Annotated in this window: 53 protein-coding genes and 2 pseudogenes; 5 read left to right on the top strand and 50 right to left on the bottom strand. The window is 70.7% G+C overall.

The genetic code is table 11. The annotated features are described in order from the left end of the window. From metK to pyrR, 13 genes are all read right to left on the bottom strand, one after another. On the bottom strand, positions 1-830 hold an 830-nt coding region (gene metK, locus ABZZ79_RS16545), incomplete at its 3' end, for a methionine adenosyltransferase (RefSeq protein ID WP_356689639.1). A gap of 233 nt (positions 831-1,063) precedes the next feature. Beyond that, on the bottom strand, positions 1,064-2,278 hold the full coding sequence (coaBC, locus tag ABZZ79_RS16550; RefSeq protein WP_356689640.1) for a bifunctional phosphopantothenoylcysteine decarboxylase/phosphopantothenate--cysteine ligase CoaBC: 1,215 nt from the start codon (positions 2,276-2,278) through the stop codon (positions 1,064-1,066). Between the two features lie 130 nt (positions 2,279-2,408). After that, positions 2,409-2,681, bottom strand: coding sequence for a DNA-directed RNA polymerase subunit omega (gene rpoZ, locus ABZZ79_RS16555; protein WP_009187588.1), 273 nt, complete (start codon positions 2,679-2,681; stop codon positions 2,409-2,411). 49 nt (positions 2,682-2,730) lie between these two features. Beyond that, positions 2,731-3,324, bottom strand: coding sequence for a guanylate kinase (gene gmk / locus ABZZ79_RS16560; protein ID WP_356689641.1), 594 nt, complete (start codon positions 3,322-3,324; stop codon positions 2,731-2,733). A 60-nt stretch (positions 3,325-3,384) separates the two neighbouring features. After that, positions 3,385-3,708 (bottom strand): integration host factor, encoded by a 324-nt coding sequence (locus tag ABZZ79_RS16565; RefSeq protein ID WP_003977346.1) that lies wholly within the window; start codon positions 3,706-3,708, stop codon positions 3,385-3,387. Positions 3,709-3,983: 275 nt separating this feature from the next. After that, a complete protein-coding gene (pyrF, locus tag ABZZ79_RS16570) occupies positions 3,984-4,826 on the bottom strand; it encodes an orotidine-5'-phosphate decarboxylase (protein WP_356689642.1) in 843 nt (280 codons plus the stop codon). Then, on the bottom strand, positions 4,823-5,929 hold the full coding sequence (locus ABZZ79_RS16575) for a quinone-dependent dihydroorotate dehydrogenase (protein ID WP_356689643.1): 1,107 nt from the start codon (positions 5,927-5,929) through the stop codon (positions 4,823-4,825). The genes pyrF and ABZZ79_RS16575 overlap by 4 nt, the downstream gene beginning before the upstream one ends. Positions 5,930-6,013: 84 nt before the next feature. Then, complete coding sequence (gene carB, locus ABZZ79_RS16580; RefSeq protein WP_356689644.1) at positions 6,014-9,322, bottom strand: carbamoyl-phosphate synthase large subunit; 3,309 nt, start codon at positions 9,320-9,322, stop codon at positions 6,014-6,016. Then, entirely contained in the window at positions 9,315-10,472 is a 1,158-nt protein-coding gene (gene carA, locus ABZZ79_RS16585) for a glutamine-hydrolyzing carbamoyl-phosphate synthase small subunit (RefSeq protein WP_356689645.1), read from the bottom strand. The genes carB and carA overlap by 8 nt, the downstream gene beginning before the upstream one ends. Beyond that, the gene (locus tag ABZZ79_RS16590) at positions 10,469-11,038 is read right to left on the bottom strand and encodes a hypothetical protein (protein ID WP_356689646.1); all 570 of its coding nucleotides are present in this window, start codon (positions 11,036-11,038) and stop codon (positions 10,469-10,471) included. The genes carA and ABZZ79_RS16590 overlap by 4 nt, the downstream gene beginning before the upstream one ends. Beyond that, on the bottom strand, positions 11,035-12,321 hold the full coding sequence (locus ABZZ79_RS16595; RefSeq protein ID WP_356689647.1) for a dihydroorotase: 1,287 nt from the start codon (positions 12,319-12,321) through the stop codon (positions 11,035-11,037). The genes ABZZ79_RS16590 and ABZZ79_RS16595 overlap by 4 nt, the downstream gene beginning before the upstream one ends. Before the next feature lie 4 nt (positions 12,322-12,325). Further along, a complete protein-coding gene (locus ABZZ79_RS16600) occupies positions 12,326-13,303 on the bottom strand; it encodes an aspartate carbamoyltransferase catalytic subunit (protein ID WP_356689648.1) in 978 nt (325 codons plus the stop codon). 146 nt (positions 13,304-13,449) lie between these two features. Continuing rightward, positions 13,450-14,034, bottom strand: a complete 585-nt coding sequence (gene pyrR, locus ABZZ79_RS16605) for a bifunctional pyr operon transcriptional regulator/uracil phosphoribosyltransferase PyrR (RefSeq protein WP_356689649.1) — start codon at positions 14,032-14,034, stop codon at positions 13,450-13,452. A 253-nt stretch (positions 14,035-14,287) separates the two neighbouring features. Between pyrR and bldD the strand changes: the two genes are divergently transcribed. Then, positions 14,288-14,788, top strand: a complete 501-nt coding sequence (gene bldD, locus ABZZ79_RS16610) for a transcriptional regulator BldD (protein ID WP_356689650.1) — start codon at positions 14,288-14,290, stop codon at positions 14,786-14,788. 240 nt (positions 14,789-15,028) lie between these two features. Here the strand turns inward: bldD and nusB are convergent, their stop codons facing one another. The 14 genes from nusB to ABZZ79_RS16680 form a co-directional block, all read right to left on the bottom strand. Then, the gene (gene nusB / locus ABZZ79_RS16615; RefSeq protein ID WP_356689651.1) at positions 15,029-15,457 is read right to left on the bottom strand and encodes a transcription antitermination factor NusB; all 429 of its coding nucleotides are present in this window, start codon (positions 15,455-15,457) and stop codon (positions 15,029-15,031) included. A 2-nt stretch (positions 15,458-15,459) separates the two neighbouring features. Then, complete coding sequence (gene efp / locus ABZZ79_RS16620; RefSeq protein WP_356400411.1) at positions 15,460-16,026, bottom strand: elongation factor P; 567 nt, start codon at positions 16,024-16,026, stop codon at positions 15,460-15,462. Positions 16,027-16,075: 49 nt separating this feature from the next. After that, positions 16,076-17,182, bottom strand: a complete 1,107-nt coding sequence (locus ABZZ79_RS16625) for an aminopeptidase P family protein (protein ID WP_356689652.1) — start codon at positions 17,180-17,182, stop codon at positions 16,076-16,078. A gap of 169 nt (positions 17,183-17,351) precedes the next feature. After that, positions 17,352-18,158, bottom strand: a complete 807-nt coding sequence (locus tag ABZZ79_RS16630) for a Pro-rich N-terminal domain-containing protein (RefSeq protein WP_356689653.1) — start codon at positions 18,156-18,158, stop codon at positions 17,352-17,354. A gap of 151 nt (positions 18,159-18,309) precedes the next feature. Continuing rightward, positions 18,310-19,392, bottom strand: coding sequence for a 3-dehydroquinate synthase (gene aroB, locus ABZZ79_RS16635; RefSeq protein ID WP_356689654.1), 1,083 nt, complete (start codon positions 19,390-19,392; stop codon positions 18,310-18,312). Beyond that, entirely contained in the window at positions 19,389-19,904 is a 516-nt protein-coding gene (locus ABZZ79_RS16640; protein WP_356689655.1) for a shikimate kinase, read from the bottom strand. The genes aroB and ABZZ79_RS16640 overlap by 4 nt, the downstream gene beginning before the upstream one ends. After that, entirely contained in the window at positions 19,901-21,085 is a 1,185-nt protein-coding gene (aroC, locus tag ABZZ79_RS16645; RefSeq protein ID WP_356689656.1) for a chorismate synthase, read from the bottom strand. Before aroC ends, ABZZ79_RS16640 begins: the two co-directional genes overlap by 4 nt. Positions 21,086-21,269: 184 nt before the next feature. Next, on the bottom strand, positions 21,270-21,680 hold the full coding sequence (locus ABZZ79_RS16650) for a hypothetical protein (protein WP_356689657.1): 411 nt from the start codon (positions 21,678-21,680) through the stop codon (positions 21,270-21,272). Between the two features lie 50 nt (positions 21,681-21,730). Next, positions 21,731-22,567 carry a shikimate dehydrogenase gene (locus tag ABZZ79_RS16655; RefSeq protein WP_356689658.1) on the bottom strand — a complete coding sequence of 279 codons (837 nt, stop codon included), beginning with the start codon at positions 22,565-22,567 and terminating at the stop codon, positions 21,731-21,733. Further along, positions 22,567-24,258: an endolytic transglycosylase MltG gene (gene mltG / locus ABZZ79_RS16660; protein ID WP_356689659.1), complete on the bottom strand. Its 1,692-nt coding sequence runs from the start codon at positions 24,256-24,258 to the stop codon at positions 22,567-22,569. The genes ABZZ79_RS16655 and mltG overlap by 1 nt, the downstream gene beginning before the upstream one ends. Positions 24,259-24,380: 122 nt before the next feature. Then, entirely contained in the window at positions 24,381-24,845 is a 465-nt protein-coding gene (ruvX, locus tag ABZZ79_RS16665) for a Holliday junction resolvase RuvX (protein WP_356689660.1), read from the bottom strand. Continuing rightward, entirely contained in the window at positions 24,845-27,517 is a 2,673-nt protein-coding gene (alaS, locus tag ABZZ79_RS16670; protein ID WP_356689661.1) for an alanine--tRNA ligase, read from the bottom strand. The genes ruvX and alaS overlap by 1 nt, the downstream gene beginning before the upstream one ends. Next, positions 27,517-27,861: a hypothetical protein gene (locus ABZZ79_RS16675; RefSeq protein WP_356689662.1), complete on the bottom strand. Its 345-nt coding sequence runs from the start codon at positions 27,859-27,861 to the stop codon at positions 27,517-27,519. Before ABZZ79_RS16675 ends, alaS begins: the two co-directional genes overlap by 1 nt. 9 nt (positions 27,862-27,870) lie before the next feature. Then, entirely contained in the window at positions 27,871-28,344 is a 474-nt protein-coding gene (locus tag ABZZ79_RS16680; RefSeq protein ID WP_356689663.1) for a DUF948 domain-containing protein, read from the bottom strand. Positions 28,345-28,470: 126 nt separating this feature from the next. On the opposite strand from ABZZ79_RS16680, the pseudogene ABZZ79_RS16685 reads away from it, so the two are divergent. Next, positions 28,471-29,404 (top strand): annotated as a pseudogene (locus tag ABZZ79_RS16685) (AAA family ATPase). Between the two features lie 34 nt (positions 29,405-29,438). Here ABZZ79_RS16685 and rpsD read toward each other — a convergent pair. From rpsD to ABZZ79_RS16710, 5 genes are all read right to left on the bottom strand, one after another. Further along, complete coding sequence (rpsD, locus tag ABZZ79_RS16690; protein WP_123987943.1) at positions 29,439-30,053, bottom strand: 30S ribosomal protein S4; 615 nt, start codon at positions 30,051-30,053, stop codon at positions 29,439-29,441. Positions 30,054-30,348: 295 nt separating this feature from the next. Beyond that, entirely contained in the window at positions 30,349-31,704 is a 1,356-nt protein-coding gene (locus ABZZ79_RS16695) for a replication-associated recombination protein A (protein WP_356689664.1), read from the bottom strand. A 43-nt stretch (positions 31,705-31,747) separates the two neighbouring features. Then, positions 31,748-32,404: a vitamin K epoxide reductase family protein gene (locus ABZZ79_RS16700; protein ID WP_356689665.1), complete on the bottom strand. Its 657-nt coding sequence runs from the start codon at positions 32,402-32,404 to the stop codon at positions 31,748-31,750. A 242-nt stretch (positions 32,405-32,646) separates the two neighbouring features. After that, positions 32,647-33,909 carry a histidine--tRNA ligase gene (hisS, locus tag ABZZ79_RS16705; protein ID WP_356689666.1) on the bottom strand — a complete coding sequence of 421 codons (1,263 nt, stop codon included), beginning with the start codon at positions 33,907-33,909 and terminating at the stop codon, positions 32,647-32,649. 13 nt (positions 33,910-33,922) lie between these two features. Then, positions 33,923-34,630: an MBL fold metallo-hydrolase gene (locus tag ABZZ79_RS16710; RefSeq protein ID WP_356689667.1), complete on the bottom strand. Its 708-nt coding sequence runs from the start codon at positions 34,628-34,630 to the stop codon at positions 33,923-33,925. A gap of 139 nt (positions 34,631-34,769) precedes the next feature. On the opposite strand from ABZZ79_RS16710, the gene ABZZ79_RS16715 reads away from it, so the two are divergent. Then, a complete protein-coding gene (locus tag ABZZ79_RS16715) occupies positions 34,770-35,585 on the top strand; it encodes a peptidylprolyl isomerase (protein ID WP_356689668.1) in 816 nt (271 codons plus the stop codon). Between the two features lie 134 nt (positions 35,586-35,719). Further along, positions 35,720-36,949, top strand: coding sequence for a DUF349 domain-containing protein (locus ABZZ79_RS16720; RefSeq protein WP_356689669.1), 1,230 nt, complete (start codon positions 35,720-35,722; stop codon positions 36,947-36,949). An 11-nt stretch (positions 36,950-36,960) separates the two neighbouring features. Here ABZZ79_RS16720 and ABZZ79_RS16725 read toward each other — a convergent pair whose 3' ends face one another. The 18 genes and pseudogenes from ABZZ79_RS16725 to pgsA all read right to left on the bottom strand — a co-directional run bounded on the left by ABZZ79_RS16725 (position 36,961) and on the right by pgsA (position 55,027). Beyond that, positions 36,961-37,578 (bottom strand): tetratricopeptide repeat protein, encoded by a 618-nt coding sequence (locus ABZZ79_RS16725; RefSeq protein ID WP_356689853.1) that lies wholly within the window; start codon positions 37,576-37,578, stop codon positions 36,961-36,963. Beyond that, positions 37,569-38,018 (bottom strand): tetratricopeptide repeat protein, encoded by a 450-nt coding sequence (locus tag ABZZ79_RS16730; protein WP_356689854.1) that lies wholly within the window; start codon positions 38,016-38,018, stop codon positions 37,569-37,571. Before ABZZ79_RS16730 ends, ABZZ79_RS16725 begins: the two co-directional genes overlap by 10 nt. Before the next feature lie 460 nt (positions 38,019-38,478). Further along, positions 38,479-39,066, bottom strand: a pseudogene (locus ABZZ79_RS16735) (serine/threonine-protein kinase); the annotation flags it as partial. 92 nt (positions 39,067-39,158) lie between these two features. After that, complete coding sequence (locus tag ABZZ79_RS16740; RefSeq protein ID WP_356689670.1) at positions 39,159-41,690, bottom strand: RelA/SpoT family protein; 2,532 nt, start codon at positions 41,688-41,690, stop codon at positions 39,159-39,161. A 239-nt stretch (positions 41,691-41,929) separates the two neighbouring features. Continuing rightward, entirely contained in the window at positions 41,930-42,478 is a 549-nt protein-coding gene (locus ABZZ79_RS16745; RefSeq protein WP_356689671.1) for an adenine phosphoribosyltransferase, read from the bottom strand. Beyond that, positions 42,475-43,590, bottom strand: a complete 1,116-nt coding sequence (gene secF / locus ABZZ79_RS16750; RefSeq protein WP_356689672.1) for a protein translocase subunit SecF — start codon at positions 43,588-43,590, stop codon at positions 42,475-42,477. Before secF ends, ABZZ79_RS16745 begins: the two co-directional genes overlap by 4 nt. Position 43,591: 1 nt before the next feature. After that, the gene (secD, locus tag ABZZ79_RS16755) at positions 43,592-45,361 is read right to left on the bottom strand and encodes a protein translocase subunit SecD (protein ID WP_356689673.1); all 1,770 of its coding nucleotides are present in this window, start codon (positions 45,359-45,361) and stop codon (positions 43,592-43,594) included. A 128-nt stretch (positions 45,362-45,489) separates the two neighbouring features. Continuing rightward, positions 45,490-45,975 (bottom strand): preprotein translocase subunit YajC, encoded by a 486-nt coding sequence (gene yajC / locus ABZZ79_RS16760; RefSeq protein WP_356689674.1) that lies wholly within the window; start codon positions 45,973-45,975, stop codon positions 45,490-45,492. Positions 45,976-46,195: 220 nt separating this feature from the next. Beyond that, positions 46,196-47,266, bottom strand: a complete 1,071-nt coding sequence (ruvB, locus tag ABZZ79_RS16765; RefSeq protein ID WP_356689675.1) for a Holliday junction branch migration DNA helicase RuvB — start codon at positions 47,264-47,266, stop codon at positions 46,196-46,198. 118 nt (positions 47,267-47,384) lie between these two features. Continuing rightward, positions 47,385-47,990, bottom strand: a complete 606-nt coding sequence (ruvA, locus tag ABZZ79_RS16770; protein ID WP_356689676.1) for a Holliday junction branch migration protein RuvA — start codon at positions 47,988-47,990, stop codon at positions 47,385-47,387. Further along, positions 47,987-48,526: a crossover junction endodeoxyribonuclease RuvC gene (ruvC, locus tag ABZZ79_RS16775; RefSeq protein WP_356689677.1), complete on the bottom strand. Its 540-nt coding sequence runs from the start codon at positions 48,524-48,526 to the stop codon at positions 47,987-47,989. Before ruvC ends, ruvA begins: the two co-directional genes overlap by 4 nt. Positions 48,527-48,654: 128 nt before the next feature. Beyond that, positions 48,655-49,407, bottom strand: a complete 753-nt coding sequence (locus ABZZ79_RS16780; protein WP_356689678.1) for a YebC/PmpR family DNA-binding transcriptional regulator — start codon at positions 49,405-49,407, stop codon at positions 48,655-48,657. 48 nt (positions 49,408-49,455) lie between these two features. Further along, complete coding sequence (gene pdxT, locus ABZZ79_RS16785; RefSeq protein ID WP_356689679.1) at positions 49,456-50,061, bottom strand: pyridoxal 5'-phosphate synthase glutaminase subunit PdxT; 606 nt, start codon at positions 50,059-50,061, stop codon at positions 49,456-49,458. A 13-nt stretch (positions 50,062-50,074) separates the two neighbouring features. Continuing rightward, positions 50,075-50,980 (bottom strand): pyridoxal 5'-phosphate synthase lyase subunit PdxS, encoded by a 906-nt coding sequence (gene pdxS / locus ABZZ79_RS16790; RefSeq protein ID WP_356689842.1) that lies wholly within the window; start codon positions 50,978-50,980, stop codon positions 50,075-50,077. A gap of 346 nt (positions 50,981-51,326) precedes the next feature. Continuing rightward, positions 51,327-51,869, bottom strand: a complete 543-nt coding sequence (locus ABZZ79_RS16795; protein WP_356689680.1) for a hypothetical protein — start codon at positions 51,867-51,869, stop codon at positions 51,327-51,329. Between the two features lie 325 nt (positions 51,870-52,194). After that, positions 52,195-53,373 carry a glycosyltransferase family 4 protein gene (locus ABZZ79_RS16800; protein WP_356689681.1) on the bottom strand — a complete coding sequence of 393 codons (1,179 nt, stop codon included), beginning with the start codon at positions 53,371-53,373 and terminating at the stop codon, positions 52,195-52,197. After that, entirely contained in the window at positions 53,370-54,344 is a 975-nt protein-coding gene (locus ABZZ79_RS16805) for a phosphatidylinositol mannoside acyltransferase (RefSeq protein ID WP_356689682.1), read from the bottom strand. The genes ABZZ79_RS16800 and ABZZ79_RS16805 overlap by 4 nt, the downstream gene beginning before the upstream one ends. Next, positions 54,341-55,027 carry a phosphatidylinositol phosphate synthase gene (pgsA, locus tag ABZZ79_RS16810; RefSeq protein ID WP_356689683.1) on the bottom strand — a complete coding sequence of 229 codons (687 nt, stop codon included), beginning with the start codon at positions 55,025-55,027 and terminating at the stop codon, positions 54,341-54,343. Before pgsA ends, ABZZ79_RS16805 begins: the two co-directional genes overlap by 4 nt. A 281-nt stretch (positions 55,028-55,308) precedes the next feature. On the opposite strand from pgsA, the gene ABZZ79_RS16815 reads away from it, so the two are divergent. Beyond that, entirely contained in the window at positions 55,309-57,507 is a 2,199-nt protein-coding gene (locus ABZZ79_RS16815) for an elongation factor G-like protein EF-G2 (protein ID WP_356689684.1), read from the top strand. Positions 57,508-57,671: the final 164 nt, after the last annotated feature.

Below are 57,671 nucleotides of genomic sequence, written 5' to 3' on the forward strand. Positions count from 1 at the left end.
CCGCCGTGGCGGGCCATGCCGCCGTAGGTGTCGATGATGATCTTGCGGCCGGTCAGGCCGGCGTCGCCCATCGGGCCGCCGATCTCGAAGCGGCCCGTCGGATTGACCAGCAGGCGGTAGCCCTCGGTGTCCAGCTTGATGCCCTCGTCGAGCAGAGCCTTCAGCTCCGGCTCCACGACGAACTCGCGGATGTCGGGAGCGAGCAGGGACTCCAGGTCGATGTCCGAGGCGTGCTGCGAGGAGACGACCACGGTGTCGAGACGGACGGCCTTGTCGCCGTCGTACTCGATGGTGACCTGGGTCTTGCCGTCGGGACGCAGGTAGGGGATGGTGCCGTTCTTGCGGACCTCGGACAGCCGCCTGGACAGGCGGTGCGCGAGGAAGATGGGCAGCGGCATCAGCGTGGGCGTCTCGTCGGACGCGTAGCCGAACATCAGGCCCTGGTCACCGGCGCCCTGCTTGTCCAGCTCGTCGTCGTCGCCCTCGACCCGGGACTCGTACGCCGTGTCGACGCCCTGCGCGATGTCCGGCGACTGCGAGCCGATCGACACCGAGACGCCGCAGGAGGCGCCGTCGAAGCCCTTCTTGGACGAGTCGTAGCCGATCTCCAGGATCTTGTCCCGGACCAGCTGCGGGATCGGCGCGTAGGCCTTGGTCGTGACCTCACCGGCCACGTGGACCAGGCCGGTGGTGATGAGGGTCTCGACGGCGACGCGGGACGTGGGGTCCTCGCGCAGCAGCGCGTCGAGAATGGTGTCGCTGATCTGGTCAGCGATCTTGTCGGGGTGACCCTCGGTCACGGACTCCGAGGTGAACAGGCGACGGGACACAACGCTCCCTGGGGTTGCAGCGGCTGCTGGCTGATCATGGGCGGACGGGACGGGGGCTGCGCCCGGCGTCGTCCGAGAACAGCTTATCGGTCGCGCTCGGCCACCGGCTCAGGTGTCTCGCCTCTCGGGAGCCCTGTGACCTGCGGCACTGGCATTCTGCCCAAAGTGCCACGCGCTTGACCAGGGGCGCCACACCCGAATCGAGCCAGGCTCCAGCCGAAACACGCGGTTCATCAAGCACGCTCACCCAGACGGGTTACCACCAGATCCCACACGGTGTCGGCCAGCGCCTCCTTGGGCCCGTACGGTATGGCGGTCTCGGAACCGTCGGCGCCCAGCACCACGGCCTCGTTCTCCTCCGAGCCGAAGGTCTTGCGCTCCCCCACCTCGTTGACGACGAGCAGGTCACAGCCCTTGCGCTCCAGCTTGGCGCGGCCGTGGGCGAGGACGTCGTCGGTCTCCGCGGCGAAGCCGACGATCACCTGTCCGGGGCGGGCGCGCTCGGCGGATATCTCGGCGAGCACGTCCGGGTTGCGCACGAGCGCGACGGGCTCGGGCTCCTGGCCGTCCTTCTTCTTGATCTTCCCGGCCGCGTAGGCCGCGGGGCGGAAATCGGCCACGGCCGCCGCCATCACCACGGCGTCGGCGTCGGCGGCCGCCTTCAGCACGGCCTCCCGCAGCTGGACGGCCGTGCCGACCGGGACCACGTCGACGCCCGCCGGGTCGGGCAGACCGCCCGTGTTCGCCGCGACCAGGGTGACTCTGGCTCCGCGCGCGGCGGCCGTACGGGCCAGGGCGTAGCCCTGCTTGCCGGAGGAGCGGTTGCCGAGGAAGCGGACGGGGTCGAGGGGTTCGCGGGTGCCGCCGGCGCTCACCACGACATGGCGGCCCCTGAGGTCGGGCTCGGCGACCCCGCGGGCGAGGACGCGGCGGCAGATCTCGAAGATCTCGCCCGGGTCCGGCAGCCGGCCCTTGCCGGTGTCGACGCCGGTGAGCCGGCCGACGGCCGGTTCGATCACGACGGCCCCGCGGCGGCGCAGGGTGGCCACGTTCTCCTGGGTGGCCGGGTGCTCCCACATCTCGGTGTGCATCGCGGGGGCGAAGACGACGGGACAGCGCGCGGTGAGCAGGGTGTTGGTCAGCAGGTCGTCGGCGAGGCCGTGGGCCGCCTTGGCGAGCATGTCGGCGGTCGCGGGCGCCACCACGACCAGGTCGGCGTGCTGGCCGATCCGGACGTGCGGGACCTCGTGGACGTCGTCCCAGACCTCGGTGGAGACGGGGTTGCCGGACAGGGCCGACCAGGTGGCCGCGCCGACGAAGTTCAGAGCGGAGGCGGTGGGCACGACCCGTACGTCGTGACCGGACTCCGTCAGCCTTCTGAGCAGCTCACAGGACTTGTACGCGGCGATGCCACCGCTGACCCCCAGCACGACCTTCGGCTTGTCCACCGTCTCTCCCCGGGCTCGGAAACGTACAACCCAATCACCCCAATGACACACCACAGGCCCGGCAGACGTACTGCCGGGCCTGTGGAAAAACCAGCTGCGAGCAGATCGTACGACTGCTCACCTCGCCGGGTTACTGCACCGGGCCCTCGATGGCCTCGGACGTCAGCAGACCCGCGTTGATCTCACGCAGAGCGATCGAGAGCGGCTTCTCGTGCACGTGGGTGTCGACGAGCGGACCGACGTACTCGAGGAGGCCCTCGCCGAGCTGCGAGTAGTACGCGTTGATCTGGCGGGCACGCTTGGCCGCGTAGATCACGAGGCTGTACTTCGAGTCGGTGGCCTCGAGGAGCTCGTCGATCGGCGGGTTGATGATGCCCTCGGGCGCGGAGATGGAAGAGGACACGCTCTACCTTCCGATGGGTGGGAAAGGATTGGATGTGATCACGGTGCGATCACACAACATCCATCAAGGCTAGCAGCTCACGTGCCACGTCCTTGACGGAGGTGTTGACCAGCGTCTCGTCGAACTCCGGTTCCGCCGCCAGTTCGATCTTGGCCGCGTCCAGCCGGCGCTCGATCACCTCGGGCGGCTCGGTGCCCCGGCCGGTCAGCCTGCGCACCAGTTCCTCCCAGGAAGGGGGAGCCAGGAACACCAGCTGGGCCTCGGGCATCGAGTCGCGGACCTGCCGCGCACCCTGGAGGTCGATCTCCAGCAGCACCGGCTCGCCCGCTTCCAGGCGCTCCAGCACGGCGGCCCGCGGAGTGCCGTAGCGGTTGCCCGCGAACTCGGCCCACTCCAGCAGCTCACCGTTGGCGATCAGCTTGTCCATCTCCTCGTCGGTGACGAAGAAGTAGTGGACACCGGGCTGCTCGCCCGGACGGGGCCGACGGGTCGTCGCCGAGACCGAGAGCCAGACCTCGGGGTGTTCCTTGCGCATATGAGCGACGACCGTGCTCTTGCCGACCCCGGAAGGGCCGGAGAGCACGGTCAGCCGCGGACGTACGTCCGGGGGCTCGGGGGTCGTCCCCCGGAATGTTGCAGCCATGCAGCGATTATTCCAGCAATCGCGGGATGCCCGGGACACGGTCCCGGGGAGTCCCGTTCGTCAGGAACCGGTGCTGCCGAACTCGCGCTCCAGGGAGGCGATCTGGTTGGAACCGAGGCCCCGCACGCGGCGGCTCTCGGAGATGCCGAGTCGCTCCATGATCTGCTTGGCGCGGACCTTGCCCACGCCGGGCAGCGACTCAAGGAGGGCGGAGACCTTCATCTTGCCGATGACGTCGTTCTCCTGGCCCTGCTTGATGACCTCGTGCAGGGAGGCGCCGGAGTGCTTGAGTCGATTCTTGACCTCGGCCCGCTCCCGGCGAGCCGCGGCGGCCTTTTCGAGCGCGGCTGCGCGCTGTTCGGGGGTAAGGGGCGGAAGAGCCACGCCTACGTCACCTCGGATGTCGAACTGTCGGATACGGACCGGTGAGGAACCTAGTCGCCCCACACCTGGGGAGCCACGAGCAACACGCTTGCCCGTTCTCTCGTCGGAGACTAGCGGTCAACACCGCCGGAGTCAGCGAGAACAGAGGAAAAGTCCTGGTCAGCCTCTGTCAGGACAGGACATTTCTGACATACTGCCCCGGATTTGAGGATGTATCCAGGCTCAAGTCCCTTCCGGCCCGTTCTCCAGACGCTCGAACGCGCGTCCAGGCGCGCTCAGGCGGCGGCCACCGCTTCCCTGATCTCCCCCGCGAACCGGTCCGCGGCCGCGCGCAGCGCGCTGACGTCGGGCCCGTGCCGCAGCACCCCCCGGCTGACGTTCGGCACGACGTTGCGCACCGCCGCTCCGAAGACCCGGGGAAGGTCCGCCGCGGTGGCCCCCTGGGCGCCGATGCCGGGCGCGAGGAGCGGCCCGTTGATGTCCAGGTCGTACTCCGACAGGTCGCCCAGCGTGGCGCCCACGACCGCGCCGAAGGAGCCCAGGGGCTCCTCCCCCACGTTCTCGGCGGCCAGGTGCGCCAGCATCGTGGCGCCGACGGTGCGCCCGTCCGCGCGGACCGCGTGCTGGACCTCGCCGCCCTCCGGGTTGGAGGTCAGCGCGAGCACGAACAGACCGGTGCCGTTCTCGCGGGCCAGCGCCACGGCCGGGCTCAGGGAGCCGTAGCCGAGGTACGGGGAGACGGTCAGCGCGTCGGAGAACAGCGGGGCGTCCTTGTGCAGGAACGACTCGGCGTAGGCGGCCATGGTCGAGCCGATGTCGCCGCGCTTGGCGTCCATCACGATCAGGGCGCCGGCCGCGCGGGCCTCCTCGACGGACTTCTCCAGCACGGCGACACCGCGCGAGCCGAAGCGCTCGAAGAACGCCATCTGCGGCTTGAGGACCGCGACCCGGTCGGCGGTGGCCTCCACGACGGTGCGGCTGAAGCGCTCCAGGCCCGCGATGTCGTCGCTGAGGCCCCACTCGGCCAGCAGGGAGGCGTGCGGGTCGATGCCCACGCACAGCGGCCCCCGGTCGTCCATGGCACGGCGCAGACGGGTACCGAAGGGGTCGAGGGTCATACGGGCTTCCTCACGTCGGCGCCGACCGCGTCGGCGAGGGTGGCGTAGGGGCTGGTGCGCAGCCGGGCCGCGAGGCCCTTGTGGATCGCGCGGCTGTAGAAGGGCCCCTCGTAGATGAAGGCGCTGTAGCCCTGGACGAGCGTGGCGCCGGCCAGGATGCGCTGCCAGGCGTCCTCGGCGTTCTCGATGCCGCCGACGCCGACCAGCGTGATCCGCTCGCCCACGCGCGCGTAGAGGCGGCGCAGCACCTCCAGGGAGCGGGCCTTGAGCGGGGCGCCGGACAGTCCGCCGGTCTGCTGGACCAGGGCGGGTGCGCAGGTCAGGCCGAGGCCCTCGCGGGCGATGGTGGTGTTGGTGGCGATGATGCCGTCCAGGCCCAGCTCGACGGCGAGGTCGGCGACGGCGTCGATGTCCTCGTCGGCCAGGTCCGGCGCGATCTTCACGAGCAGCGGCACGCGGCGCGCGGTGACCGCGCGGTCGGCGGCCTCGCGGACGGCGGTCAGCAGCGGGCGCAGCGACTCGGTCGCCTGGAGGTTGCGCAGGCCGGGCGTGTTCGGCGAGGAGACGTTGACGACCAGGTAGTCGGCGTACGGGGCGAGGCGCTCGGCCGACTTCACGTAGTCGGCGGCCGCCTCCGCCTCGGGGACGACCTTGGTCTTGCCGATGTTGACGCCCACGACCGTCCTGAACACGGGGTTGCGGGAGGCCAGGCGGGCGGCGACGGCGAGGGAGCCCTCGTTGTTGAAGCCCATGCGGTTGATCAGGGCCCGGTCGGAGACCAGGCGGAACAGCCGCTGCTTGGGGTTGCCGGGCTGCGGCTCACCGGTGACCGTGCCGATCTCGACGTGGTCGAAGCCCAGCATCGACATGCCGTCGATCGCGATCGCGTTCTTGTCGAAGCCGGCCGCGAGCCCGAAGGGGCCGTGCATGCGCAGCCCGAGGGCCTCGGTGCGCAGGTCCTTGTACCGGGGGGCGAGCACCGCGGCGACGAAGGTGCGCAGGACCGGGACGCGCGCCGCGAGGCGGATCCAGCGGAAGGCCAGATAGTGGGCCTGCTCGGGGTCCATCCGCTTGAAGACCAGCTGGAAGAAAAACTTGTACATGTTCCGTCCTCATACAGCGTTCTCTGGGGGACACCCCCAGACGCCCGAAGGGGGACACCGTTTCCGGTGTCCCCCTCTTGGCCGCTAGTCGCGGGCCGCGGTCAGGTGTTCGGCGTGTTCCTGGAGCGACCGGACGCCCACGTCCCCGTGGTTGAGCGCGTCGATGCCCTGGACGGCGGCGGCCAGCGCCTGGACCGTCGTCAGGCACGGGACCGAGCGCGCCACGGCCGCCGTGCGGATCTCGTAGCCGTCGAGGCGGCCGCCGGTGCCGTACGGGGTGTTGACGATGAGGTCGACCTCGCCGTCGTGGATGAGCTGGACGATGGTCCGCTCGCCGTTCGGGCCGGTGCCCTCGGACTGCTTGCGCACGACCGTGGCGTGGATGCCGTTGCGCTTGAGGACCTCGGCGGTGCCGGAGGTGGCCATCAGCTCGAAGCCGTGGGCGACCAGCTCGCGGGCCGGGAAGATCATCGAGCGCTTGTCGCGGTTGGCGACGGAGATGAACGCGCGGCCCTTGGTGGGCAGCGGGCCGTAGGCGCCGGCCTGCGACTTGGCGTACGCCGTGCCGAAGACCGAGTCGATGCCCATGACCTCGCCGGTGGAGCGCATCTCCGGGCCGAGGACGGTGTCCACGCCGCGGCCGTGGATGTCGCGGAAGCGCGACCACGGCATGACGGCCTCCTTGACGGAGATCGGCGCGTCCAGCGGCAGCTCGCCGCCGTCGCCGTCGGCCGGGAGCAGGCCCTCGGCGCGCAGCTCGGCGATGGTGGCGCCCAGCGAGATGCGGGCGGCGGCCTTGGCCAGCGGCACGGCGGTCGCCTTGGAGGTGAAGGGCACCGTGCGCGAGGCGCGCGGGTTGGCCTCCAGGACGTAGAGGATGTCGCCGGCCATGGCGAACTGGATGTTGATCAGGCCGCGCACGCCGACGCCCTTGGCGATGGCCTCCGTGGAGGCGCGCAGGCGCTTGATGTCGTGTCCGCCGAGCGTGATCGGGGGCAGGGCGCACGCCGAGTCGCCGGAGTGGATGCCGGCCTCCTCGATGTGCTCCATGACGCCGCCGAGGTAGAGCTCCTGGCCGTCGTAGAGGGCGTCGACGTCGATCTCGATCGCGTCGTCGAGGAAGCGGTCGACGAGCACCGGCCGGGTGGGGCTGATCTCGGTCGACTCGGCGATGTACGCCTCCAGGCGCGTCTCGTCGTAGACGATCTCCATACCGCGGCCGCCGAGGACGTACGACGGGCGCACCAGGACCGGGTAGCCGATCTCGTCGGCGATGGCCTTGGCCCCGGCGAAGGTGGTGGCCGTGCCGTGCTTGGGGGCGGGCAGTCCGGCCTCGGCCAGGACGCGCCCGAACGCGCCGCGGTCCTCGGCGGCGTGGATGGCCTCCGGGGAGGTGCCCACGATCGGCACGCCGTTGTCCTTCAGCGCCTGCGACAGGCCGAGCGGGGTCTGGCCGCCGAGCTGGACGACGACACCCGCGACCGGTCCGGCCTGCTGCTCGGCGTGGACGATCTCCAGCACGTCCTCCAGGGTGAGCGGCTCGAAGTAGAGCCGGTCGGAGGTGTCGTAGTCGGTGGAGACGGTCTCCGGGTTGCAGTTGACCATGACGGTCTCGAACCCGGCGTCGGACAGCGCGAAGGACGCGTGGACGCAGGAGTAGTCGAACTCGATGCCCTGGCCGATGCGGTTGGGGCCGGAGCCCAGGATGATGACGGCCGGCTTCTCGCGCGAGGCGACCTCGGTCTCCTCGTCGTAGGAGGAGTAGAAGTACGGCGTCCGGGCGGCGAACTCGGCGGCGCAGGTGTCGACCGTCTTGTAGACGGGGCGGACCCCGAGGGCGTGCCGGACCTCGCGGACGATGTCCTCGCGCAGGCCGCGGATCTCACCGATCTGGTGGTCGGAGAAGCCGTGCCGCTTGGCCTCGGTGAGCAGCTCGGGGGTGAGCTCCTCGGCCTCGGCGAGCTCGTCCGCGATCTCCTTGATCAGGAAGAGCTGGTCGACGAACCAGGGGTCGATCTTCGTGTACTCGAAGACCTCCTCCTGGGTGGCGCCGGCGCGGATGGCCTGCATGACGGTGTTGATCCGGCCGTCGGTGGGGCGGACGGCCTCCCGCAGGAGGGCGGCCTTGTCGCCGGGGTCGCCGACGAAGGTGAACTGGCTGCCCTTCTTCTCCAGGGAGCGCAGCGCCTTCTGGAAGGCCTCGGTGAAGTTGCGGCCGATGGCCATGGCCTCGCCGACCGACTTCATGGTGGTGGTCAGGGAGGAGTCGGCCTGCGGGAACTTCTCGAAGGCGAACCGGGGCGCCTTGACGACGACGTAGTCGAGCGTGGGCTCGAATGAGGCCGGGGTCTCCTGGGTGATGTCGTTCGGGATCTCGTCGAGGGTGTAGCCGACGGCGAGCCTGGCGGCGATCTTGGCGATCGGGAAGCCGGTGGCCTTGGAGGCGAGCGCCGAGGAACGCGACACGCGCGGGTTCATCTCGATGACGATCACGCGACCGTCCTCGGGGTCGATCGCGAACTGGATGTTGCAGCCGCCGGTGTCGACGCCGACCTCGCGGATGACCGCGATGCCGATGTCGCGCAGGATCTGGTACTCGCGGTCGGTGAGCGTCATCGCCGGGGCGACGGTGATGGAGTCACCAGTGTGCACGCCCATGGGGTCGAAGTTCTCGATGGAGCAGACGACCACGACGTTGTCGTGCTTGTCGCGCATCAGCTCCAGCTCGTACTCCTTCCAGCCGAGGATGGACTCCTCCAGGAGCACCTCGGTGGTCGGGGAGAGCGTGAGGCCCTGGCCGGCGATGCGGCGCAGCTCGTCCTCGTCGTGCGCGAAGCCGGAGCCGGCGCCGCCCATGGTGAAGGACGGGCGGACGACGACCGGGTAGCCGCCGAGGGTGTCGACGCCCTGGAGGACGTCGTCCATCGTGTGGCAGATGACCGAGCGGGCGGACTCGCCGTAGCCGATCTTGGCGTTGACCGCTTCGACGACCAGCTTGAACTGGTCGCGGTCCTCGCCCTTGTGGATCGCCTCGACGTTGGCGCCGATCAGCTCGACGCCGTACTTCGCCAGGACGCCGTTCTCGGACAGCGCGATGGCGGTGTTCAGAGCCGTCTGGCCGCCCAGGGTGGGCAGCAGCGCGTCGGGGCGCTCCTTGGCGATGATCTTCTCGACGAAGCCCGGGGTGATCGGCTCGACGTAGGTGGCGTCGGCGATCTCGGGGTCGGTCATGATCGTCGCCGGGTTGGAGTTCACGAGGATGACCCGCAGGCCCTCGGATTTCAGCACCCGGCACGCCTGGGTGCCGGAGTAGTCGAACTCGGCGGCCTGGCCGATGACGATCGGGCCGGAGCCGATGACCAGGACGGACTGGATATCGGTGCGCTTAGGCACGCTGGCCCTCCATCAGGGAGACGAAGCGGTCGAACAGGTAGGCGGCGTCGTGCGGGCCCGCTGCCGCTTCGGGGTGGTACTGGACGCTGAAGGCCGGCTGGTCGAGCAGCTGGAGGCCCTCCACCACGTTGTCATTGAGGCAGACGTGGGAGACCTCGACGCGGCCGTAGGGGGTGTCGGACACCTTGTCGAGCGGGGCGTCGACGGCGAAGCCGTGGTTGTGCGCGGTGACCTCGACCTTGCCGGTCGTGCGGTCCTGCACCGGCTGGTTGATGCCGCGGTGGCCGTACTTCAGCTTGTAGGTGCCGAAGCCGAGGGCACGGCCGAGGATCTGGTTGCCGAAGCAGATGCCGAACAGCGGTGTGCCGCGCTCCAGCACGGCCCGCATGACGGAGACGGGGTGGTCGGCGGTGGCCGGGTCGCCGGGGCCGTTGGAGAAGAACACGCCGTCGGGGTTGACGGCGTAGACGTCCTCGGCGGTCGCGGTGGCGGGCAGTACGTGCACCTCGATGCCGCGCTCGGCCATGCGGTGCGGGGTCATGCCCTTGATGCCGAGGTCGACGGCGGCGACGGTGTACTTCTTCTCGCCGATCGCCGGGACGACGTACGTCTCCTTGGTGGCGACCTCGGCGGACAGGTCCGCGCCCGCCATCTCGGGGGCCTGGCGGACCTCGGCGAGCATGGTGCCCTCGTCGGGCAGCGCGTTGCCGGAGAAGATGCCGACGCGCATGGCGCCGCGCTCGCGCAGGTGGCGGGTGAGGGCGCGGGTGTCGATGCCGGAGATACCGACGACGCCCTGGGTGCGCAGCTCGTCGTCCAGCGAGCGCCGGGAGCGCCAGTTGGACGGCACGCGCGCGGGGTCGCGCACGACGTAGCCGGCGACCCAGATCCGCCCGCTCTCCGGGTCCTCGTCGTTGACGCCGGTGTTGCCGACGTGCGGGGCGGTCATCACGACGACCTGGCGGTGGTACGACGGGTCGGTGAGGGTCTCCTGGTAGCCGGTCATGCCGGTGGAGAACACGGCTTCGCCGAAGGTCACCCCCACGGCCCCGTAGGCGCGGCCGCGGAAGATCCGGCCGTCCTCCAGGACGAGTACGGCGGGAGCTGCCTTGTGCCTTGGTGAGGCGGCTCCCTTGATGGAGGTCGTCATCGTTCGGCGCCTTCCGTGCTGTTGGTTTCGATCATGGAGTTGATGGCCGTGACCCACTCGCCGTGCTCGGCGGCACGGTCGGAGCGGAAGCCCGAGTCGAGCAGTTTGTCGCCGTGTTCCCAGGTCACCACGAGCAGTCCGCCCTCGGTGAGGACCTTGCCGGCGATGCCCTTGTCCAGCCGGGCCTCGCGCAGGGCCTCACGCGGGACGAAGAAGTCCGCCGCTCCGGGGCGTACGACGTCCAGTCCCGCGTCCGTCAGCGTGAGCTCGACCCGGCTGCGGGTGCCGAGGCCGTGCGCCACGATGCGGTCCAGCCACTGCCCGGCGGTGGTCGAGCCGTGGTAGCGGCCGCTCATCGTCAGTCTGGCCTCGCCCGGCTCGGTCGGCGCGCTGGGCAGCTCCGGCAGGTCGCTCTGGAGCGTGCCGCGCCACTTCCAGCCCTCGCGCATCAGCCAGTAGACGAGGACGACGAACAGGACGAGTCCGAGGACCCAGCCCAGCCTGGCGGCCCAGTCGGTGACCTCGGCCGATTTCTTCTCGGCGGCCAGCAGGATGAAAGGTGTCACGTGAGCTTCCCGTCGACGAGGGTGGCCTTGCCCCGGAGCCACGTGTGCGTCACACGGCCCGGCAGCTCACGACCCTCGTACGGAGTGTTGCGGCTGCGCGAGGCGAAGTCCTCGGGGTCCACCTGGCCACGGTATTCCGTGTCGACGAGCGTGAGGTTGGCGGGTTCACCGGCCGAGACGGGTCGCCCGTGTCCCTGCGCCCGCCCGATCTCGGCGGGCTTGAAGGACATACGGTCGGCGACCCCGGCCCAGTCCAGCAGGCCCGTCCGCACCATCGTCTCGTGGACCACCGACAGCGCGGTCTCCAGGCCCACCATGCCCATGGCGGCGGCGGCCCACTCGCAGTCCTTGTCCTCGTGCGGGTGCGGGGCGTGGTCGGTGGCGACGATGTCGATCGTGCCGTCGGCGAGAGCCTCGCGCAGCGCCAGCACGTCACGCTCGGTGCGCAGCGGCGGGTTGACCTTGTAGACGGGGTTGTAGGTGCGCACCATCTCGTCGGTCAGGAGCAGGTGGTGCGGGGTGACCTCGGCGGTGACGTCGATGCCCCGGGACTTGGCCCAGCGGACGATCTCGACGGACCCGGCGGTCGACAGATGGCAGATGTGCACGCGCGAGCCGACGTGCTCGGCGAGCAGCACGTCGCGGGCGATGATCGACTCCTCGGCGACGGCCGGCCAGCCGCCCAGGCCCAGCTCGGCGGAGACGACGCCCTCGTTCATCTGGGCGCCCTCGGTCAGCCGCGGCTCCTGCGCGTGCTGGGCGACGACGCCGCCGAAGGCCTTCACGTACTCCAGGGCGCGGCGCATGATCACGGCGTCGTGGACGCACTTGCCGTCGTCGGAGAAGACGGTGACCCCGGCGGCCGACTCGTGCATGGCGCCCAGCTCGGCGAGCTTCTTGCCCTCCAGGCCGACGGTGACGGCGCCGATCGGCTGCACGTCGCAGTAGCCGTGCTCCTGGCCGAGCCGGTAGACCTGCTCGACCACACCGGCGGTGTCGGCGACCGGGAAGGTGTTGGCCATGGCGAACACGGCGGTGTAGCCGCCGGAGGCGGCGGCGCGGGTGCCGGTCAGCACGGTCTCGGAGTCCTCGCGGCCCGGCTCGCGCAGATGGGTGTGCAGGTCGACCAGGCCCGGCAGCAGCACCTTGCCGGCCGCCTCGACGGTCTGGGCCCCTTCGGCGGACAGGCCCTGGCCGACCTCGGCGATGGTCTCGCCGTCGATCAGGACGTCCTGGGGTTCGCCGCCGAGCACCCTCGCACCACGGATCAGGATCTTGCTCATGCTCTTACTTCTCCTCGGTACGGGTGTGGGTGACGGCGGGCTCGTTGCCACCGAGCAGCAGGTAGAGGACGGCCATCCGGATCGACACGCCGTTGGCGACCTGCTCGACGACCGTGCAGCGGTCGGAGTCGGCGACCTCGGCGGTGATCTCCATGCCGCGCACCATCGGGCCGGGGTGCATCACGATGGCGTGCTCGGGCAGCCGCGCCATGCGCTCGCCGTCCAGGCCGTAGCGGCGGGAGTACTCGCGCTCGGTGGGGAAGAAGGCGGCGTTCATGCGCTCGCGCTGCACGCGCAGCAGCATCACCGCGTCGGACTTGGGCAGCGTGGAGTCCAGGTCGTAGGACACCTCGCAGGGCCAGGTCTCGACGCCGACGGGCACCAGGGTGGGCGGCGCGACCAGGGTGACCTCGGCGCCGAGGGTGTGCAGCAGGTCCACGTTGGAGCGGGCGACCCGGCTGTGCAGGACGTCGCCGACGAGCGTGATGCGCTTGCCGGCCAGGTCCTGGCCGAGTCCGGTGTCCCGGCCGACCAGGCGACGGCGCATGGTGAAGGCGTCCAGCAGGGCCTGGGTGGGGTGCTGGTGGGTGCCGTCACCGGCGTTGATGACGGGGGCGTCGATCCAGCCGGAGGTGGCCAGGCGGTAGGGGGCGCCGGAGGCGCTGTGCCGGATGACGACGGCGTCCACACCCATCGCCTCCAGCGTCTGGGCGGTGTCCTTCAGGGACTCGCCCTTGGAGACGCTCGATCCCTTGGCCGCGAAGTTGATCACGTCGGCGGAGAGGCGCTTCTCGGCCGCCTCGAAGGAGATCCGGGTCCGGGTCGAGTCCTCGAAGAAGAGATTGCAGATGGTGCGACCGCGCAGGGTCGGAAGTTTCTTGATCGGCCGGTCCGCGACCCGGGCCATCTCCTCGGCGGTGTCGAGGATCAGGACGGCGTCGTCGCGGGTCAGGTCGGCGGCCGAGATGAGGTGACGCTTCATCTGTCAGGCTCCGTAAGGAAGTTCAGTTCGTGAGGCGGGGGTCCGGGGCCCGTGGCGGCGGGCGGTCGTGGCGCGGCCCCGGAAGGCGCGGCCGGGCAGGCGTGGGCGCGGCGGCGGGGCGTACGACAGCGGCGTACGCCCGCGCGCTACTCCTGCTCGCCCGGTGCGGCCGGCTTCACGCCGAGCAGCACGGTGTCGCGACCGTCCTCCTCGGCGAGCAGGACCTTGACCGTCTCCCGCAGCGACGTGGGGAGGTTCTTGCCGACGTAGTCGGCGCGGATCGGCAGTTCGCGGTGGCCGCGGTCGACGAGGACCGCGAGCTGCACCGCACGCGGCCGCCCGATGTCGTTCAGGGCGTCGAGGGCGGCGCGGATGGTGCGGCCGGAGAAGAGCACGTCGTCGACGAGGACGACGAGCCTGCCGTCGATGCCGTCACCGGGGATCTCGGTGCGGGCCAGGGCCCGCGGCGGGTGCAGGCGCAGATCGTCGCGGTACATGGTGATGTCCAGCGAGCCGCACGGCACCTTGCGCTCGGTGATCTGCTCCAGCTTTACGGCGAGCCGTTGGGCGAGGAAGACACCCCGGGTCGGAATGCCGAGGAGCACCACGTCGTCGGCGCCCTTGGCGCGCTCGACGATCTCGTGGGCGATGCGGGTCAGTACCCGCGCGATGTCGGGGCCCTCGAGAACGGGCCGCGCATCCGACGCTTGCGCGTCCTGCTGCTTGTCCATACGAAACGGACCTCCTTCTCCGCCTCACGGGACGGACCTTAAAGGACGTCGGGATTGCGCCATCCACACTAACAGGCCCTTCGGCCGCCTCATCTCACCCCCTTGGCCCCACCGGTCCCGGCCATCACGGAACAGTCGGTGCGGACCATTCGGCTTGACGTGACAGTGTAACGCTGCGTAACCTCACAGTGAGTTACCAGCCGCGCGGCACGGAAACCAAGCCGGCCGCGTCGACCCAGTGCCGGGGAGCTATATGTCCAGCGAATACGCCAAACAGCTCGGGGCCAAGCTCCGGGCCATCCGCACCCAGCAGGGCCTTTCCCTCCACGGTGTCGAGGAGAAGTCCCAGGGGCGCTGGAAGGCCGTCGTGGTCGGTTCTTATGAGCGCGGTGACCGCGCCGTGACCGTGCAGCGTCTCGCCGAGCTGGCTGATTTCTACGGCGTGCCGGTGCAGGAGCTGCTGCCTGGCACCACCCCGGGCGGCGCCGCCGAGCCCCCGCCGAAGCTGGTCCTGGACCTGGAGCGGCTGGCCACCGTGCCGGCCGAGAAGGCGGGCCCCCTCCAGCGCTACGCGGCCACCATCCAGTCCCAGCGCGGTGACTACAACGGCAAGGTGCTCTCGATCCGCCAGGACGACCTGCGCACCCTCGCCGTCATCTACGACCAGTCGCCCTCGGTCCTGACCGAGCAGCTCATCAGCTGGGGCGTGCTGGACGCCGACGCGCGCCGCGCGGTCTCCCACGAGGAGAACTGAGCCCTCCGCGAGTTCAGCAGAAACGTACCGCCGGGGTGTGGGAACCGATCGGTTCCCGCACCCCGGCGGTTTTTTCGTCAGTGCTCGGCGCTTCGACCACGCCAGGGGCGGCGACGCCGCGCCGGCGCTGTCATCACGCCAGGAGCGGCAACGCCGCAAAAAGGGGCGCGGGGAACTGCGCGACCGGCCACGGACGGCTCGCGGCCGACCACCGGTCCCAGTTCCCCGCACCCCTGTGCGCTATGCGCGCCGCAGCGTCGGCTTGAGTTCCTTCAGACGGCCCAGCAGGCCGTTGACGAACGCCGGCGAGTCGTCCGTGGAGAACTCCTTCGCCAGCTGCACCATCTCGTCCAGCACGACCGCGTCCGGCGTCTCGTCGACCCAGATCAGCTCGTACGCCCCCAGGCGCAGGATGTTGCGGTCGACGACGGGCATCCGGTCGAGCGTCCAGCCGACCGAGTACTGCGAGATCAGCTCGTCGATACGCCGGATGTGCTCGGCGTAGCCCTCGACCAGCCGCATCGTGTACTCGCTGACCGGCGGCTGGCGGTCGTCGGTCCGGGACAGCCGGATCCAGTCCGCGAGGACCGTCAGGACGTCGGCGTCGCGCTGGTCGCCCTCGAAGAGGATCTGGAAGGCACGCTTGCGGGCCGTGTTGCGAGCAGCCACGGTTAGCTGTTCACCCGGCCGAGGTAGTCGCTGGTACGGGTGTCGACCTTGATCTTCTCACCGGTGGTGATGAAGAGCGGAACCTGGATCTGGTGGCCGGTCTCCAGGGTGGCGGGCTTGGTGCCACCGGTGGAGCGGTCGCCCTGGACGCCCGGCTCGGTCTCGGCGATGACCAGCTCGACGGCGGCCGGCAGCTCGACGAAGAGCACCTCGCCCTCGTGCTGGGCGACAACGGCCGTGAAGCCCTCGATCAGGAAGTTCGCGGCGTCGCCGACGGTCTTCCGGTCGATGTGCAGCTGGTCGTAGGTGTCCATGTCCATGAACACGAAGTACTCGCCGTCCATGTACGAGAACTGCATGTCGCGCTTGTCGACAGTGGCCGTCTCGACCTTGACGCCGGCGTTGAAGGTCTTGTCGACGACCTTGCCGGAGAGCACGTTCTTGAGCTTGGTGCGCACGAAGGCCGGGCCCTTGCCGGGCTTGACGTGCTGGAACTCGACGACGGACCACAGCTGGCCGCCATCGAGCTTGAGCACCATGCCGTTCTTGAGGTCGTTCGTGGAAGCCACGGTTGCGGAATCTCCTGGACTGACGTACGACCCCGGGGCGCGCACCTCGCTAGAGGGCGAGCAGCTCCTTGGTCGTGATGGTGAGTAGCTCGGGTCCGCCGTCCGCCTCGGGGCGTACGACGAGCGTGTCATCGATCCGGACACCGCCCCGGCCCGGGATGTGAACCCCCGGTTCGACGGTGACCGGCACGCAAGCGTCCAGTTTACCCATTGCCGCGGGGGTCAACTGAGGGTCCTCGTCGATTTCGAGTCCGACCCCATGGCCGGTGAGCGATTCGAGGCCCTCCGCATAGCCCGCGGAGTCCAGTACCTGACGTGCGGCGCGGTCCACATCGCGGTACGTCGCACCTGGCACGAGCGACTCCCGGCCGGCCCGCTGCGCCGCGAAGACGAGGTCGTACAACTCGATCTGCCAGTCCGCCGGAGTGGTCCCGATGACGAAGGTGCGCCCGATCTCGCAGCGGTAGCCGCGGTAGGTCGCCCCCAGGCACACGGAGAGGAAGTCGCCCTCCTCGACCCGGCGGTCGGTGGGGCGATGGGCGCGGCGGCCGGCGTTCGGGCCGGTGGCGACGGAGGTGGGGAAGGCCGGGCCGTCCGCGCCGTGGTCGACGAGCCGCCGCTCCAGCTCCAGCGCGAGGTGCCGCTCGGTGCGGCCCACCAGGATGGATTCGAGCAGCTCTCCCAGCGCCTGGTCGGCGATCTCGGCGCCGATGCGCAGACAGGAGATCTCCTCCTCGTCCTTCACCACCCGGAGCTGCTCGACGGCGCCGCCCACGTCGCCGAGGCGCAGGGCCGGGGCGACGGAGCGCAGGGCCCGGTGCCGGGCCACCGTGAGGTGGTGCTCCTCCACGGCGAGGGAGTCAGCGCCCTGGGCCTGCGCGAGATCGGCGGCCGCGACGGCCGGGTCACCGGCGGCGCCGGGCAGCGGGTGCAGGCGCAGGGCCTCGTCGACCCGGCCGTCCACGGCGGGGTCGTCCGGGGGGCCGGTGCACACGAGCAGGTCCTCGTGCTTTCCGAGAAGGAGTACGGCGCCCTGCGGGGCCGCGCCCGCGAGGTACCGCACATTGGCGGGGCGGGAGATCAGCGCCGCCGCGCTGCCGGCCGCGTTGCAGCGCTCTCGTAGACGCGTTCGGCGGGATGCGTGCACCTCTGACATGAACCGAGCGTACGAGGGGTGGCTGAATGTCGCCGGTCGGGAAAGCCATCCGTGGCGAGGAAGGCCGCCACCGGCGACGGCGGCCGGCCACGGAAGGAGAGCCGGGCTGCTCGGGAAACAGCCACGAGCGGTGGGCGGGCGGAGGAAGGCGGCGAAACGGCTGGAGAGATCACCACTTGGGCGGGCTGGCCACGGCCCTGGCCAACACCTCGTCCAGCACCCGCGCCGTACCCGGCACATCCAGCTGCGAGTTGTCGATGATGGGCAACCCCGACCCGTACCACCCGGCCATACGGCCATGGATACGGGCGACCTCCTCGTCGGACAGCCGCCGGTTCCCGGACCGCTCGGCGTTCCGCTCCAGCACGATCTCCAGCCCCGGCAGCAGCACGACGGGAAGCAGGCCGGGCCCGACATGCCGCTTCCACCCGCCGAGCCCCACCACGGGCCGGTCGGGGAACACCGCGTCGTCGAGGATGCAGGAGATCCCGTTGGCGAGGAAGTTGCGCGCGGCGAAGCCGCAGGTACGGCGGGCGAGCCGGTACTGCGCCTCGGAGTGGTCGTTCCACCCGGACTGCGGGTCGGCGAAGCCCGAGCGCACCCACTCGCGGACGTCGTCCAGGCTGATGTGTGCCGTCGGCACCCGGCGCCGGCCGGCCCAGTACTTGGCGACGCTGGTCTTGCCGGCCCCCGCGGGCCCGATGAGCAGCACGGCGAGGGTGGTGGTCTGCGGGTCGGGCCCCATCGGGGCCGGGGGCGCGCCGGGCACCCCGACCGGGCCGCCGGGGGGCAGCGCGACGTGCCCGGTGGTGTCGACGGGTGGCGCGGGCGGCGGCGCGGTGAAGCCGTGCGCGGGAGGTGGCGGCGGAACCGGGTGGTGCTGGCCCTGCTGCTGCGCGGCCGGCGGCCAGCTCGCGGCCGGTCCGTGCCCCGGCTGGTGGGGCGGCGGCAGCGGAGACCCCACTGCGTGCTGCATCCGGTGCCACTCCGTCTCGTACAGGCAATGGGCGGTGGCGGCGGGGCGGGCCCGCTCCCTACCGAACGGTACCGCCCCCGGCCGTCCTTTGGTGAACGGCCGGGGGCGGTCACAAGTGCCCGGCAGGACAGGCGAATCGGACGGAGCGGGCTTACTGCCCCACTTCGCCGTACGCCGCGAGCAGCACGGCCGGGTCGGGGCCCTCCAGGACCGTCGGCTTGGCCAGGCCGTCCAGCACGATGAAGCGCAGCAGGTCACCGCGCGACTTCTTGTCGACCTTCATGGCCTCCAGAAGCTTGGGCCACTGGTCGTACCGGTAGTGCAGGGGCAGTCCGACCGCTTCGAGGATCGTGCGGTGCCGGTCCGCCGTGGCGTCGTCCAGGCGGCCCGCCACACGGCCCAGTTCGGCGGCGAAGAGCATGCCGACCGCGACCGCGGCGCCGTGGCGCCACGTGTAGCGTTCGTTCTTCTCGATGGCGTGGCCGAGTGTGTGACCGTAGTTGAGGATCTCCCGCAGACCGGACTCCTTCAGGTCCGCGGAGACCACCTCCGCCTTCACCCGGATCGAGCGCTCGATCAGCTCCGCCGTGTGCGGACCCGCGGGCGTACGCGCCGCCTCGGGGTCGGCCTCGATGAGGTCCAGGATCGCCGGGTCGGCGATGAAACCGGCCTTGATGATCTCGGCGAGCCCGGAGACGTAGTCGTTGACCGGCAGGGAGTCGAGCGCGGCCAGGTCGCAGAGCACACCGGCCGGCGGGTGGAAGGCGCCGACCAGGTTCTTGCCCTCGGCGGTGTTGATGCCGGTCTTGCCGCCGACGGCCGCGTCGACCATCGCCAGGACCGTGGTGGGAACGGCGATCCAGCGCACGCCCCGCAGCCAGGTCGCGGCCACGAAGCCCGCGAGGTCCGTGGTCGCCCCGCCGCCGACGCCGACGACCACGTCGGTGCGGGTGAAGCCGGACTGCCCCAGCGCCTTCCAGCAGTAGGCCGCGACCTCGGCGGTCTTGGCCTCCTCCGCGTTGGGCACCTGGATCGCGACGGCCTCGTAGCCCTGCTCGGCCAGATCGGCGCGCAGCGCGTCACCGGTCTCGGCCAGCGCCTCGGGGTGGATGACCGCGACGCGCTTGGCCTTCGGGCCGATCAGCCGGGCCAGCTCGCCCAGGAGCTGACGGCCCACCAGCACGTCGTACGGGTCGTTGCCGCCGACGTGGATCGTCGTCACCGTCTCGCTCATGCTTCTTTCAACTCCAGTGCGTCCAGGGCGGCCTGGGTGACCTCTTCCGGCGTACGGCCGTCGGTCGCCACGACCGCCGTGGCGACCTCCTCGTACAGGTGCCGCCGTGCCTCCATCAGCTCGCGCCACTGCTTGCGCGGGTTCACCGTGAGCAGCGGGCGGGCCACGTTCAGCCCGGTGCGCTGGACCGCTTCCTCGACGTCCATGGAGAGGTAGACGACGGGGCGGCCGGTCAGCAGCGCGCGGGTGTCCGCGTCGAGTACGGCGCCGCCGCCGAGCGCGAGGACGCCCTCGTGCTCGGCCAGGGCACGGGCGACCGCCTGCTTCTCCAGGGAGCGGAAGGCGGGCTCGCCCTCCTCCACGAAGATGTCGGAGATCTCCCGGCCCTCGGCGGCGACGATGTCCTCGTCGGTGTCCCGGTAGCCCACGTCGAGCCGCTCGGCCAGCAGCTGCCCGACGGTGGACTTGCCCACGCCCATCGGGCCGACCAGGACGACGAGCGGTCCGCTCATCGGATGTGCAGGTTGTCGAGGTACGACGTCACATTGCGCCGGGTCTCCGCGACGCTGTCGCCGCCGAACTTCTCCGCCACCGCGTCGGCCAGCACCAGTGCGACCATCGCCTCGGCGACGATGCCCGCGGCCGGGACCGCGGAGACGTCGGAGCGCTGGTGGTGTGCCTGGGCAGCCTCGCCCGTGCTGACGTCCACCGTCTGCAGCGCGCGCGGCACGGTCGCGATCGGCTTCATCGCGGCCCGCACCCGCAGCAGCTCGCCGGTGGACAGGCCGCCCTCGGTGCCGCCGGCCCGGCCGGAGGCGCGCTTGATGCCCTCGGGGGTGTTCACGATCTCGTCGTGGGCCTTGGAGCCGGGCACCCTGGCCAGCTCGAAGCCGTCGCCGATCTCGACGCCCTTGATCGCCTGGATGCCCATGAGGGCGCCCGCCAGACGCGCGTCCAGCTTGCGGTCCCAGTGCACGTGCGAGCCGAGGCCCACGGGAACGCCGTACGCCAGCACCTCGACGACACCGCCCAGGGTGTCGCCGTCCTTGTGGGCCTGGTCGACCTCGGCCACCATCGCCTTCGAGGCGTCGGAGTCGAGGCAGCGCAGCGGGTCGGCGTCCAGCTTCTCGACATCGGCCGGGGTCGGGTACACGCCCTGCGGGGCCTTCACGGAGCACAGCTCCACGACGTGCGAGACGATCTCGATGCCGGCCGTCTCCTTGAGGTAGGAGCGGGCGACCGCGCCCAGCGCGACCCGGGCCGCCGTCTCACGGGCGGAGGCGCGCTCCAGGATCGGACGGGCCTCGTCGAAGCCGTACTTCTGCATGCCGGCGAGGTCTGCGTGGCCGGGGCGGGGACGGGTCAGCGGCGCGTTGCGGGCCAGCGCGGCGAGCTCCTCCGGGTCGACCGGGTCGGCCGCCATGACCTGCTCCCACTTGGGCCACTCGGTGTTGCCCACCATGACCGCGACGGGGGATCCGAGGGAGAGGCCGTGCCGGACGCCACCGAGGAAGGTGACCTCGTCCCGCTCGAACTTCATCCGGGCACCGCGTCCATAACCGAGCCGGCGCCGGGCCAGGTGGTCCGCCACCATCTCCGTGGTGATCGGCACGCCGGCCGGAAGACCTTCCAGCGTCGCCACGAGTGCGGGGCCGTGCGACTCCCCCGCGGTCAGCCAGCGCAACCTGCTCAACGGTGCTCCTCAATGCTCGCGCCCCGGTTACTGCCTGCGTACGCGTCTGCGCGCGTACGGCGACGGCGAAACCAGGTGCGCGGCCCCGGGCCCGCCACCACCGATCCTCCCACGTCCGTGCCCCTGTCCCGGCCGCCGGTCCATCAGACGGACGGAACCTGACACAGTTCCTGACAGGACTTCGTCAGACCGAGCCGTCCTGGCGCGGCTGGGCGGGCGCGTAGGACCCGAGGAAGTCGGCGCCACCGGGCTGCGCGGGGGCCCCGCCCGCCTGGGCCGGAGACTGGGCCTGGGCCTGGGCCTGCGGGGCGTAGGGCCCCAGGAAGTCGGCGCCGCTCGGCTGCGCCGGGGCGGCCTGCGGGGCGTACGGCCCCAGATGATCGGCCCCGCTGCCCTGCGACGGCACCATGACCGGCACACCGGATCGCCGGGCCCGCCGCTGGTCGATCTTCCGCTTCAGCTTGACGACCCACGAGATCACGACGACCAGCACGACCAGCGCCAGCACGGTGATCTGCACCCACTCGGGCATGAACTTCAACAGCGCCTCGAAGATCTCGCTCTTCCCCGACGCAAGCTGCACACCAGACGACATGCGGTGACATCCCCTCCTGGTCCCACCCCCTGCGGAACCGAGAGCGGATCTTAGCGCCGTTCGGCGAGCGCCCGCTCACCCGCCCTGCGCATGGCGTCCAGCGGCGCCGGGGAGCGGCCGGTCATCTGCTCGACCTGGAGCACGGCCTGGTGCACCAGCAGGTCCAGGCCGCTGACGACGGCTCCGCCGTACGCCGACCAGCGGGCGGCGAGCTGGGTGGGCCAGGGATTGTACAGCACGTCGAAGAGGGTCGCCGGGCGCTCGGGGAGGTGCGGGGCGAGGGCGTCGGTGGCACCGGCGGGGGTGGTCGCGATGACCAGGGGTGCGCGCAGGGCCTGTTCGGCGTCCGCCCAGTCGGCGATGCGCACGTCGACGTCCAGCCGCTCGGCCCACTGCCGGATCTCGGCGGCGCGGGCCTCGCTGCGGACGTAGACGGAGACCTCGCCGGTGCAGACGCGGGCGAGGGCGGCCAGCGCGGAGGAGGCCGTGGCGCCCGCGCCGAGGATCGCCGCGGCGTCGACCTTGTCGATGCCGTGCTCGCGCAGGGCCGCGACGATCCCGGGGATGTCCGTGTTGTCCCCGCTGCGGCTGCCGTCGGCACCGAACACGACGGTGTTCACGGCGTCCACCGAGGCCGCGGTCTCGCTGACGGAGTCCAGCAGCGGGATGACCGCCCGCTTCAGCGGCATGGTCAGCGACAGCCCGGCCCACTCGGACCCGAGCGTGCCGAAGAAGTCGGCGAGCCCGTCCTCGCCGACCTCGAAACGGTCGTACGTCCAGCCCTCCAGGCCCAGCTCCGCGTAGGCGGCACGGTGCAGCACCGGGGAGAGGGAGTGGGCGATCGGGGAGCCGAGCACGGCTGCCCTGCGGGGTGCGGCGGCGGTCATCAGTTGTTCCTAGAGCGGTTGAACTCTTCGACGAGCTTCTGGTGCTCGGCGTTCGTCTTGGTGAACTTGCTGGTCTTCCCGTCGAGCGAGATGAAGTAGTACCAGCCGTCGTCCGTGGGCTTCAGCGCGCCCTTGAGCGCGTCCTCGCCGGGGTTGCTGATCGGCCCGGGCGGCAGGCCCCGGTAGTAGTAGGTGTTGTAGGGGTTGTCGTAGTTCCTCAGCTCTTCGAGCGTGAGATCGATCTTGCTCTGGTTCTTGATGTAGTTGTACGTGGAGTCGAACTCCAGCTTCCCGTAGGTCTGCGGGTTGCCGGGCTTCCTGCGGTTGTAGACGACCTCGGCCATCTTGCGGAAGTCGTCGTGGCTGGTGCCCTCGGCCTGGACCAGGCTGGCGACCGTGATCAGCTGCCAGGGGTTCTCCAGGCCGAGGCTCTCGGCCTTCTTCTCCACGCCCATGTCCTCGTACCTCTCGGTGGCCCGGGCCACCATCTGCTTGAGGACGTCCTTGGGCTTCTGGCCCTTGGTGACCGGGTAGCTGGAGGGGTAGAGGAAGCCTTCGAGCGGGTCCTTGACGTTGTCGTGGTTCTGCGCCCACTCGGGCAGGCCGAGGCTCTTCCAGTCCTCCTCGGCGATCTTGGCCGTGGTGCCCTCGTCGACCTCCAGGCGCTGGTCGATCAGCTCGTAGATGTCGGCGTTGCGCTTGCCCTCGGCGATGATCAGGTTGCTGCGGCTCTCGTCGCTGAGCATCAGCTCGACCGCGCTGTCCGCCGACATCTCCTGCTGAAGCGTGTAGACGCCGTCCTGGATGCTCTTGCCGTCGGGATTGCGCTGCTGGGCGGCGACGAAGGCGTCGACGCTCTTGACCACACCGGCCCGCTTCAGCTCCTGGCCGATGACCGCGCCCGTGGCGCCCTTGGGAATGGTGACGGTGACCTGCTCGCCGTTGCCGCCGCCCGCGAAGTCCGGGGCGCTGCCGAAACGATCCTGGTAGAACTGGTACCCGAAGTAGCCGACACCGGCGACACCGCCGGCGAAGACCAGGGCGACGACCAGGCAGGCGCAGCCGTTGCGGCTCTTCTTGTCCTTGGCGCCCTTGCCCCCGCGACCCCGGCGCTCGCCGCGGCCGCGCCGGCCGCCGGGCTCGTCGCCGGGCTTGTCGCCGGTCTCGTCGAAGTCCTCGTCGTCGTTCCCACCCCCGAAGAAGTCCTTCTCGCCCTGGTCGGGGCCCGGGTCCCAGTCGGTCTCGGGCTCGGGTTCGGGGCGCCGGCGGGACGGCGGCTCGGGCGGCGGGTAGGCGTCGGGCGTCTGGTAGAAGTCGGGCTGCTGGTCTCCGTATGCCGCGGCCTGCTGCCCGTAGGGGTCGGCCGGGTCGCCCGGGTACGGGGCCTGCGGATGGGTGCCCGTGGCCCAGCCGGTGTTGTCGTAGGGCTGCTGGCCGTACTGCTGCTGCGGGTGCTGCTGTTGCTGTTGCGGGTGCTGCGGGTGCTGCTGCGTCTGGCCGTAGGGGTCCAGGGGGTTGCCCCACTGGTCGTACTGCTGCGGCTGCTGCTGTTGCGGGTAATGCTGCTGCTGGCCGCCGTAGGCAGGCTCATGGCCCTGCTGGGCCTCCTGCCCGCCCCATCCGCCGTCCCCGTACAACGGGTCCTGCGGATGCCACGGTTCGGAGCCTTGGCCCCGGCCATACTCAGTCATCGATCCCCTAGAGCCGCGAGGCGGAAGGCGCGGGGATCGGGAGTCCCTGTTCCGTTCCGCCTCTTCTTGTGCGGTGGCTGTTCGAACGCCGCCACATCGCGCGGAACGTTACCGTATCGCGATCAGATGACCACTTCGACGCCCTCGCCCGGAGCTTTACCTGACACCCGTTCGGATTCCAGCGCCTGCTGGAGGATGATCACGGCGGCTGCCTGGTCGATGACGGAACGGCCCTTCTTGGACTTCACGCCCGAGGCGCGCAGCCCCTGACTGGCCGTCACGGTCGTCATCCGCTCATCGACGAGCCTCACCGGAATCGGCGCGATCATGCGGGCGAGTTCCTGGGTGAAGCCGCGCACCTTGACGGCGGCGGGGCCCTCGCCCCCCTTGAGGGAGCGAGGCAGACCGACGACGACCTCGATCGGCTCGTACTCCTCGGCCAGTTGCTTCAGCCGGCGCTGCGCCGCGGGGATGTCCCGGCCGGGAACGGTCTCCACCGGGGTGGCGAGGATCCCGTCGGGGTCGCACGAGGCGACCCCGATGCGGGCGTCCCCGACGTCGATGGCGAGCCGACGTCCTCTGCGCATTACTTGGCCGTCTCCGCGACCAGGCGCTCGACGGCGTCCACGGCCTCGCCGACGGCGGCCGGGTTCTGGCCGCCGCCCTGGGCGACGTCCGGCTTGCCGCCACCGCCGCCGCCGAGGGTCTTGGCGGCGGCGCGCACCAGTTCACCGGCCTTCAGACCGCGCTCGCGGGCGGCCTCGTTGGTGGCGATGACCGTCAGCGGCTTGCCGTTGTTGACCGTGAACAGGGCCACGACCACGGCGCGACCGCCCTGGATGCGGCCACGCACGTCGAGGACCAGCTTGCGCAGGTCGTCCGGCGTGGTGCCGTCCGGGACCTGACCGGTGACGACGGCCACACCGTTGACGTCCTTGGCGGACCCGGCGAGACCGGCGGCGGCCTGGAGCACCTTCTCGGCGCGGAACTTCTCGATCTCCTTCTCGGCGTCCTTCAGCTTGCCGAGCATCGCCGAGACCTTCTCCGGCAGTTCCTCCGGACGGCCCTTGATCAGCTCCTGGAGCTGGGCGACGACCGTGTGCTCACGGGCGAGGAAGTTGTAGGCGTCCACCCCGACCAGAGCCTCGATACGGCGCACACCGGAGCCGATGGAGGACTCGCCGAGCAGCTTCACCAGGCCCAGTTGGGAGGTGTTGTGCACATGGGTGCCACCGCACAGCTCCTTGGAGAAGTCGCCGATGGTGACCACACGCACGCGCTCGCCGTACTTCTCGCCGAACTCGGCGATGGCGCCCTGCTTCCTGGCCTCGTCGATGCCCATGACCTCGGCTTGCACGTCCAGATCGCGGGCGAGCACCTCGTTGATCTTCTGTTCGACGTAGGTCATCACGGCCGTGGGAACGGCGGACGGGGAACCGAAGTCGAAGCGGAAGCGGCCGGGCTGGTTCTCCGAACCGGCCTGGGCGGCCGTCGGGCCGAGGGCGTCGCGCAGGGCCTGGTGGGTGAGGTGGGTGGCCGAGTGGGCGCGGGCGATGGCCGTGCGGCGACGGGCGTCGATCGAGGCGTGGGCCTTGGCGCCGACGGTGACCTCGCCGAACTGGACGACGCCCTTGTGCACGTACACCCCGGGCACCGGCTTCTGACAGTCGCGGATCTCGATGACCGCACCGGAGTCGACCTTGATGCGGCCGGTGTCGCCGATCTGGCCACCGCCCTCGGCGTAGAACGGCGTGCGGTCCAGGACGATCTCGACCTCGTCGCCCTCGGTGGCGGCCGGGGAGGAGACACCGTCGACCAGGATGCCGACGACCGTGGTCTCGCTCTCGGTGTCCGCGTAGCCGAGGAAGTCGGTGGCGCCGGCCTTGTCCGCGATCTCGCGGTAGGCACCCATGTCGGCGTGACCGGTCTTCTTGGCCAGGGCGTCGGCCTTGGCGCGCTCCCGCTGCTCCTTCATCAGGCGGCGGAAACCGTCCTCGTCCACGGACAGCCCCTGCTCGGCGGCCATCTCCAGGGTGAGGTCGATCGGGAAGCCCCAGGTGTCGTGGAGCAGGAACGCCTTGTCGCCGGGCAGCACGCTCGAACCGGCGCCCTTGGTCTCGGTGACGGCGGTGTCGAGGATGTTGGTGCCGGCCTTCAGCGTCTTGAGGAAGGCGTTCTCCTCGGCGACGGCGACCTTCTCGATGCGCTCGCGGTCGGTGATCAGCTCCGGGTACTGCTGGCCCATCATGCCGATCACGGTGTCGATCAGGTCCTTGACGACCGGACCGCCGGCGCCCAGCAGCCGCATGTTGCGGATGGCGCGGCGCATGATGCGGCGCAGCACATAACCACGGCCCTCGTTGCCCGGCGTGACGCCGTCGCCGATGAGCATCGTGGCGGTGCGCATGTGGTCGGTGACCACGCGCAGGGACACGTCCGAGGCATGGGCCTCGCCGTAGCGGACGCCGGTCAGCTCGGTGGCCTTGCCGATCACGGCCATGGAGGTGTCGATCTCGTACATGTTCTGCACGCCCTGCAGAATCATGGCGAGGCGCTCCAGGCCGAGGCCCGTGTCGATGTTCTTGCTCGGCAGCTCGCCGAGGATCTCGAAGTTGTCCTTGCCGGTGCCCTCGCCCCGCTCGTACTGCATGAAGACGAGGTTCCAGATCTCCACGTACCGCTCGTCGTTGACGGCGGGGCCGCCCTCGGCGCCGAACTCGGGGCCGCGGTCGTAGTTGATCTCGGAACAGGGGCCGCAGGGGCCGGGCACGCCCATGGACCAGTAGTTGTCCTTCATGCCCAGGCGCTGGATGCGCTCCTTGGGCACACCGACGACCTCGTGCCAGATGCGCTCGGCCTCGTCGTCGTCCTTGTAGACGGTGATCCAGAGCTTCTCCGGCTCCAGGCCGTAACCGCCCTTGTCCTGGGGGCTGGTGAGCAGCTCCCAGGCGAGCTTGATGGCGCCTTCCTTGAAGTAGTCGCCGAAGGAGAAGTTGCCGCACATCTGGAAGAACGTGCCGTGGCGGGTGGTCTTGCCGACCTCTTCGATGTCCGGCGTGCGCACGCACTTCTGCACGCTGGTGGCGCGGTCGAAGGGCGGCTTGACCTCACCCAGGAAGTAGGGCTTGAAGGGCACCATGCCGGCGGGGACCAGGAGCAGAGTCGGGTCGTCCGCGATGAGCGACGCCGAAGGGACGACGGTGTGCCCGCGCTCCTCGAAGAAGCTCAGCCAGCGGCGGCGGATCTCAGCCGACTCCATCAGTGGTCCTCATTCCGGTTGTTCCAGTACACCGTGGGTTCGATGTACTTCGGGTTGCTGTGGTTCTCGATGGCGGTGTGCCGCCGGGGGGCGGGAAGCTCGGGGTGCTCGTGGATTCCGAGTGCCTCTTCGAGCTCGGCCTCCCGCTGGGCCATGTTGTCGCGGACATCGAGGGCGAAGCCCACCGCACGGTCCTTCAGACGCTGTCCGGCCTCGATCGCCTTGTTGGTGGCGGTGACGGCGAGATGCTCGGGGGTCAGCTGCCTGAGCTTGCGGTTGACCTTGGTGGTGGCCCACACACCGGCGGCGACGCCCGTGCTGAACCAGAAAGTGCGGCGGAACATCGGTCGGTCTCAGCCCTTCTTCCGCTTGTCCCGCCGGGCGGCCGCAACCGTACGGCCCACGATCACGGTACGCCGGGGCGCCTTCGCGGGCACGTCGTCCTTGCGGTCGCCCAGGGTCCGGCGCACGCCGTACCCGAACGCGGCGATCTTGACCAGGGGGCCACCGAAGGTGGAGGCGACGGTCGTGGAGAGCGCGGAGGCGTTCGAGGTGACCTCCTGGACGTCCGAGGCGATCGCGTCGACCCGGTCGATCTGGGTCTGCGCGGAACGCACCGCCGCCGAGGCGTCGGCCAGCAGCGGTACGGCCTGGTCCGTCACGTCCGCGACCAACTTGGTGGTCGCCCTGAGCGTCTGGGCCAGCCTCGCGAGTGCCACCGCGAGGAAGGAGACCAGGATCGCCCAGAAGACGGCCACCAGGATCCCGGCCACCTCTCCACCGGACACCTTGCGCACCCGCTCCCGTGCTCTGAACTTCGGAACCATAAAAAGTCGTGCACCGAGCCTATCGCGCCGTGACCGGCGCACCGTACCGGATTAGGGCCGGAGCCGAAGCGGAATCCGGCTGCCCGATTGTACGGAGTGATTACGGTTCAGCACGCTCCGTGTCCTGTGCGAGTGGAACAGGGCGCCGGGGAGCCGGGGCGGGGCAATCTGCCCGCCGAGCTGGACGCGTTCGTGGGCCGCACGGCCGAGTTGGGCGGGGTGGCGGCCGCGCTGGACGCCTCGCGGCTGGTCACCGTGACCGGGGGCGGCGGGGTCGGCAAGTCCCGCCTCGCGGCACACGCGGCCGCGCGACGGCGGCTCCCGCACGGAGTGTGGCGGGTGGAGCTGGCCGCCGTACGCGACCCGGACTTCATCGCGTACACGCTGATGGAGGCCCTCCGGCTGACCGACCAGACCACCCGGCACCCCCGCGAGACCCTGCTCGACCGGCTCGCGGAGCGCGAACTCCTGCTGGTCCTCGACGGGTTCGAGCATCTGGTGGAGTCCACCGCCGAGCTCGTGGGCGAACTGCTGCGACGGCTGCCCGGACGGGGAGCGCTGGACCCGTTCCTACGCGCTGTTCGTGCTGGCGTACGCGGCCTGGGGCGACGGCGATCTGGGACGCGCCCGGTCGCTGCTGACCGGCTGCCTGGCCGCCGCGGACGGCTTCAACGACCTGCTCTGCTCGGTGCTGGTGGTGGAGCTGCTGGCGCTGGTGACGGTGGCGGAGGGCGACCCGGCCGAGGCGGCGGTGCTCCAGGGGGCGGCGGCCGGGATGTGGCCCTCGGTGGGGCTGCCGCTGTTCGGCTCCGGCTGCTACAATCGGCCGCACGAGCTGTGCGAGGCGGCGGCCCGCGAGGAGATGGGCGACGCCCGGTACGAGGAGTGCGTGCGGCTCGGCCGGCGCGCGGCGGTGGCCCGGGCACTCGGCCGCTCCGGCCCCAGCCCGGCCCGGAAACCGGCGGGCGCGGCCGGCCCGGCGTGGCAGACGCGGGGCGCCGCGGAAAAGCGGAAGCCCGCCGCCTCCCCCACCCGCGGGGGCGGGGAGACGACGGGCTGAGGTACCGCGATCGGTGGTACCGCGCCTGCTGGGATCAGCGGGCGTAGTACTCGACGACGAGCTGCTCGTCGCAGATCACCGGGATCTCCTTGCGGTTCGGCTCACGGTCCAGGCGGAACGCCAGGGCCCTGAGGTTCACCTGGAGGTAGCGCGGGGTCTCACCGTCGGGGGCGAAGCCGCCCTCACGGGCGATGGAGAAGAGGGTCTTCTCACGGCTGCGCTCGCGGACCATCACGACGTCGTCGGGACGGACGCGGAAGGACGGCTTGTCGACCTTCTGGCCGTTGACCTCGATGTGGCCGTGGACGACCATCTGGCGGGCCTGGTAGATCGTGCGGGCGATGCCCGAACGCAGGACCAGCGCGTCGAGACGGCGCTCGAGCTCGATGATCAGGGCCTCACCGGTCTTGCCCTGGACCTTGGAGGCACGCTCGTAGGCGCGGACGAGCTGACGCTCGGACACGTCGTACTGCGCGCGCAGACGCTGCTTCTCGAGCAGACGGACCTTGTAGTCCGAGTTCTGCTTGCGGCCGCGGCCGTGCTCACCCGGCGGGTAGGGGCGGGCCTCGAAGTACTTGACGGCCTTCGGGGTCAGCGCGATGCCGAGGGCACGCGACTTCTTGACCTTGGGGCGGGACTGGTTCGCCACTGTCTTTTCCGTTTCTGTTTCCGGCTTGTCAGAGTCGTGGGAGGTCGCATCCGCAGCCGGGGAAACCCGCCGGGTCCCGTTGCCGGGCCTGGTGGGCAGCCGCTCCCCTGGTCTGGGCACATACGTGCAGCACGCGAGAGGCCCACCGGCCGTTCCCGGAACTCCGGGTGGTGGTGGGCTGCCCGCGACACCGATCGACGGTGCGCGACGCTCCTGGAACCCGCTGAGGGGCTCCGGCCGGATGTCCCGCTCTGACTGCGCGGGACTCGGCACTTCGGGGCAGTCTACAGGCTGGTCACGACCGCCTGCGACCGAGGTGCTGACGGGTCCACTCCACCGCGTCCGCGTACCGCGCCTCGCCGCCGTGCCGGGTCGGCGTGTAGTACTCGCGGTCCTTCAGGGCGTCCGGCGCGTACTGCTGCTCGGCGATGCCCTCGGGCAGGTCGTGCGGGTACACGTACCCCTGCGCGTGCCCCAGCTTGGCCGCGCCCTTGTAGTGCCCGTCGCGCAGATGCGCCGGCACGGGTCCGGCCAGTCCCTTGCGTACGTCGTCCAGGGCGGCGCCGATCGCGGTGGTCGCGGCGTTGGACTTGGGCGCGAGGGCCAGGGCGATGGTGGCGTGGCTGAGGGTGAGGGCGGCCTCGGGGAAGCCGATCATGGCGACGGCCTGGGCCGCGGCGACCGCGATCGGCAGCGCGTTCGGATCGGCGAGGCCGATGTCCTCGCTGGCGGAGATCATCAGGCGCCGGGCGATGAAGCGCGGGTCCTCGCCCGCCTCGACCATCCGGGCCAGATAGTGCAGGGCGGCGTCGACGTCGGAGCCGCGGATCGACTTGATCAGGGCGCTGGCCACGTCGTAGTGCTGGTCGCCGTCGCGGTCGTACGTCACGGCCGCGCGGTCGACGGTCTCCTCCAGGGTGGTGAGGGAGATCTCCCGCTCGTCCTTGTCGAGGGCGGCCCCGGCGGCGGCCTCCAGGGCGGTCAGGGCGCGGCGTGCGTCGCCGCCGGCGATGCGCAGCAGATGGTCCGCTGCCTCGTCGGAGAGGCCGACCGCGTTCTTCAGGCCGCGCTCGTCGGTCAGGGCGCGCTTCAGCAGGCCCCGGACGTCGTCGTCGGTGAGGGGCTCCAGGGTAAGCAGCAGGGAGCGGGACAGCAGGGGGGAGATCACCGAGAAGTACGGGTTCTCGGTGGTCGCCGCGATCAGGGTGACCCAGCGGTTCTCGACGGCCGGGAGGAGGGAGTCCTGCTGGGCCTTGCTGAAGCGGTGGATCTCGTCCAGGAAGAGGACGGTCTCCTTGCCGTAGCCACCGGTGGCGCGGCGGGCGCCGTCGATGACCGCGCGGACCTCCTTGACGCCCGCGGTGATCGCGGAGAGCTCCACGAAGCGCTTGTTGGTGGCCTTGGAGACGACGTAGGCGAGGGTGGTCTTGCCGGTGCCGGGCGGGCCCCAGAGGATCACCGAGGAGGGACCGGCCGGTCCGCCGGAGCCCTCGCCGACCAGTCGGCGCAGCGGGGAGCCCGGCTTGAGCAGATGCTGCTGACCCACGACCTCGTCGAGGGTGCGCGGGCGCATCCGGACGGCCAGGGGGCTGCTCGTCGGGTCCTTCTCCTGGCGCTCTTCGGCGGCTGCGGTGAACAGATCGGGCTCCACGCTGAAACCCTAAATCACCGCACTGACAATCCCCTCCGGGCTGTCAGCTCGTCCAGAAGTCCCACCAGCGGGTCAGGATCAGCATGCCGATGATGCCGATGTGCAGCACGGGCATGACCCAGGTGAACTCGCCGAAGAAGCTCTTGAGCCAGTTCGGGGCGGGCAGGAAGCCGTTGCGGATGTTGAACGAGGTCACGTACCAGAACATGACGATCGTGGCGACCCAGGCCAGGCAGCACCACAGGCACAGGGCGTTGATCCGGTACAGCGACTGGAACATCAGCCAGGCGCAGAAGGAGACACCGAAAAGGGTGCCGGCGTTGAAGGTGAGCCAGTACCAGCGCGGGAAGCGGGCACGGGCCAGCAGGCTGATGCCGACGCAGATCACGATGCCGTAGGCGACGAGGCCGAGCATCGGGTTGGGGAAGCCGAAGACGGATGCCTGGTCGCTCTCCATCACGCTGCCGCAGGAGACGACCGGGTTGAGGCTGCACCCGGGCGTGAACGTCTTGCCCTCGGCCTTCGCCTCCAGCAGCTTGAACTTGTCGATCGTGATGACCCAGGCGGCCAGCAGACCCGCGGCGCCCGTGATCACGAGCAGCAGGGCGAAGGCGCGGCTGCCGCCGGCCGTGCGTGGCTCCGTGCCGGCGGCCCGGGGTTCGGGCTCCGTCGAGACGTCCTGGAGTGTCGTCTTGCTCATCGCGCCGATTCCGTCACTTGAGAGTGGGAACTGCTTCGGGCAGGGGTCATTGTGCCGCACTCGCCTGTGTGGGCACCGTTCGCTCCACATAAGGGGGTACGTCCGTTCAGCCGGGAGCGTTCGGCATCGGACAGATGTCCGGACGCTCGACGCACCACGAGAGGGCGTGTCCGGACGCGTATGCGAAAGGGCGCCCGGTGCCGTCCGGCTCCGGGCGCCCCCGCACGTCGACGCGCGCGTGCTCAGCCGAGCCGCGCCGCCAGTTCGGCGACGATCTCGCCCACGCCCACCGCGGACTGCTCGCCGGACTCCATGTCCTTGAGCTGGACGACGCCCTCGGCGAGGTCGCGCTCACCGGCCACGATCGTGTAGCGGGCGCCCGAGCGGTTGGCGTTCTTCATGGCGCCCTTCAGGCCCTTGGCGCCGTACGAGAAGTCCGCCGCGATCCCGGCCCGGCGCAGCTCGGTGACCTTGGCGAACAGCACCCGGCGGGCCTCCTCGCCGAGGGGCACGGCGAACACGCTGGTGGACGCGGGCAGTTCGAGTTCGATGCCCTCGGCCTCCAGGGCGAGGACCGTGCGGTCGACGCCGAGGGCCCAGCCGACGGAGGGCAGGACGGGCCCGCCGATCATCTCGGACAGGCCGTCGTAGCGGCCGCCGCCCCCCACCGCGGACTGGGAGCCCAGACCGTCGTGGACGAACTCGAAGGTCGTGCGGGTGTAGTAGTCCAGGCCGCGCACCAGCTTGGCGTCGTCCTCGAAGCTCACGCCTTCGGTGACCAGAAGTGCACGGACCTCCTCGTGGTACGCCTTGCAGGCGTCGCACAGGTAGTCGCGCAGCAGGGGCGCGTCGCCGAGCTGCTTCTGGACCTCCGGGCGCTTGTCGTCGAGGACGCGCAGCGGGTTGATCTCCGCGCGGCGCAGGGTGTCCTCGTCGAGCTCCAGCCCGCGCAGGAAGTCCTGGAGGGCGGCGCGGTAGACCGGGCGGCACTCCTTGTCGCCGAGGCTGTTGAGCAGGACGCGGAAGTTCCTCAGCCCCAGCGAGCGGTACGCCTGGTCGGCCAGGATGATCAGCTCGGCGTCCAGGGCCGGGTCCTCGGCGCCGATCGCCTCGGCGCCGACCTGGGAGAAGTGGCGGTAGCGGCCCTTCTGGGGACGCTCGTAGCGGTAGTACGAGCCGGAGTACCAGAGCTTGACCGGGAGGTTGCCCGCCTTGTGCAGGTTGGCCTCCAGGGCGGCGCGCAGCACGGACGCGGTGCCCTCGGGGCGCAGGGCGAGGTGGTCGCCGCCCTTGGTCTGAAGGGTGTACATCTCCTTGGTGACGATGTCGGTGGACTCACCGACACCGCGCGCGAACAGCTCGACGTTCTCGAAGCCGGGCGTCTCGATGTAGCCGTAGCCGGAGTTGCGCAGCGGAGCGGCGATGGCCTCGCGGACGGCGAGGTAGGCGGCGCTGTCCGGCGGGATCAGGTCGTACGTGCCCTTGGGGGCCTTGAAGGTGCTCACGGAAAGTCTCTCGTCACATTCCTCGTCGGGGAGCCTCGGTCGCTCCCTGGCCGGCGGCCACCTGCCGCAGATACGGGTTGGTGGCGCGCTCCCGGCCGATGGTCGTCTGGGGGCCGTGGCCGGACAGCACCACGGTCGAGTCGTCGAGCGGCAGGCACACGCGGGCCAGCGAGCCGAGCATCTCGTCCATGTCACCGCCGGGCAGGTCGGTGCGTCCGATGGAGCCGGCGAACAGCAGATCGCCCGAGAACAGGATCGGCGGGATGTCCGCCGCCTCGGGCATGCCGAAGGTCACCGACCCCTTGGTATGGCCGGGCGCGTGCGCCACGGTCAGCTCCATACCGGCCAGCTCCAGCTTCGCGCCGTCGGTGAGCTCCTTGACGTCGTCCGGCTCGCCCACGGTCAGCTCGCCCATCAGAGGCATGCCGATGGACCGGCCGAGCGCCTTCTCCGGGTCGCTCATCATGTACCGGTCCTCGGGGTGGATCCAGGCCGGCACGTCGTGCGCTCCGCAGACCGGGACGACCGAGGCCACATGGTCGATGTGGCCGTGGGTGAGGACGACGGCGACGGGCTTGAGCCGATGCTTCTTCAGTGCTTCCTCGACTCCGGGGGCCGCCTGATGGCCCGGGTCGATGATCACGCACTCCTCACCGGCGGCGGGGGCGACGAGGTAGCAGTTCGTCCCCCAGGCCCCGGCGGGGAACCCGGCAATGAGCACGATCGTCCTTCGTTGTGTCGGTTCGGGTGGCTTGTGATTGGGCTACGCCTGAGGTCAGAGCCTACCGGCGCTGCCGATTTCTCAGCGAACCCATATACGGTACGGGGCAACACAGACGGACGTACGAGGAGACAACCCCGTGGTCACCCAGGAACAGCGGCGACGCCAGCTCGCCCGGGAGAAGTTCTTGCGGCAGCAGCAGCGGCGCACCGATGCACGGCGAAAGGCGCGGGTTCGCAACGCGGTCGTCGCATCGGTGCTCGGCGTGGTCCTGGTGGGCAGCCTCGCGCTGTACACGACCGGGGTGCTGAAGGACGACAAGGACGACAAGGTCAACGCGAGCGCCAGCGCGGACCCGACGCCGAGCGCTCCCGAGGACCCCTGCGACAAGCCGGCCGAGGGCGCGGTCAAGAAGCAGACGTGGAAGAAGGAGCCGGCGGTCGCCGTCGACGAGTCGGCGAAGTACACGATGAAGCTCGCCACGACGTGCGGTGACATAGACATCGCGCTGAACGCGTCGGCGGCCCCGCACACCGTGAACTCGTTCGAGTTCCTGGCCGGCAAGGGCTACTTCGACCACACCAGGTGCCACCGGCTCACCAGCAACGGCATCTTCGTGCTCCAGTGCGGCGACCCGACGGGCAGCGGCAGCGGTGGTCCCGGCTACACGATCCCGGACGAGAATCTGAAGGACAAGAGCCTCAAGGGCGGTGTCTACCCCGCCGGCACGGTTGCGATGGCGAACACCGGGCAGGCGCACACCGGCGGAAGCCAGTTCTTCCTCGTCTACCAGGACAGTCAGCTGCCGCCCAGCTACACGCCGTTCGGTACCGTTTCCGAGTCGGGCATGACGGTTCTGAAGAAGATCGCCGAGGCGGGCGAGAACACGGGCGCCGGGGACGGCGCGCCGAACGCGACCGTCGTGATCGACAAGGCGACGGTCGCGAAATCCTGACCGCCAACTGCGGAATTTCGGTCGCGCGGGATGCGGACAGGCGCCCCGCCGGTCGCCTATGTTGGCCGTGACGAAACTGTGGACGATGCCCGGGGGCCCAAGGCTCCTCGCAGGCATCATGTGGAGGAGGCGCTGTGAGCAGCGACCCGTGGGGCCGCGTCGACGAGACGGGGACCGTGTACGTGCGTACGGCCGAGGGCGAGCAGGTCGTCGGTTCCTGGCAGGCCGGCTCTCCTGAGGAGGCGCTGGCCTACTTCGAGCGCAAGTACGAGGGCCTGGTTGTCGAGATCGGCCTCCTCGAAAAGCGGGTGAAGACCACCGACCTGTCGGCGAAGGACGCCCAGATCGCCATCGACCATTTGCGCGAGCAGGTGGAGGCGCATCACGCGGTCGGCGATCTGGACGCGCTGCGGGGCCGGCTGGACAAGCTCGCTGGGCTGGTCGAGACACGCCGCGAGGAGCGCAAGGCGCAGCGGGCCAAGCAGACCGACGAGGCCCGGCACTCCAAGGAGGCGCTGGTCGCCGAGGCCGAGGAGCTGGCGCAGTCCGACCAGTGGCGGGCGGCCGGTGAGCGGCTGCGCGCGCTGGTGGACACCTGGAAGGGGCTGCCGCGGCTCGACCGCAAGTCGGACGACGAGCTGTGGCACCGCTTCTCGCACGCGCGGTCGGCGTTCTCCAAGCGGCGCAAGGGGCACTTCGCGCAGCTCGACGCGCAGCGCGAGGAGGCCCGCCGGACCAAGGAGCGGCTGGTCGCGGAGGCCGAGGCGCTGTCGAACTCCACCGACTGGGGTCCGACGGCCGCGCGCTACCGCGACCTGATGACCGAGTGGAAGGCGGCCGGCCGGGCGCAGCGCGAGCACGAGGACGACCTGTGGAACCGCTTCCGCGGCGCCCAGGACGTGTTCTTCGCCGCGCGTGGCTCGGTGTTCGCCGAGCGGGACGCGGAGCAGTCGGAGAACCTCAAGCTCAAGGAGGAGCTGGCCGAGGAGGCCGAGAAGATCCTCCCGGTGAGCGACCTGAAGGCGGCGCGGGCCGCGTTCCGGTCGATCAACGAGCGCTGGGAGGCCATCGGCCATGTGCCGCGGGACTCCCGGCCGAAGGTCGAGGGCCGGATGCACGCGGTCGAGCGGGCCATCCAGGAGGCCGAGGAGACCGAGTGGCGCCGGACGAACCCGGAGGCACGCGCGCGTGCCGCGGGTCTGACCGGTCAGCTCCAGGCCGCCGTGGACAAGCTCCGCGGCCAGATCGACCAGGCGCGTGCCCAGGGCAACAACGCCAAGGCCGACAAGCTGGAGCGTGAGCTGGAGGGCCGCCAGGCGCTGCTGGACCAGGCCCTGAAGGGTCTGCAGGAGTTCGGCGGCTGAGCCGCGCGTTCTTACGGCTGAGGGCTTCGTGGGCGTGGTTCGCCCGCGAGGCCCTCGGTCTTTCTCGCCGTGCGGGCGCCGGCGGCCTCCCGGTTCCCGGTCGGCTCGCGGTTCCCGGCGGGTTGTGGGGCGGCCGGCGGTTTCATGGCCCGCTCCTGGCTGTCCAGGGCGTGCCGCAGGACCTCGCAGGCCTGCTGGTGGTTGCCCGCCGCCTGGAGCAGTTCGGCGAGGCGCCGGCAGACGGTGACGGCTTCGGGGCCGAAGCGTTTGTGGGTCAGGTGGAAGGCGCTCTCCAGGATCTCGATGGCCTGCCGGTCCTGGCCCGTCTCGGTGAGCAGATCGGCGAGTTCCAGATGCACGGTGATGCTGTCGCCGTCGGAGTCCGGGGCGGTGCGCTGGAGGATCATGCCGAGGACGGGCAGTGCGTCGCGGTGCCGGCCCAGCGATCTGAGCAGCCGGGCCAGTTGCAGCCCGGACGACATCATGGCGGCCTCGACCTCGGCGGTCACAACGGGTCCGGCCGGTGTTCCGCGCCGGGCCCGCGCGCGGTTGCGGACCAGGGGCAGCCGTCCGACGTCGTTCTCCTGGCTGCGCTGCGGCAGCGGGCGGTTCTTGGAACTCAGGCGCATCGCGACCGCGCGGTAGAGCGTCTCCAGGAGAGCTGTTGCTGGATCAGGATGCGGCGGGTGGAGAGGGAGACCGACGCGAACATCGCCATCGCCTGTCCGCCGGCGCCGAGCCGGGCGAGGCAGACGCCCTGCCAGTACTGGCAGGTGAGGGTGGAGGGGTGGTCGGGTCCGAACATCGAGCGCCAGGCCTCGGCGAGGGTGCTGAGCAGTTCGATGGCCTCTTCGAGTGAGCCGCGCAGTACAAGGTTGACGGCCTCGCGCTGCTTGGCCGCCACCGCTTCGGGTGACATCGAGAGCAGGATGCTGCTGCGGGTGGCCGCGCTGAGTGTCACGGACCGTGTGGTGTCCAGGCCGACGTGCGGCTGGCCGGGCGGGTCGCCCGAGCGGCGCGGGTCGGGCTGCCAGTGGTCCGGTTCGGCTTCGGGAGAACGTCGCCACACCGGCCGGGGATCGGCCGGTGCGGCCCGTACCGTCCGCGTCACCTCGTCGTGGCGCGCCCCCGGCGGCTCCCCGGTCCGAGGTGGTGCCGGATACCCGGCCGGGCGGGGCTCCGCCTCCGGACCGGCCGCCCAGTCCGCGTCCGTCCGCGGCTCGGGCGGCCGGAAGCGCTCCACGGCCCGGTCGCGCAGGTTGTCGGTGACCGCGACGGCGATGAGCTGGTCCGCGGCCGTCGGACATCGCAGGCGGGCCAGTACGGCGTCCGGTCCGGTCCGGGCCTCGGGGTCCTTGCTCAGCAGGTCGGCGACCAGGTTCGCCAGGTCGTCGGGAACGCCCTTCTCGCCGCGCAGATGCGGGACACGCCTCGTTGACGACGCGGTACAGGATGGCGTGCACGGCGCTCTGCGGGGAGGCGAAGGGCTGTCGGCCGCAGAGCATCTCGTACATGCACACGCCGAGCGCGTACATGTCGCTGTACGGCCCCAACCGACCGCCCGCGACCGCCTCGGGCGACAGATAGCCGGGTGTGCCGACCATCGCGCCGGTACGGGTGAGGGCGGTGTCGGTGTGGTCGAAGAGGTGGGCGATGCCGAAGTCCTGGAGCACGACACGGCCCTGACGGGTCAGATGCACGTTGCTCGGCTTGATGTCGCGGTGCAGCACACCGGCCGCGTGCGCCGCCGCCAGCCCCGCGCACATCCCCGCCGCGACCGCGCGGACCGTCTTGGAGCCGAGCATGCCGCGCTCGGCCAGGAGGTTGCGCAGGTCCACACCCTCCAGCAACTCCATGACCAGGTACGGTTCGCCGTCCTGCATGCCCATGTCGTGGACCGCGACGATGTTCGGGTGCGCGATCCGGGCGAGCAGCCGGGCCTCACGGGTGAAGCGGGCCTCCAGATCGGACTCGCCGACGCCGGAGCGGATGATGACCTTGATCGCGACGCGGCGCTGGAGGGACTCGTCCACCGCCTCGTAGACCCGGCCCATACCGCCGGAGCCGAGCGTGCGCAGCACGCGGTAGCGCCGGCCGATCAGTCGCGATTCCGCCATGTCCCCCGCCCAAGGACTTTCCTGACCCTTAAGGATTCTCCCAACTCGCCTGCCGTGCAAGCGAGTCGGGCAATCCTGGGAGGTGGGAGGAACTACGACCTGTTGCGTGCCGAGGTCACCCGGTAGACGTCGTAGACGCCCTCGACACCGCGTACCGCCTTCAGTACGTGGCCGAGGTGCTTCGGGTCGCCCATCTCGAAGGTGAAGCGGGAGGTGGCCACGCGGTCGCGGGAGGTCTGGACGGCCGCGGAGAGGATGTTGACGTGCTGGTCGGACAGGACGCGGGTGACGTCCGACAGAAGCCGGGACCGGTCCAGGGCCTCGACCTGGATGGCGACCAGGAACACCGAGGACTGGGTCGGCGCCCACTCGACCTCAAGGATGCGCTCGGGCTCGCGGGACAGTGACTCCACGTTGACGCAGTCGGTGCGGTGAACCGATACGCCACTACCGCGGGTGACGAAACCGATGACCGGGTCGCCGGGGACGGGCGTACAGCACCGGGCCAGCTTGACCCACACGTCGTCGACGCCCTTGACCACAACGCCCGGATCGGCGCTGGAGCGGCGCTTTCGGCTGCGCCCACGGGCGGGCGGCACGCTCTCGTCGATCTCCTCGGTGGCCGCTTCCTCGCCGCCGAAGCCCTGGACGAGCTTCTGCACGATGTGCTGTGCGGAGACATGGCCCTCGCCGATCGCCGCGTACAGCGCGGAGATGTCCGAGTAGCGCATCTCGTGCGCGAGCGTGACCAGGGAGTCGCCGGTGAGGATGCGCTGGATCGGCAGGTTCTGCTTGCGCATCGCGCGGACGATGGCGTCCTTGCCCTGCTCGATGGCCTCGTCGCGGCGCTCCTTGGAGAACCACGCGCGGATCTTGTTGCGCGCCCGGGGCGACTTGACGAAGCCCAGCCAGTCGCGGGAGGGACCGGCGCCCGCGGCCTTGGAGGTGAAGACCTCCACCAGGTCGCCGTTGTCCAGGGTGGACTCCAGCGGGACCAGGCGGCCGTTGACCCGTGCTCCTATCGTGCGGTGGCCGACCTCGGTGTGGACGGCGTAGGCGAAGTCCACCGGGGTGGCGCCCGCGGGGAGCGCTATGACGTCGCCCTTGGGGGTGAAGACGAAGACCTCGTTGCGGGAGAGGTCGAAGCGCAGGGACTCCAGGAACTCGCCGGGGTCCTCGGTCTCCTTCTGCCAGTCCAGCAACTGCCGCAGCCACGCCATGTCGTTGATGGCGTCCTTGTCCTTGCCGGACGTCTTGGGCGCGTCGGTGCGGACCTTGGAGGCGCCGGCGACGGCCTCCTGCTTGTACTTCCAGTGCGCGGCGATGCCGTACTCGGCACGGCGGTGCATGTCGAACGTGCGGATCTGGAGCTCGACGGGCTTGCCGTTGGGGCCGATGACCGTCGTGTGCAGCGACTGGTACATGTTGAACTTCGGCATCGCGATGTAGTCCTTGAACCGGCCGGGGACCGGGTTCCAGCGCGCGTGCACGGTGCCGAGGGCCGCGTAGCAGTCGCGGACGGTGTCCACGAGGACGCGGATGCCGACCAGGTCGTAGATCTCCGCGAAGTCACGGCCGCGGACGATCATCTTCTGGTAGACGCTGTAGTAGTGCTTGGGGCGGCCGGTGACGGTGGCCTTGATCCTGGCCGCGCGCAGGTCCTGCTGGACCTCGTCGGTCACTATGGCCAGATACTCGTCACGCTTGGGGGCCCTTTCGGCCACCAGCCGGACGATCTCGTCGTACATCTTGGGATAGAGGATCGCGAACGCGAGGTCCTCCAGCTCCCACTTGATGGTGTTCATGCCCAGCCGGTGGGCGAGGGGCGCGTAGATCTCCAGGGTCTCGCGCGCCTTCTTCTCCTGCTTCTCCCGCTTGAGATAGCGCATGGTGCGCATGTTGTGCAGGCGGTCGGCGAGCTTGATGACCAGCACACGCGGGTCCTTGGCCATCGCCACGACCATCTTGCGCACGGTCTCGGCCTGCGCGGCCTCGCCGAACTTGACCTTGTCCAGCTTGGTGACGCCGTCGACGAGCAGGGCGACGACATCGCCGAAGTCGCGGCGCAGGTCGTCCAGGCCGTACTCGGTGTCCTCGACCGTGTCGTGCAGCAGGCCCGCCATGAGGGTGGCCGGATCCATGCCCAGCTCGGCGAGGATCGTGGTCACCGCGAGCGGGTGGGTGATGTACGGGTCGCCGCTCTTGCGCTTCTGGCCCCGGTGCCAGCGCTCGGCGACCTGATAGGACTTCTCGATCTGGCGCAGCGTCGCCGTCTCGATCTTGGGGTCGTTGCTGCGGACTATCCGCAGCAGCGGTTCCAGGACCGGGTTGTAGGGGTTGGCGCGCTGGACGCCGAGGCGGGCCAGACGGGCTCGCACCCGGTTGGAGGAGCCGGAGCGGGCGGGCGGCTGCGCGGTCGCCGGGCGGATCGGGGGCGTGGGCGCGGGGCGCTCGGGGGAAGCCGGTTTGGGGCGCACGGCCTCGGCGGGCCGGTCGACGGGCGCGGACTGGGCGTGCTCGACCGTCCCGCCGGTGTCGTTCTTCGCGGGCGACGCGGGCTGGGCCGCGGGCTCCGAGGCGCGCTCGGGCTTGGCGGCGGTCAGGTGCTGGGCCTCGTCTGGCAAGAGGGCTCCTCGTGCGCTTTCCGGGTCCCCCGGTCAGGCTCCGGAGACCCCATGGTAGCGATCCCGGGCTCCGGGATCGCCTTCAGGCCATCGGCGGTCGGTACACCGACAAACGCCGAAGGCGGGCTCCGGATTCCTCCGGGCCCGCCTCATCACCCTGTGACCTGCTCTTTCACAAGGGAACGGGCGCCCGCGGCCGAAGCCGCGGACGCCCGTGCACCGGTTCTGCGCAGGTCCGCTCAGACGGTGAGCAGCGCCTCCAGGGGCGCCCCGCCGAGAGCCGCCTCCAGACGGGCGCGGCCGGCGAGGAAACCGAGCTCCATCAGCACGGCGACTCCGGCGACCTCGGCACCCGCGCGCTGGATCAGCTGGATCGACGCCTCCGCGGTGCCGCCGGTGGCCAGGACGTCGTCCACGACCAGGACCCGGTCGAGGGCCGACAGGTCCTCGGCGTGCACCTCGATCTCGGCGGAGCCGTACTCCAGGTCGTACGCCTGGCTGAGGGTCGCGCCGGGGAGCTTGCCCGCCTTGCGCACGGGGATGAAGCCGACGCCGGCGCGGACGGCGACCGGGGCACCGAGGATGAAGCCGCGGGCCTCCAGGCCGACGACCTTGGTGGCTCCGGTGCGCCGGACGACCTCCGCGAACGCGTCGGTCAGCGCGGTGAAGGCCGCCGGGTCCGCGAGCAGCGGGGTGATGTCCTTGAACATCACCCCGGGCTCGGGGTAGTCGGCCACCTCACGGATGCGGCTGAGCAGCAGCTCTGTGAGGTCGGTGAGCTCGCTCATCGGCGCTTCCCGGAGGGGCGGCCGCGGCCGCCGCGGCCGCGGGCAGCGGCCTGGCTGCGGGGACCGACGACCGCGGGGGCGGCCTCGTCCTCGTCCTCGTCCTCGTACACCGCTTCGGCGCCGGCCGGCAGCGGGTCGCCCTGCTCGCCCTGGGCGCGCTTGGCGAGAACGCGCTTCTTCAGCGCCTTCATCTGCGGCTCGAGCTCCTTGAGGTCGGCGACGAGCGGCGTGGCGATGAAGATCGAGGAGTACGCGCCGGCCGCGAGACCGACGAACAGCGACAGCGAGATGTCGTTGAGCGTGCCCGCGCCGAGGACACCGCCACCGATGAACAGCAGGCCCGCCACCGGCAGCAGCGCGACGACCGTGGTGTTGATCGACCGCACCAGGGTGCCGTTGATCGACCGGTTGGCGATGTCGCTGTAGGTGAACCGGGACTGCTTGGTGATGTCCTTCGTCTGCTCCTTGAGGCTGTCGAAGACGACGACCGTGTCGTAGAGCGAGTAACCGAGGATCGTCAGCAGACCGATCACCGTGCCCGGTGTGACCTCGAAGCCCACCAGGGCGTAGATGCCGACGGTGATGGTGATGTCGTGGATCAGCGCGACGAGCGCGGCGATGGCCATGCGCCACTCGAACGCGATCGCCAGATAGATCACGACGAGGACCATGAAGATCGCCAGGCCCTGCCAGGCCTTGTTGGCGATCTGGTCGCCCCAGCTCGGGCCGACCAGGTCTGCGGCGATCCGCTCGGGGTCGACCTGGAAGTCCTTGGCCAGCTCGTTCTTGATCTGGTCGGACTGCTCGGTGTCCATGCCGGCGATCTGGATGCGCAGCGTGCCGTTGCCGAGCTTCTGCACGACCGCGTCATGGCCGGACGCGTCCGCCGCGAACTCTTCCGCCTGGGAGACGGAGACGCTGGTCTTCGGGGTGGTGAAGACGGCGCCGCCCTGGAAGTCGATGCCCATGTTCAGGCCGCGCACCGTCAGGCCGAGGATGGCCGTGATGGTGATCAGGATCGAGATGCCGTACCAGAGCTTGCGGTGGCCGATGAAGTCGTAGCTGACCTCGCCACGGTGCAGTCGGGCGCCGAGGTTGCCGAGCTTCGACATCTCATGCCTCCTTCGGGTCGACAGGGCCCGCGACAGGGCCGGCGGGACGGCGGGTGCGGCGCAGCGGCGGCTTGGCGCCCAGGCTCTGCGGGTCGAGGCCGGACCACTTGTGCCCGCCGCCGAAGAACTTCGTCCGGGCGAGGATCGTCATCAGCGGCTTGGTGAAGAAGAAGACCACGACGACGTCGAGCACGGTGGTCAGGCCCAGCGTGAACGCGAATCCCTGGACCTTGCCGACCGTGACGATGAACAGCACCGCGGCGGCCAGGAACGACACGAAGTCGGAGACCAGGATGGTGCGCCGGGCACGCGGCCAGGCACGCTCGACGGCCGGGCGCAGCGAGCGGCCCTCGCGGATCTCGTCCCGGATGCGTTCGAAGTACACGATGAACGAGTCCGCTGTGATACCGATCGCGACGATCGCACCGCAGACCGCGGGCAGGTTCAGCGCGAAGCCGATGGCCGGGCCGAGCAGCGCCATGATCACGTAGGTCAGCGCGGCGGACACCAGCAGCGAGGCGACGGCGACGAGCGACAGGCCCCGGTAGTAGAGGACCAGGTAGATCACGACCAGGGCGAGGCCGATGGCGCCGGCCAGCAGACCCGCGTGCAGCTGGTCGCTGCCGAGCGCGGCCGTGACGGTGGTGACGCTGGACTCCTTGAAGGTCAGCGGGAGCGCACCGTACGACAGCATGTTGGAGAGGTCCTGCGCCTCCTGCTGGGTGAAGCTGCCGGAGATCTCCGCGTTGCCGCCTGAGATGGCCGTACGGACGTACGGGTGCGAGACGACCTCGTCGTCCAGGACGATGGCGAACTCGTTCTGCGGGGAGGGCTTGGTGGCCAGCTCACCCGTGATCTGCGCGAACTTCTTGCCACCGCTGCCGCTGAAGTCCATCGCGACTTTCCAGCCGGCGCCGCTCTGGGTGTCGAGGGTGGCCTGCGCCTTGTCGACCTCGGTGCCATCGACGGCGACCGGGCCGAGCAGGAACTTGGTCCAGCCGCCGTTGTCCTGGCCGCAGGCGATGGTCAGGCTCTCGGGCTTGGCGCCCTGGCCGGCCGTGGCGCGCTGCTTGGCGTCGGCGCAGTTCAGGGCGGCGAACTGGGCCTGAAGCTTGCTGTCGGCGGTGTCGGAGCCGGTGTCCGCCGGGGTGGAGGCGCTCGGGGAGGCGGCGGGCGTGCCGCTCGCGGAGGGCGAGGGGTCGGCCTTCAGCGCCTCGCTGACCACGCGGCCCTGGGAGGTGGCCGATGCCGAGGGGGTGGCCTTGTCGTCACCGCTGCTCGCGGAGGCGCTCGGGGAGGCGCTGCCGGTGGGTGAGGCGCTGGGGCTGCCGCTCGGGCTCGCGCTGGGGGTGGCAGTGCCGCCGGAGGGCGCGCTCTGCAGCAGCGGGCGGAAGTACAGCTTGGCCGTGGTGCCGACCTGCTCACGGGCCTGGGCGGAGTTGGTGCCCTTGGGGATGTTGACGATGATGTTGCGGTCGCCCTGGGTCTGCACCTCCGCCTCGGACACACCCAGACCGTTGACACGGCGGTTCATGATGTCGACCGCGGTGTCCATGTTGGTCTTGTTGATCGCGTTGGGCTGTCCGGGCTCGTTGACCGCGGTCAGCGTGATGCTCGTACCGCCGGCCAGGTCGATACCGAGACGCGGGGTGGTGTGCCCCGCGGCGAACATCCCGCCGGTCAGCGCCACGATGGCGATCAGGATCAGGGCCAGCGAGCGCCCCGGCTTGCTCTGGGCGGTCGCGTTGCGGCCCTTTTTAGGTGCTGCCACCTTCTCGTACTCCCTCTCGGGCCGCCTCGCGCCGGGTCGGCTGGCGGCCATGACATGGTGTCGGGATCCCCAACGAGAGACACGTGTGCCGGGGCGTCCGGGCAGGGCCCGTGCGCCCAGGGACAGGGTTACTTCGCGTCGGAGTCGCCTTCGGTCTTCTTCGGCTCTTCTGCCTTCGCCTCGGCGGCATCGTCGGACGGCTCCTCGTCCGCGTCCTTCTTGCCGAGGTCGACGGACGTCTCGTCGGAGGCGGCGGCAGAGCCGGCGGCGTCGTCGTTCTCGGTGAGGGAGGAGGCGTCGTCCGGGACGATGTCGGACTTCAGGTCGTGCTCGATGCCGTGGACGATGCGGTTGTACTCGTCGTCCGTCAGGACGGCACCGATCGCGTTCTTGGCGAACAGGAGGTCGACGCCCGGCCCGGCGTCGAGGAGGACGGTGTCCTCGTTGACCTCCTTGACCGTGGCGTACATGCCCCCGATCGTGCGGACGCCGGAACCGGGCTGGATCTGGTCCCGCATCTGCACGGCCTGCTGCTGCTTCTTCTTGGCCGACCGAGTCATCAGGATCATGGCCCCGATGAGCACGATGAACGGGAGGAGGGTCACGAGACTCACGGGTCGGAACTTCCTTCACACGACCGCGATGGTGTGCGGCCTGATGGGTGGGGGTATGCATGCCGTCCGACTGGACCGGCATCGGCGGAGTCTAAGCGAGTCCGCGTGCATGGAACAACGCTCAGCATGGCACCAGGGTTCCTGACGTGGCCAATCCCTCGCCATTCCTTCGGTGAGCCGCCACGGATTCCGTTGTCGACCGTGCGTCGATCGCGTGCCGTCACGCCCCGAACAGGTCTTGTTGTCCGTTTCCCGAGCCCGCCGCGCGGGGCGGAGTGAGGCCGAGATGCGCCCACGCGGCAGGCGTCGCGACCCGGCCGCGGGGGGTGCGGGCGAGCAGTCCCTCCCGTACGAGGAAGGGCTCGGCGACCTCTTCGACCGTCTCGCGCTCCTCCCCCACGGCGACGGCGAGCGTGGACAGGCCCACCGGGCCGCCGCCGAACAGCTTCAGCAGGGCCACCAGAACGGCCCGGTCGAGCCGGTCCAGGCCGCGGGCGTCGACCTCGTAGACGGCGAGCGCCGCCGCGGCGATGTCCTTCGTGATCACGCCGTCGGCCTTGACCTGGGCGTAGTCGCGGACGCGGCGCAGCAGGCGGTTGGCGATACGGGGGGTGCCGCGGGAGCGCCCGGCGATCTCGGCGGCGCCGGCGGTGTCGATCTCGACGTCGAGGAGGTGCGCGGAGCGGTGGACGACGCGCTGGAGTTCGGCGGGTTCGTAGAACTCCATGTGCGCGGTGAAGCCGAAGCGGTCGCGCAGCGGGGGCGGCAGCAGACCGGCCCGGGTGGTGGCGCCGACCAGGGTGAAGGGCGGCAGTTCCAGGGGGATGGCGGTGGCGCCGGGGCCCTTGCCGACGATGACGTCGACCCGGAAGTCCTCCATCGCCATGTACAGCATCTCCTCGGCGGGCCGGGACATGCGGTGGATCTCGTCGAGGAAGAGGACCTCGCCCTCCTGGAGGGAGGACAGGATCGCCGCGAGGTCACCGGCGTGCTGGATGGCGGGGCCGGAGGTGATGCGGATGGGGGCGCCCATCTCGGCGGCGATGATCATCGACAGGGTGGTCTTGCCGAGGCCCGGGGCGCCGGAGAGCAGGACGTGGTCGGCGGTGGCGCCGCGCGCGCGGGCGGCGCGCAGCACGAGGTCGAGCTGCTCGCGGACCTTCTCCTGGCCGATGAACTCGCCGAGGTCCTTGGGGCGCAGGGCGGCTTCCACGGCCTGGTCCTCGCGGTCGGCGACGGAGCCCACCAGCCGCTCCTCGGCGGGGGTGTCGGTCGTGTCGTCCCAGTTCATCGATGTGCCTCAAGGGGTGTGGGTCGGCGGGCGCGGGGCGGGGTCAGCGGGGCCGGGCCGGGCTGACCCGGGTTCGGGGTGAGCGGGCGCGGGCCGGGGGAGCCGACGCCGGGGCGGGTCAGCGGGCGCGGTTGAGGGTCTGCAGGGCGGCCTTCAGCAGCTGGCCCACCTGCGGGGTGCCGGCGGCGGCCTCGGCCTGCGGGGCCACGGCGGTCACCGCTTCGTCCGCCTCCCGTGTGGCGTAGCCGAGGCCGATCAGGGCGGCGTGCAGCTGGTCGCGCCAGCCCTGGGTGACCGGGGCGCCGACCACGGGGGCGCCGATCGGCTCGCCGAGGCGGTCCTTCAGCTCCAGCAGCAGCTTCTGGGCGCCCTTCTTGCCGATGCCGGGGACGGCGGTGAGGGCCTTCTCGTCGCCGGTGGCCACGGCTCTGCGCAGGGCGTCGGGCGTGTGCACCGCGAGCATCGCCTGGGCCAGGCGCGGTCCGACGCCGCTCGCGGTCTGGAGCAGCTCGAAGACCTGCCGCTCGTCGTCGTCGGCGAAGCCGTACAGGGTGAGCGAGTCCTCGCGCACGACGAGGGAGGTGTGCAGCTTGGCCGGCTGCCCGAGACGCAGGGCGGACAGCGTGTTCGGCGTGCACTGGACGGCCATGCCGACCCCGCCGACCTCGACGACCGCGGCGTTCGGAGCGAGTGCGGCGACTGTGCCGCTGACGAAGGCGATCATGCCGTACGGCCTTTCGGTGCTTTGGCTGCGTGCAGGGCGACGGCCTGCCGCAGTCGGTTCTGGGCGGGGGCGCGCCAGATGTGGCAGATGGCGAGGGCGAGGGCGTCGGCGGCGTCGGCCGGCTTGGGCGGGGCGTCCAGCCGGAGCAGCCGGGTGACCATGGCTCCGACCTGTGCCTTGTCGGCGCGGCCGCTGCCGGTGACGGCGGCCTTGACCTCGCTGGGGGTGTGCAGGGCGACCGGGATGCCGCGGCGTGCGGCGCACAGCATGGCGACGGCGCTGGCCTGGGCGGTGCCCATCACCGTACGCACGTTGTGCTGGCTGAAGACGCGCTCCACGGCGACGAACTCGGGCCGGTGCTCGTCCAGCCAGGCCTCGATGCCCTGCTCGACGGCCAGGAGGCGGAGGCTGAGCTCGGCGTCCGCGGGCGTGCGGACGACTCCGACGCCGACCATGGTCAGCGGGCGTCCGGCGACGCCTTCGACCACGCCCACCCCGCACCGGGTCAGTCCGGGGTCCACCCCGAGTACGCGCACCTGCGCCCCCCTCCGCCTCGATCGCCTGTTTGGGCAGGCTATCGGGTGCCACTGACAACGCGACGGGCCGACGGGGTGTGTCCCGTCGGCCCGTGAAGCCGGTGCAGCCGGTGAAGCCCGCGGCGGCGTTACGCGTCGACCTTCTCCATGACCTCGTCGCTGACGTCGAAGTTGGCGAAGACGTTCTGCACGTCGTCGCTGTCCTCCAGCGCGTCGATCAGCTTGAAGATCTTCCGGGCGCCGTCCTCGTCCAGTTCGACCTGGACGGACGGCACGAAGCTGGACTCGGCGGAGTCGTAGTCGATGCCGGCCTCCTGGAGGGCGGTGCGGACCACGACCAGGTCGGTGGCCTCGCTGATCACCTCGAAGGTCTCGCCGAGGTCGTTGACCTCCTCGGCGCCCGCATCCAGGACGGCGGTGAGGACGTCGTCCTCGGTCAGCTCGCCCTTGGGAACGATGATGACGCCCTTGCGGCTGAACATGTACGACACGGAGCCCGGGTCGGCCATGTTGCCGCCGTTGCGGGTCATGGCGACGCGGACGTCGGAGGCGGCACGGTTGCGGTTGTCGGTGAGGCACTCGATGAGCACCGCGACACCGTTCGGGCCGTAGCCCTCGTACATGATCGTCTCGTAGTCGGCGCCGCCGGCCTCAAGGCCGCCGCCGCGCTTGATGGCGGAGTCGATGTTCTTGTTCGGCACCGACTGCTTCTTGGCCTTCTGTACGGCGTCGTAAAGCGTCGGGTTGCCTTCCAGGTCGACACCGCCCATGCGGGCCGCGACCTCGACGTTCTTGATCAGCTTCGCGAAGAGCTTGCCGCGCTTGGCGTCGATCACGGCCTTCTTGTGCTTCGTCGTAGCCCATTTAGAGTGGCCGGACATCTGCCTGTCTCCTTCGCGTAACCATCCACATAACGAACGCCAGAGATCCTACAAGGACTGGGCCGTCCTGTTGGCGCGCACCATGTCGACAAAGAGCGAGTGCACGCGATGGTCACCGGTGAGTTCCGGGTGGAACGACGTGGCCAGCGCATTGCCCTGACGGACCGCCACGATGTGCCCGTCGTGTTCGGCGAGCACCTCGGCCGAGGCACCGACGGACTCGACCCAGGGGGCGCGGATGAAGACGCCCTCCACGGGGTCGCCCTCGACTCCTGTGACTGCCACCGCGGCCTCGAAAGACTCGTTCTGCCGCCCGAAGGCGTTGCGGCGCACGATCATGTCGATACCGCCGACGGTCTCCTGGCCCGAGCGCGGGTCGAGGATCTTGTCGGCGAGCATGATCATGCCCGCGCAGGTGCCGTAGACCGGCATTCCGGCCCGCACGCGCGCGCGGAGGGGTTCCATCACACCGAAGAGGACGGCCAGCTTGGAGATGGTGGTGGACTCGCCGCCGGGCAGGACCAGGCCGTCGACCTCGGCGAGTTCTTCGGGGCGCCTGACCGGCCTGGCCACGGCGTCTGCCGCGGCCAGGGCGATGAGGTGCTCCCGTACGTCGCCCTGGAGGGCCAGGACGCCGATGACGGGGGTGTTCATGGGGTCCGTCGCCTTACCAGCCGCGGTTGGCGTAGCGCTCGGCCTCGGGCAGGGTGTCGCAGTTGATGCCGACCATGGCCTCGCCCAGGTCGCGGGAGGCGTCCGCGATGATCTTCGGGTCGTCGTAGAAGGTGGTGGCCTTCACGATGGCGGCGGCGCGCTTGGCCGGGTCGCCGGACTTGAAGATGCCGGAGCCGACGAAGACGCCCTCGGCACCGAGCTGGCGCATCAGCGCGGCGTCGGCCGGGGTGGCCACGCCACCGGCGGAGAACAGCACGACCGGGAGCTTGCCCAGCTCGGCGACCTCGGCGACCAGCTCGTAGGGGGCGCGCAGCTCCTTGGCGGCGGCGTAGAGCTCGTTGTTGTCGAAGCCGCGCAGCTTGGCGATCTCGTTCTTGATCTGGCGCAGGTGGCGCACGGCCTCGACGACGTTGCCGGTGCCGGCCTCGCCCTTGGAGCGGATCATCGCGGCGCCCTCGGCGATGCGGCGCAGGGCCTCGCCCAGGTTGGTGGCACCGCAGACGAAGGGGGTGGTGAAGGCCCACTTGTCGGAGTGGTTGACCTCGTCGGCCGGGGTGAGGACCTCGGACTCGTCGATGTAGTCCACGCCGAGGGACTGCAGGACCTGGGCCTCGACGAAGTGGCCGATGCGGGACTTGGCCATCACCGGGATGGAGACCGCGTTGATGATGCCCTCGATCATGTCCGGGTCGGACATCCGGGCCACGCCGCCGTCCTTGCGGATGTCGGCCGGGACCCGCTCCAGGGCCATGACGGCCACGGCGCCCGCGTCCTCGGCGATCTTCGCCTGCTCCGGCGTGACGACGTCCATGATGACGCCACCCTTGAGCTGCTCGGCCATGCCGCGCTTGACGCGGGCGGTGCCGGTGGCGGGAGCCTGGTTCTCGGTGATGGACACGAGTTCGACCTCACTGATGTGAAAAGCGGGTTTCTGCTGCACCGAGGAAACGTGAACGGAGCAGGCCACAGCAAGGGCCAATGGGAAGTCGGTGGATCGTTTTCGGCCTGAGGTGGGGGCTGCCTGCGGCTTCCGGTGGATCCTGCCGGCCTCTTGCGGTGGATCCTGCCGGCGTCCTCCGGTGGGGGCTGCCGACGTCCTCCGGCGGGTGCTGACTGCGGCCTCCGGTGGGCACTGCCCGCGTCCTCCGGAGTGGGCTGTGCCGGGACGAGTGCCGCTGCGCTTCCGCCGGCCAGGCCAGGCCGGCGGGCCCACGACTGTGCGGCGGGCGGCGGAAACGTCCTGGTCAGGCCATTCGGTCCAGCAGGGCCGTCGGCGGCTCGTCGTCCATCTCGAAGGCCATCGGGAACGGCGCGTGACCGGCCAGCCGGAACCAGCGGACCTTGCGGTGCTCGCGCAGTCTGCGGGCCCCGCCGACGGCGTCGTTGTGGAAGCGGCGGGCCATCGGGACCCGGCGCACCGCCTCGGTCAGCTCACGGGCGGCCGCCTCTCCCCCGGGTGCCGCCCGCACCGCCTCCACCTGCCCCGAGTCCTCGAACACCGCACGCAGCGCCTGGCTCAGCTCGCTCTCGGCGACCTCCCGCTGCTCCTCCTCGGCCTGCCGGGCCCCGTGCGCGGCCTCGTACAGCACGATCGAGGCGGCCGGGTCGAGCACACCCGAGGTGGCCAGTTCCTGGGCCACGGAGGCGCGGCGCAGCAGTTGCGCGTCCAGCGCGGCGCGGGCCGCGTCGATACGGGAGTGCAGACGGTCCAGCCGTCCGGCCGTCCAGCTCAGGTACAGGCCGATGGCCACGAGGGCGACGAGGATCCAGATGAGCGTTGGTGTCACGGGCCGCAAGGCTAGCGTGGCACCCCGGCCACCGGGGGCCACCGCCCCCGGACCGCCGCCCGGCCCGCAGGCTCAGGAGCCGGTCGGTCCCTTGCCGTCCGAGGGCCTGCCGGTCCCTGACCGTCCTGCAAAACCTCTCGATCCCGGCCTGCAAAACCTCACGGTCCCGGCCCACAAACCTCACGGTCCCAGGCCCGTAAACCTCACGGTCGCAGGCCCGTAAACCTCACGGTCGCAGGCCCGTAAACATCTCGGTCCCGGCCCACAAACCTCACGGTCCTCAGCCGGCCGAAGGCCTCTCGGCCCCCGGCCGCCGGAAGACCTGTCAGTCCCTGGCCAGCCCGAACCGAGCCCGCAGCCCCGGACCCGGACCCGGCCCCCGGTCGTCCGCCGCCGCCACCGCGGCCGCGCCCGCCGTCACCGTCTCGTAGACGGACAGGATGTCCGCGGCGACCGTCGACCAGTCGAAGCGCCGCACGTGCGCGCTGCCCCGCTCCCGCAGCGCGGCCCGTCGGTCCGGGTCGGCCAGGAGGCGTACGGCCGCCTCGGCGAGCGCGTCAGCGTCCCCGTTGGCGAACAGCTCACCGGCCGCGCCCTGGTCGAGGACCTGGGCGAAGGCGTCCAGGTCGGAGGCGAGGACGGGCACGCCCGCGGACATCGCCTCGACCAGGATGATGCCGAAGCTCTCACCGCCGGTGTTGGGCGCGACGTACACGTCGACGCTGCGCAGGAAGCGCGCCTTGTCCTCGTCGCTGATCATGCCGAGGAACTCCACGCGCGCGTGCAGCTCGGACGGCAGCTGGGCCAGGGCCGCCTCCTCGTCGCCGCGCCCGGCGATCAGCAGCCGCGCCTTCGGGTCCTCGGCGAAGATCCGCGGCAGGGCCTTCATCAGCACGGGCAGCCCCTTGCGGGGCTCGTCGATGCGGCCCATGAAGCCGAGCGTCCCGCCCTGCCACTCCGGCTTGGGCTCGGCCTTGGCGAAGAAGTCGACGTCGACGCCGTTGGGGATGACCACCGCGTCGCCGCCCAGGTGCTCGACCAGGGTGCGGCGGGCGTACTCGCTGACCGCGATCCGGGCGCTGATCTTCTCCAGCGCGGCCTGGAGGATCGAGTACGCGGCGATCATCGCCTTGGAGCGCGGGTTGGAGGTGTGGAAGGTGGCCACCATGGGCCCCTGCGCGGCCCAGCAGGTCAGCAGGCCCAGCGACGGCGAGGTCGGCTCGTGGATGTGGACCACGTCGAACGCGCCGTCGTGCAGCCAGCGGCGGACCCGGGCCGCCGACAGGAAGCCGAAGTTCAGCCGGGCAACCGAGCCGTTGTAGGGCACGGGGACCGCGCGGCCCGCGGAGACGACGTACGGCGGCAGCGGGGTGTCGTCGTCGGCCGGCGCCAGGACGGACACCTCGTGGCCCGTGCGGATGAAGTATTCGGCGAGGTCGCGGATGTGGAACTGGACGCCGCCGGGGACGTCCCAGGAGTACGGGCAGACGATGCCGATCCTCACAGCGACCCCTTCGCCGGATCGCTGCCCGGGGTGACCGGGTCCGTGCCCAGGTTCGCCGGGCCGGTGTCCGGGCCGGCCGCCGGATCCAGGTCGGCGAGCCACAGCCGCTGCAGCATGTGCCAGTCCTCCGGATGGTTCGCGATGCCCGAGGCGAAGGCGTCGGCCAGGGCCTGTGTCATGACGGACGTCTTCTCGGGCCGCGTACCTGACTCGGGCACCTCGACCGGCGGATGCACCCGGCCCCGGAGCACGGGCGAGTCGTCGTACCAGAGCGTCACGGGCAGCAGCAGCGCGCCCGTCTGCTGGGCGAGCAGGGCGGGTCCGGCGGGCATCCGGGCGGTCTCGCCGAAGAAGTCCACCTCGACGCCGGAGGCCGACAGGTCGCGGTCCGCCACCAGGCAGACCAGGCCGCCGTCGCGCAGGCGGCGGGCCAGCGTGCCGAAGGCGGAGCCGCCGCTGTGCGGCAAAACCTCCATGCCGAGGCCCTCGCGGTAGGCGACGAAACGGTCGTAGAGCGACTCGGGCTTCAGCCGCTCGGCGACGGTCGTGAAGGGGGTCTCCAGCTTGGTGGTGACCCAGGCGCCGGCCAGGTCCCAGTTGCCCAGGTGGGGCAGCGCGAGGACGACGCCCCGGCCGGAGGCGAGTCCGTCGGTGAGGTGGTGCACGTCCTTGGGGTCGAAGCCGTTCCTGACCCGCTCGGCGCTCCAGGCGGGCAGCCGGAAGGACTCCATCCAGTAACGCAGGTACGAACGCATGCCCGCACGGGACAGCTCGGCCAGCCGCTCGGGGGTCGCGTCGGGGACCACGCGCGCGTAGTTGCTCTCCAGGCGCAGCACGCCCTTGCCGCGTCGCTTCCAGGCCAGGTCGGCGACGGCGTTGCCGAGGCGCACGGCGACCGGCTCGGGGAGCTTCTTGACCGTGCTCCAGCCGATCCCGTACAGCGCGTCGGTCAGACGCTCGGAAGCGCTCACTTCGCCGCCTCACTCCCCTGGGAGGCATCCTCGGCGTTCTCCCGCGCGGCCGCGGCCTCTGCCTCGGCGGACTCCCGGCGTACGGTCACCACGCGCTGGATCAGCGTGACCAGGCTGCCCACCGCGACCACCCACAGGGCGATCGGCAGCAGGACGTCGATGCCCGGCACACCGAAGGCGCTCAGGCCCGCGAGCCCGGCCGCGACCAGGGAGATCACCAGGCGCTCGGCGCGCTCGACCAGGCCGTTGACGGCCACCGGCAGGCCGATCGACTCGCCGCGGGCCTTGGTGTACGACACCACTTGCCCGCTGGCCAGACAGAAGATCGACACCGCGCACAGCACGTTGTCGTGGCCGTTGCCCGCGTACCAGAGGGCGAACCCGCCGAAGATCGCGCTGTCCGCGACCCGGTCCAGCGTGGAGTCCAGGAAGGCGCCCCAGCGGCTGGAGCGGCCGAGCTGGCGGGCCATGTTGCCGTCGACCAGGTCCGAGAACACGAACAGTGTGATCACGATCGTGCCCCAGAAGAACTCGCCCCGGGGGAAGAACACCAGCGCGCCAGCGACCACACCGGCGGTGCCGATCAGCGTGACCGTGTCGGGGCTCACACCCCTGCGGATCAGAAACGCGGCGAACGGCGTGAGGACACGCGTGAAGAATGCACGCGCGTACTTGTTCAGCATGGCCTTCCCGAGGGTCGCTGCGCCGCGCGGCCCTGCTGGCCACCGGCTGGCCCATCGTAGCCAGGCGTTCGCGTGGACGACCTACGGGCACCCACAGCCGTCCGCCGGATCCGGCGGATGGCCCGCAACATACCGGAGGCCCCCGGTTCGCGTCGCTCGTATGGACGCACCGTGACGGGAGTGGAAAGCTCGAAGGACCGCGGGCGTCGCCGGAGCCGCCAGTGCACGCGGTCCCGCGTGTCCGCGCCCCCAACGACCTCACCGTGCACGGGAGGCAAGCCATGGGCGACAAGGCGCACACACACCCCGGGGCCGCCGGCAGGGCAGTGGCGGCCGACCACCCCGCGTCCGTACGGAATGTGGTGCTGGTCGGCCACTCCGGATCGGGCAAGACCACATTGGTCGAGGCCCTCGCACTGACAGCGGGGGCGGTGAACCGGGCGGGCCGCGTGGAGGACGGCGGCACCGTCTCCGACTACGACGACATCGAGCACCGGCAGCAGCGCTCGGTACAGCTCTCCCTGGTGCCCGTCGAATGGGACGGCATCAAGATCAACCTACTGGACACCCCCGGATACGCCGACTTCGTCGGGGAACTGCGGGCCGGTCTGCGAGCGGCGGACGCGGCCCTTTTCGTCGTCTCGGCGTCGGACGGCGTGGACGGCTCGACCCGCATGGTGTGGGAGGAGTGCGCGGCCGTCGGCATGCCCCGCGCCATCGTCGTCACGCACCTGGAAGCCGCACGCGCGGACCTGGAGCAGATGACCGGGGTGTGCGCGCAGGCCTTCGGCGGCGACGACCCCGACGCCGTGCTGCCGCTCTACCTGCCGCTGCACGGGCCGCAGGCCCCGGACGGGCACGCGCCCGTGACCGGCCTGATCGGGCTGCTGTCGCAGAAACTCTTCGACTACTCCGGCGGGGACCGGGTGGAGTCGGAGCCCGGCGAGGAGGAACTGCCGCTGATCGAGGAGGCCCGCAACCGGCTCATCGAGGGCATCATCGCCGAGAGCGAGGACGAGACCCTCATGGACCGCTACGTCGGCGGCGAGCCCATCGACGTCAAGACGCTGATCGAGGACCTGGAGCGGGCGGTCGCCCGCGGCTCCTTCTTCCCCGTGCTGGCCGCCGCGCCCGCCACCGACGGCGCCCGCCAGGGCCTCGGCACGGTCGAGCTGCTGGAACTGATCACCCGCGGCTTCCCGACCCCCCTGGAACGCCGGACGCCCTCGGTCACCACACCCGACGGCAGGCCCCGCGACCTCACCGTCTGCGACCCCTCCGGGCCCCTGGTCGCCGAGGTCGTCAAGACCGCCTCCGACCCCTACGTCGGCCGCGTCTCCCTGGTCCGCGTCTTCTCCGGCACCCTGCGCCCCGACGAGACCGTGCATGTCTCCGGACACGGCCTGGCCGACCGCGGGCACGAGGACCACGACGTCGACGAACGCGTCGGTGCCCTGTCCACCCCCTTCGGCAAGCAGCAGCGCCCGGTCGGCCACGCCGTCGCCGGCGACCTGGCCTGCGTGGCCAAGCTGAACCGCGCGGAGACCGGCGACACCCTCTCCGCCAAGAACGACCCGCTGTTGATGGAGCCCTGGCAGATGCCCGACCCGCTGCTGCCGATCGCCATCCAGGCGCACAGCAAACCCGACGAGGACAAACTGTCCCAGGGCCTGTCCCGGCTCGCCGCCGAGGACCCCACCATGCGGCTCGAACAGAACCAGGACACCCACCAGGTCGTCCTGTGGTGCCTGGGCGAGGCACACGCCGACGTCGCCCTGGAACGGCTGCGCAACCGCTACGGCGTCCAGGTCGACGTCGTCGCGCACCGGGTGCCGCTGCGCGAGACCTTCGCCACGAAGTCCGGCGGACGCGGCCGGCACGTCAAACAGTCCGGCGGACACGGCCAGTTCGCCATCTGCGAGATCGAGGTCGAACCCCTGCCCGGCGGCTCCGGCGTCGAGTTCGTCGACAAGGTCGTCGGCGGCGCGGTGCCCCGGCAGTTCATCCCCTCCGTGGAGAAGGGCGTACGCGCCCAGGCCGCCCGGGGCCTCGCCTCCGGCCACCCCCTGGTCGACGTACGGATCACCCTGCTCGACGGCAAGGCCCACTCGGTGGACTCCTCCGACGCCGCGTTCCAGACGGCCGGCGCGCTCGCCCTGCGGGAGGCCGCGGCCGAGGCCAGGATCCATCTGCTGGAACCGGTCGCCGAGGTGAGCGTCCTGGTCGGCGACGAGTACGTGGGCGCCGTCATGAGCGACCTGTCCGGACGCCGCGGCCGCGTTCTCGGCACCGAACAGACCAGCGGCGGCCGGACCGTCGTACGCGCAGAGGTCCCGGAGATCGAGATCGGCCGCTACTCCGTCGACCTGCGCTCCCTCTCCCACGGCACCGCCCGCTTCGACCGCGCCTACGCCCGCCACGAACCCATGCCCCCGCAGGTCGCCGAGCGGCTGCGCCAACTGGAGAAGGAGGCCTCGTAGTTGGGGTGGCGCACCGCCAAGTGACCGCGACCGGACGGCTTTGCGTCGTGTCGGCGGCCGGCTTCGGCCGTCCGCCGACACGAATGCACGCCTGCGGATACGCTGATCACCTGATCAACAGGTGTGCGCGGCGCGGAAGTCGGGAAGGCCGCAGAAGCGAACCA

This window comes from Streptomyces sp. NPDC006458 (assembly GCF_040612135.1).
In the GTDB taxonomy this organism is placed as follows: Bacteria; Actinomycetota; Actinomycetes; order Streptomycetales; family Streptomycetaceae; genus Streptomyces.

Excerpts from the sequence above, each read along its gene's own strand:
- alaS (WP_356689661.1), bottom strand. The coding sequence starts at position 27,517 with ATGGAGTCGGCTGAGATCCGCCGCCGCTGGCTGAGCTTCTTCGAGGAG.
- ABZZ79_RS16600 (WP_356689648.1), bottom strand. The coding sequence starts at position 13,303 with ATGAAGCGTCACCTCATCTCGGCCGCCGACCTGACCCGCGACGACGCC.
- ruvA (WP_356689676.1), bottom strand. The coding sequence starts at position 47,990 with ATGATCGCCTTCGTCAGCGGCACAGTCGCCGCACTCGCTCCGAACGCC.
- ruvB (WP_356689675.1), bottom strand. The coding sequence starts at position 47,266 with ATGAACTGGGACGACACGACCGACACCCCCGCCGAGGAGCGGCTGGTG.
- pgsA (WP_356689683.1), bottom strand. The coding sequence starts at position 55,027 with ATGCTGAACAAGTACGCGCGTGCATTCTTCACGCGTGTCCTCACGCCG.
- ABZZ79_RS16725 (WP_356689853.1), bottom strand. The coding sequence starts at position 37,578 with ATGCGCCTGAGTTCCAAGAACCGCCCGCTGCCGCAGCGCAGCCAGGAG.
- ABZZ79_RS16745 (WP_356689671.1), bottom strand. The coding sequence starts at position 42,478 with ATGAGCGAGCTCACCGACCTCACAGAGCTGCTGCTCAGCCGCATCCGT.
- secF (WP_356689672.1), bottom strand. The coding sequence starts at position 43,590 with ATGTCGAAGCTCGGCAACCTCGGCGCCCGACTGCACCGTGGCGAGGTC.
- ABZZ79_RS16675 (WP_356689662.1), bottom strand. The coding sequence starts at position 27,861 with ATGTTCCGCCGCACTTTCTGGTTCAGCACGGGCGTCGCCGCCGGTGTG.
- ABZZ79_RS16815 (WP_356689684.1), top strand. The coding sequence starts at position 55,309 with ATGGGCGACAAGGCGCACACACACCCCGGGGCCGCCGGCAGGGCAGTG.
- ABZZ79_RS16640 (WP_356689655.1), bottom strand. The coding sequence starts at position 19,904 with ATGAGCGGACCGCTCGTCGTCCTGGTCGGCCCGATGGGCGTGGGCAAG.
- ABZZ79_RS16595 (WP_356689647.1), bottom strand. The coding sequence starts at position 12,321 with ATGAGCAAGATCCTGATCCGTGGTGCGAGGGTGCTCGGCGGCGAACCC.
- ABZZ79_RS16630 (WP_356689653.1), bottom strand. The coding sequence starts at position 18,158 with ATGCAGCACGCAGTGGGGTCTCCGCTGCCGCCGCCCCACCAGCCGGGG.
- ABZZ79_RS16625 (WP_356689652.1), bottom strand. The coding sequence starts at position 17,182 with ATGTCAGAGGTGCACGCATCCCGCCGAACGCGTCTACGAGAGCGCTGC.
- ABZZ79_RS16650 (WP_356689657.1), bottom strand. The coding sequence starts at position 21,680 with ATGTCGTCTGGTGTGCAGCTTGCGTCGGGGAAGAGCGAGATCTTCGAG.
- pdxT (WP_356689679.1), bottom strand. The coding sequence starts at position 50,061 with ATGAACACCCCCGTCATCGGCGTCCTGGCCCTCCAGGGCGACGTACGG.
- bldD (WP_356689650.1), top strand. The coding sequence starts at position 14,288 with ATGTCCAGCGAATACGCCAAACAGCTCGGGGCCAAGCTCCGGGCCATC.
- ABZZ79_RS16780 (WP_356689678.1), bottom strand. The coding sequence starts at position 49,407 with ATGTCCGGCCACTCTAAATGGGCTACGACGAAGCACAAGAAGGCCGTG.
- pyrF (WP_356689642.1), bottom strand. The coding sequence starts at position 4,826 with ATGACCCTCGACCCCTTCGGTACCCGTCTGCGCCGTGCCATGGACGAC.
- gmk (WP_356689641.1), bottom strand. The coding sequence starts at position 3,324 with ATGGCTGCAACATTCCGGGGGACGACCCCCGAGCCCCCGGACGTACGT.
- pyrR (WP_356689649.1), bottom strand. The coding sequence starts at position 14,034 with ATGGACAAGCAGCAGGACGCGCAAGCGTCGGATGCGCGGCCCGTTCTC.
- aroB (WP_356689654.1), bottom strand. The coding sequence starts at position 19,392 with ATGAGCGAGACGGTGACGACGATCCACGTCGGCGGCAACGACCCGTAC.
- ABZZ79_RS16700 (WP_356689665.1), bottom strand. The coding sequence starts at position 32,404 with ATGAGCAAGACGACACTCCAGGACGTCTCGACGGAGCCCGAACCCCGG.
- ABZZ79_RS16655 (WP_356689658.1), bottom strand. The coding sequence starts at position 22,567 with ATGACCGCCGCCGCACCCCGCAGGGCAGCCGTGCTCGGCTCCCCGATC.
- ABZZ79_RS16575 (WP_356689643.1), bottom strand. The coding sequence starts at position 5,929 with ATGTACAAGTTTTTCTTCCAGCTGGTCTTCAAGCGGATGGACCCCGAG.
- mltG (WP_356689659.1), bottom strand. The coding sequence starts at position 24,258 with ATGACTGAGTATGGCCGGGGCCAAGGCTCCGAACCGTGGCATCCGCAG.
- ruvX (WP_356689660.1), bottom strand. The coding sequence starts at position 24,845 with ATGCGCAGAGGACGTCGGCTCGCCATCGACGTCGGGGACGCCCGCATC.
- carA (WP_356689645.1), bottom strand. The coding sequence starts at position 10,472 with ATGACGACCTCCATCAAGGGAGCCGCCTCACCAAGGCACAAGGCAGCT.
- ABZZ79_RS16680 (WP_356689663.1), bottom strand. The coding sequence starts at position 28,344 with ATGGTTCCGAAGTTCAGAGCACGGGAGCGGGTGCGCAAGGTGTCCGGT.